The sequence below is a fragment of the Microbispora sp. H13382 genome (genome assembly GCF_014161445.1).
Lineage (GTDB): Bacteria > Actinomycetota > Actinomycetes > Streptosporangiales > Streptosporangiaceae > Microbispora.
Genome location: NZ_JABBXA010000013.1, coordinates 202213 through 246622 on the forward strand (window position 1 = coordinate 202213; position 44410 = coordinate 246622).

A 44410-nucleotide genomic window follows, 5' to 3' on the forward strand; every position below is an offset into this window, starting at 1 on the left:
ACATGCGGCCGCGACGCCTGCGAGGCGGCCGGGGGTACTCTCACCAGGAGGGGAGGCTGCCGCAGTGTACGACGTCGTGGACCGGACGCTCGACGCGTGGAACGCACACGATCTGGACGCGCTGTCGCGGTGCTACGGGCCGGACGCGGTGGTCGTCGGACCGGAGATGGAGGCGGAAGGCCGCGAGGAGATCGGCTCCTTCATCCTGCAGATATGGGAGGGCTTTCCCGATCTGCACTTCACGCTCTGGGAGAAGATCTTCGCTGGCGACGCGGTGGCGCTGGAGCTGATGTCCACGGGCACGCACACCGGGCTCTACCTGGTCGCGGGAGGGGACGTCCTGGCCCCGACCGGCCACAGCATCAGCGTGCGCGCCTCCTGGTTCTGGCACCTGGAGGACGACCTCATCCTCAGCCACCGCTTCTACTACGACCAGCTTCAGATCTACTCGCAGCTCGGCCTGCGGTTCCCCCTCCGCTTCGGAGACGAGGGCGCCGGAAGCGGCGCGTCCGGAGAACGCGGCTAGCTTCCCGCCCCGCCTCCCGCCGTCGCGGCGGAAACGGTCGGCCGGACCTGGTACCAATGGGCGGGTGAGCGAAGAAGAGGTGACGCTGCGGGAAGAGGCCGAGGCCCGGTTGCGGGCGCTCGCCGGCGATCACGCGCGGCTGCGCGACGACCAGTGGGCTGCGATCAAGGCCCTGGTCATGGACCGCAGACGCGCGCTGGTGGTGCAGCGCACCGGCTGGGGAAAGTCGGCCGTCTACTTCATCGCGACCGCGCTGCTGCGCGAGCTCGGCGAGGGGCCCACGGTCATCGTCTCCCCGCTCCTGGCGCTCATGCGCAACCAGATCGCCGCGGCCGAGCGGGCCGGCATCCACGCCGAGACGATCAACTCCGCCAACCCCGAGGAGTGGGAGAAGGTCTACGGCCAGGTCGCCGAGGGCGCGGTCGACGTGCTGCTGGTCAGCCCCGAGCGACTGAACAACCCCGACTTCCGCGACAACGTGCTGCCCGAGCTGGCCGGCAGCGCGGGGCTGCTGGTGATCGACGAGGCCCACTGCATCTCCGACTGGGGCCACGACTTCCGGCCCGACTACCGCAGGCTCCGCACGCTGCTGGCCGAGCTGCCGCCGGGCATCCCCGTGCTGGCCACGACGGCCACGGCGAACGCCCGGGTCACCCGCGACGTCGCCGAGCAGCTCGCCGTCACCCAGGAGTGGGACGAACTGCCCGGCGGCGAGGTGTTCGTCCTGCGCGGCCCGCTGGAGCGCGAGAGCCTCCACCTGAGCGTCGTACGGCTGGGCGGTGCGGACCAGCGGCTCGCCTGGCTGGCCAGGACGCTGCACGAGCTGCCGGGCTCCGGCATCGTCTACACGCTGACCGTCGCGGCGGCCCAGGAGATCGCCGCGTACCTGCGCGAGCAGGGGCACACCGTCGCGGCGTACACCGGCCAGACCGAGCCGGCGGACCGGCTGGCGGCCGAGGAGGACCTGCTCGGCAACCGGGTCAAGGCGCTGGTGGCGACCTCGGCGCTCGGGATGGGCTTCGACAAGCCCGACCTGGGCTTCGTCGTCCACGTGGGCGCGCCCGCCTCGCCGGTGGCGTACTACCAGCAGGTGGGCCGGGCCGGCCGCGGCGTCGAGCGGGCCGAGGTCATCCTGCTGCCCGGCCCCGAGGACCGGGAGATCTGGGCCTACTTCGCCTCGCTCGCCTTCCCGCCGGAGGGCGTGGTCAGAGCCACGCTCGAGGCGCTGTCCGAGGGGGGAGTGCTGTCCACCGCCGCGCTGGAGACGAGGGTCGACCTCAGCCGGAGCCGGCTGGAGATGATGCTCAAGGTGCTCGACGTGGACGGCGCCGTACGCCGGGTCAAGGGTGGCTGGGAGGCCACCGGCGAGCCGTGGAGCTACGACGCCGAGCGCTACGCCCGGGTGACCGCCGAGCGCCGGGCGGAGCAGGAGGCGATGCTCGGATACATCGCGACCACCGAGTGCCGGGAGCGGTACCTGCGCCGTCACCTCGACGACGAGTCCGCGACGCCCTGCGGCAGGTGTGACAACTGCACCGGCGCCCACCGTTCCGCCGAGGTGCCGGACGAGGCCGTCCGGGCCGCGCACGAGCGCCTCGCGCGCCCGGGCGTCGAGATCGAGCCGCGCCGCCAGTGGCCCACCGGCCTGCCGGACCTGAAGGGGCGGATCAAGCCGGAGCTGGGCGCCGAGCCGGGCCGCGCGCTCGGCCGCCTGACCGACATCGGCTGGGGCACCCGGCTGCGCGAGCTGTTCGCGGCGGGGGACGGCCCGGTCCCCGACGACGTGTTCGCGGCCGTGATCGAGGTGCTGAAGTCGTGGGAGTGGGAGCGGCGCCCGGTGGCGGTGGTCGCGGTGCCGTCGGGCGCGCGGCCGGTCCTGGTCGGATCGCTCGCCGAGCGGCTCGCCCAGGTCGGCCGGCTGGAGCATCTCGGGGCGCTCGGCTACCGCAACGGGTCGCCCGCGGCCAGGCACAACAGCGCCCAGCGGGTGTCGGCGATCCGGGGCACGCTCGCGATGCCGCGTGACGTCGCCGCGAGGATCGCGGCGGCGGGCGGGCCGGTGCTGCTGGTCGACGACCGCGTCGACACCGGATGGACGATGGCGCTGGCCGGCGCCCAGGTGCGTCACGCCGGGGCACCCGCCGTGCTGCCCCTGGCCCTGGCCGTCACGAGCTGACCGCCTCCCGAGCCCCGGCCCGGGGCCGGACCGGCGCACCCCTGACACGCGGGGGCGGCGAGCCGGGACTCGCCTCCGGGACGGGCCAGGGTGGAGTCAGGGTGATCACCCCATCCCGGGGCGGGGGCCCGATCACCAAACTTGTCGCCATGAGAGCACTTGTTGCGGCTCCGGCCCTGGTCGGCGCGTACGGCGTCGCCCGCATCCTCGACGGTCTCGACGGCAGCCGGGGACCCGGCCCGGCCTGGACCATGGGGCACCTGTTCTTCCTGGCCGCGTTGGTCCTCTTCGTGTGGATCTTCGGGCGGCTCCGGACGATGGCCGGCGGCGGGCTGACCGCCACGGCGGGATACATCGCCGGTCTCGCCGGTGCGCTGGCGCTGGCCGCGCAGTTCACGATCGACATCGTGGTCGGCTTCCTGTCCGCCGACCACGACGCGATGGGGCCGCGCTTCGACGCCGTCAAGGCGATCCCCGGCGTCGAACCGGTCGTCTACACCGTCGTGCCGTTGCTGTTCTACGTGGGCATGGTCACGCTGGTGGCCCGGCTCGCGTCCCAGCGGCGGGTGCCGTGGTGGAGCGCGACGCTGGTGCTCGTGCAGGCCGTGCTCCCGCTGGTGAGCAAGGACCTGATCCCGCTGGGAGCCGCGCTGCTCCTGCTGGCCTTCGTGCCGCTGATGCGCGTGCGGCCCGCGCGGCCGGTCGCGCTCGCGCGTAGCCCGTTCTGAACTGCGTTGTCCTGAACTGCGCCGTTCCGAACTGGGCTGTTCCGAACTGCGCTGTTCCGAACTGCGCTGTTCAGAACTGGGCCCTTCCGGACGCGAGGGTCAGAGCCGGGGACGGGCGCCGAGGTTGGAGATGCACCTGGCGGCGAGGGCGTTGCCCGCCGCCAGCGCCTCGGCGGCCGGCTTGCCGTCGAGCCAGACGGGCAGGAAACCCGCGCTGAAGGCGTCACCGGCGCCGGTGCCGTCCACCACGCGGTCGACGACCTCGGCGGACGCGCGGACCGGCTCGGGACGGCTGTTGGAGTACCAGAGCGAGCCCTCGGCGTTGAGCTTGATCACGACCTGCGGGAACCAGGCGGTCAGCACCTTCGCCGCGGCGGCGGGGTCGTCCCTGCCGGTGAGCACCTTGGCCTGGTCGCCGTTGGCGAACAGCAGCTTCGCGCCGTCGGTCCACTCCAGGAAGGGCTCGGCGCCGGTCCGCTCCAGCGGAGCGGAGGAGGCGCAGTCCACGGAGATCGACATGCCGGCGCGGCGGGCCATGTCGAGCGCGGCGAGGCCGGCGTCGCGCGACCCCTCGTTGATCAGCGTGTAGCCCGACATGTGCAGGTGGCCGCCGGAGGCGAACAGGTCGCGCGGCAGATCCTCGGGCGACAGCGCGGCGTTGGCGCCGGGGTCGGACAGCATGGTCCGTTCGCCCTTGTGCGTGACGAGCACGACGCAGGTGCCGGTCGGCCGCTCGGGGTCCATGACGAGCCGGGCGTCCACGCCGTACCCCATGAGCTCCATGTCGCGGTTGCGGCCGGTGATGTCGGCGCCGCGGCGGCCGATGAAGGCCACTTCCGAGCCCTCCACGGCGAGCCAGGAGGCGATGTTGGCGCCGGAGCCGCCGCCGTGCATCGTCACGACGGCCGGGGTGTCGCTCGCCCTGGCAAGAGGGAACTTCGCGCGGGCGACCGCGTCGGTCATGAGATCGCCCACCACGACGACCCGCGTCATGATGTCACCACCTTGCCAACTGCTAGTGGAGGCGAGCCATGCCCTGGGAGGGGCGGCGTCCTCTCCGTGCTGTGAGGCTGACGTCCAGAAACCTAACAGCTTCCAGGGGTGTCGTGGGGTGGAGAGCGGACAGACGGGCACAGTCGATGCACAAGCGTTGCCCAATTCGTCGCGTCGCGGCTGGTAGATCCCCTATAAGCGGTCTCGCGAGATGGGCCCCTCAGTCGTAAGCAATCTCTCAATACAGGTCAAGCCAGGCACCGCTAGCCTCGATTGCGTGCACCCTCAGTACCCCGCCCACTGGGAGGCGGACGTCGTGCTGTCGGACGGCGGCACCGCGCACGTCCGCCCGATCAGGCCGGACGACGCCGGCATGCTGCGCTCGTTCTACTCACGCCTGTCCGCGGAGTCCATCTACTTCCGCTACTTCGGGCCACGGCCGCGGCTGACCGATAAGGACGTGGTCTGGTTCACCAACGTCGACTACGACAATCGGGTCGCCCTCATCGCCACGATCGGCACCGAGATGGTCGCGGTCGTACGGTACGACCGGGTGCAGCCGCGCGACCACGCCGAGGTGGCCTTCCTCGTCGAGGACGCCCACCAGGGCAGGGGCGTGGCCTCGGTGCTCATGGAGCACCTGCGGGCCGCCGCGCGCGAGCGCGGGATCAAGACGTTCATCGCGGACGTGCTGCCGGGCAACCACCGGATGATGGGCCTGTTCCGTCAGGCGGGCTACACGGCGCAGAGCCAGTTCGAGGACGGCGTCGTGCGGATGACGCTCGACCTGTCCAGCACCGAGACCGCGCTGGAGGTCCGGCTCGCCCGCGAGCACCGCGCCGAGGCGCGCTCGATCGCGCGCCTGCTGACGCCGGAGTCGGTCGCGGTCATCGGCGCGAGCCGCGAACCGGGCGGAATCGGCCAGACGGTCCTGCGCAACCTGCTCGCGGCCGACTTCACCGGGCCCGTCTACCCCGTCCACCGGCACGTACGGGCCGTGGCCGGCGTCCGGGCCTACCGCAACGTGTCCGCGATCGACGGCGAGGTGGACCTCGCCGTGCTGGCGGTCCCCGCCGAGGGCGTGCTCGAACTGGTCGAGGAGTGCGCGCGGAAGGGCGTCAAGGGCCTGGTCGTGCTCTCCTCGGGGTTCGGCGAGACCGGTCCGGAGGGCCGGGCACGCCAGGAGGAGCTGGTCCACATCGCCCGGGGGTACGGCATGCGGGTGGTGGGGCCCAACTGCCTGGGCATCGCCAACACCGACCCCGCCGTACGGCTCAACGCGACGCTCGCGGCGACCCTGCCGGGGCGGGGGAGGGTCGGGTTCTTCAGCCAGTCGGGCGCGCTCGGCACCGCACTGCTGCAGCGCGTGGCGCAGCGCGGCATGGGCATCTCGACGTTCGTCTCGGCCGGCAACCGGGCCGACGTGTCCGGCAACGACCTCCTCCAATACTGGGAGGAGGACCCCGCGACCGACGTGATCCTGCTGTACCTGGAGTCCATCGGGAACCCGCGCAAGTTCACCCGGCTGGCCCGGCGGATCTCCCGGTCCAAGCCGATCGTGGTGGTCAAGTCGCGCGGCGTCCCCGGCGGGCACCGCGCGCCGGTGCTCGCGCTGCCCGACACCGCGCTCAGCTCGCTGTTCGCGCAGGCCGGGGTCATCCGGGTGGACGACCTGGTGCAGCTGTTCGACGTCGCCGAGCTCCTGGCGCACCAGCCGCTGCCGGCCGGGCCCCGGGTGGGCGTGGTCGGCAACTCCGACGCGCTCACGCTGCTCGCCGAGGAGGCCTGCGCGGGCGCGGGCCTGGAGCCGCGCCCGCCGGTCAACCTCGGCGCCCAGGCCGGCGCGGGAGAGTTCGCCGAGGCGTTGCGGAGCGTCCTGCCCGAGGTGGACGCCGCCGTCGCGATCTACATGCCGCCGATCCCGGGCGACTGCCGCGAGGTGGCCGAGGCGCTGCTGGAGGCCGCGCGGGAGTCGGGAAAGCCGGTGCTGGCCACCTTCCAGGGACAACTGGGCATGCCCGCGGAGCTGCGGGTGCCGGGCGGCCCCGGCGACGAGTCCCCCCAGCGGGGGTCGATCCCGTCGTACCCCGCCCCGGAGGAGGCGGTCCGCGCGCTGGCCCACGTGGTGCGCTACGCCCACTGGCGCCGGCAGCCCCCGGGCACGGTGCCGTACGTCGAGGGGATCGACACGGCGGCGGCGCGGCGGATCGTCGCCGCCACACTGACCGAAGAGGGGGCGGACGGCGAGGAGCGGGAGATCGACGCGACCGCGCTGCTGGCCTGCCACGGCATCGAGGTGTGGCCGGCTCACGTCGCGGCCGACGCCGAGGAGGCCGTCGCCACCGCCGAGCGGATCGGGTGGCCCGTCGTGGTCAAGTCGGCCGACCCCGAGGACGCCCGCCGCGCCGGCACCGTGCGCATCGGGCTCACCGAGCCCGCCGGGGTCCGGCAGGCGTACGCGGACCTCGCGGCCCTGCTCGGGCCGGACACCCCGCTCGCGGTGCAGCGCATGGCGCCGCAGCCTTCGGTGCCGACCGTCGTCGGCGTGGCCCAGGACCGCTACTTCGGCGGGGTCGTCACGTTCGGCCTCGGCGAGGTCACCGCCCGGCTGCTCGGCGACCAGGCCTACCGCCTGGCGCCGCTGACCGCGGAGGACGCGGCCGGGCTGGTGCGGTCGGTCCGCGCCGCGCCGCTGCTGTTCGGCGAGTACGGCTACCAGGCGGTGGCCGTGGAGGCGCTGGAGGAACTGCTGGTGCGGGTGGGACTGCTGGCCGACGCCCTGCCCGAGGTCGCCCGGATGGACCTCGACCAGGTCCTGGTGAACGCGACGGGAGTGGCCGTGCTGGGGGCGCGGGCCGTGCTGCGGCCGGTCACGGCGCTGCGCCCCGACGTCGGCCCCCGGCGGCTGAGCTGATCGGCCGGGCGCCGGGACCCGGGCGGAAAACCCGTACCGCCGGGGTGTGAAACAGGTGTCCCTTACAGGGCAGGATGGACCCATGAGGGAAACCCGAGTCTCCGCCGCGGGCTTGCGCGAGGCCATAGATCGCAGCGGCTACTACCCGGATCTGGTGGCCGACGCCGTCGACTCCGCGCTCGGCAACGAGCAGGTCACGGCGTACGTCGTGCATCACGAGGCCACGTTCGACCCGGCGATGGAGGTGCGCAGGCACGTCACGGTCCTGGTTCTTTCGCCCACGCGGCTGCTGGTCTGCCACACCGACGAGCACCCGCCCGCCGAGGGCATGCCCGCCTCGCACGCCTCCACCACCACCGAGGCGGTGCGGCTCAGCCGCATCCAGTCGGTCGCCGTGACCAGGGTCGTGCCCGACCCGGCGGCGTACGTGCCGGGCGTCCCCCCGACGGAGGTCACGCTGACGATCGGCTGGGGCGCGATCTCCCACGTCGATCTCGAACCGGCGACCTGCGGCGACGAGAACTGCGAGGCCGACCACGGCTACACCGGCGCGATCACGGCCGACGACCTGTCCCTCCGGGTCAGCGAGGCGGCCGACGGCCCCGAGGCCGTCACCCACGTGCTGGCCTTCGCGAAGGCCCTGTCGGAGGCCACCGCCAAGACGGCGACCTAGGTGTCCTGACCACACTTCCTGACCGCCCTCCTCGAGCCGCCGGGAGGCGACGTGATCAACCCCCAGCCCCCTGCGACGTCCGCCGTGACGCCCTCGGGGGCGTCGCCCACGGCGTCTCCCGCGGTGCCGCCGGCCGCGCCCGTGCCGTACGTGCCCGCGTACGGCACGGCCTCGCTGGCCGATCTGCCGGGCTCTCTGCTCGCCTCCCTCGGGCTGCCGGGCGCCGCGAGACTGGCGCTGGAACCGGCCGCCCGGGTGTGCCTGTTCCTCGTGGACGGCCTCGGGGCCGAGCTCCTGGCCGCGCATCCGGGCGCCGCGCCGTTCCTGTCGGCCCATCTGCGCGGGACGCTCACGGCCGGCTTCCCCTCCTCGACCCCCATCAGCCTGGCCACCCTGGGCACCGGCGCTCCTCCCGGGGAGCACGGCATGCTCGGCAGCCAGCTGGCCGTCCCGGGGGAGGGCCGGCTGTTCAACTGCCTGCGCTGGGTGCCGCCGGTCGACCCGGAGGTGTGGCAGCCCCTGCCGACGGTCTACGAACGCATGGCGGCGGCGGGGGTCGAGCCCGTCTACGTGGCGCCCGCCTGGTTCGACGGCACCGGGCTGACCCGCGCCGTCTACCGGGGCATGCGCCACTGGGCCGCCGACAGCGTCGACGAGCGCGTCGAGGCCGTGCGGCGGGCGCTGCGCGAGACCTCCTTTGTCACCGTCTACTACGGCGAGGTCGACCGTGCCGGCCACTTCCATGGGTGGGGCGGCGGGGAGTGGCTCGAACAGGTCGCCGTGGTGGACCGGATGGCCGAGCGCATCGCCGAGGCGTTGCCGCCTGGCGCGGTCCTGTACGTCACGGCCGACCACGGCATGGTCAACGCCAGTGACAAGGTGGACGTGGACCTGCGCCCCGACCTTCGGGAGGGCGTGCTCATGCTGGGTGGTGAGGCCCGCGCGCGGCACGTCTACACCTCCCCCGGCGCGGCGGGTGCGGTGCTGGAGACCTGGCGGGAGGTCCTGCGCGGGCGCGCCTGGGTGGTCACCCGTGAGGAGGCCGTCGCCGCGGGCTGGTTCGGCCGCCGCGTCCGCCGCGAGTGGCTCGGCCGCATCGGCGACGTGGTGGCCGTGCCGTACGGCGAGTGCGTGATCGTGGCCTCGGCCGGCGAGCCGGTGGAGTCGTCGATGATCGGCTACCACGGCTCGCTGACCTCCGCCGAGCAGAACGTCCCGCTGGCGGAGATCCGCCGCTGACGCCTCCGCGAGATCCGCCGGGGGCACCGGCGGCGGGGATGCGCCGGCGCCGGCCCGCCGCACGGCACAATGGCTGCGGCACCGTCCGACACCGACCGAAGGCGAGGAGATGGCATGAGCCCGCTGATCACTCCTGAGGAGCTCGCCGCGATCGGCGACGCCGTGATCCTCGACGTCCGGTGGCGGCTGGGCGGCCCGCCCGGCATCGAGGCGTACCGCGAGGGCCACGTCCCCGGCGCGGTCTTCTGCGACCTCGACGCCGACCTCGCCGCCCCGCCCGGACCCGCCGGACGGCATCCGCTGCCCGCGCCCGAGGCGTTCCAGGAGGCGATGCGCCGCCTCGGGGTGTCGCAGGCCCGGCCGGTGGTCGTCTACGACGACGCCGACTCGACGGCGGCGGCCAGGGCCTGGTGGACGTTGCGCTACTTCGGTCACGGCGACGTGCGCGTCCTCGACGGCGGGCTGCGGGCCTGGACGCGGGCCGGGTTGCCGGTGACCAAGGAGGAAGGGCCCGTGCCGCCCGGCGACTTCACGGCGCGGCCGGAAGGGATGCCGGTGCTCGGCGCCGGCGAGGCCGCCGCGCTGGCGGCCGACGGCGTGCTGCTCGACGCCAGGGCGGCCGAGCGCTACCGGGGCGAGGTGGAGCCGGTGGACCCGGTCGCCGGGCACATCCCCGGCGCGGTCAGCGCCCCGACCGGTGAGAACGTCGAGCCCGGCGGGCGGTTCCACACCAGGGAGTTCCTCCGCGAGCGCTTCAACAGCCTCGGCGCGGTCGAGGGCGTGCCCGTCGGCGCGTACTGCGGGTCCGGGGTCACGGCCGCCCACGAGGTGCTCGCGCTGGAGATCGCCGGGCTGCCGGCGGCCCTGTACGTCGGCTCGTGGTCCAACTGGGTCGCCGACCCCGGCAGGCCCGTCGCGACCGGCTGACGGGGCGTCACGCGGTGGTCCCGGCGGGCGAGCGTCAGGACCTGTGGGCGGGAGCCGCACCGACCCAACGGCGATAGGCGTCCATGTCGACGTTGCCGCCGCACACGACGGTGACCACGTGCCGGCCGGCGAAGCGGTCGCGATCCTCGAGGATCGCCGCGATGCCGAGCGCGGCCGACGGTTCGACGACGAGGCCGGCGTGGTCGAGGAGCATCCGCATGCCGGCGATGATCGACGCCTCCCGGACCAGGACGCAGTCGTCGGCGACCACGAGGAGGTCGTCCAGGACGGCCGGGATGGGGCGCCGACCGGCGACGCCGTCGGCGATGGTGTCGGCCGAATCTGTGGTGACGACGCGCCGTCGGCGCCACGAGTGTGTCATCGCCGGTGCGCCCAGCGGCTGGACGCAGATCACCTCGACTTCGGGCGCCGAGGACTTCACCACATGACCCACACCGGTGGCCAGCGCCCCGCCGCCGAGAGCGATCAGGACGGCGTCGAACGAGGGCACGGTGTTCACCAGCTCCAGGCCGATGGTCGCCGCGCCTTCGCAGGTCTCGATGTCCAGGCTGTCTTCGACCAGGCGGATGCCGTCGTACCGCGCGACGTCCGCCGCCCGCTCGCGAGCCATGTCGAAGTCGCCGTCCACCAGCTCCAGCCTGGCGTCCAGCGCGCGGATCCGATCAAGCTTGGCCGCGGGCGCGAAGCGGGATGCCACGACGGTGACGTCGAGCCCCCGGCCGCGACCGGACCAGGCGAGGGCCTGACCGAGGTTGCCCGCGCTGGCGCACACCGCGGCCCGCGAGCCGTTCCCCGCGAGCAGGCTCGCGACCACCTCGGTGCCTCGGGCCTTGAAGCTGCGCACCGGGTTCGCCGTTTCGAGCTTGACGCTCACCGCGCACCCGAGGGCGGGCTCCAGCGCCTCGCAGCGGTAGAGCGGAGTGTCGAGGAAAACCGGGTCGATCACATGGCGAGCCGCCCGGATCCGAGCGGTGTCGAGGCGCGTCTCCTGCACGGCACAGCAGCGTAGCCCCGCCGGCGCTGCTCGGTCCGGGGTGAACGCCCGGCGTGGGCTCGTCGGTGGGCCGGCACCGGCGGAGAGGGCATGCCGTGCCGTGACCGAGATGGGACACGAGGGGGTCAGCCGGTGCCGAAGGGCGCGTCGCCGGCTCCGAAGCACACGAAGCCCGGCACGGCCGTCTTCTCGGAGGCCCGGGCCAGCGCCTCGGCGGGGGAGCGGCCCTCGGCCAGCAGCGTGTGGAAGATCGTCATGAGCGCCAGAGCCTCGTCGTCGCGTACCGGCACCACCCCGGCCACCACGCACCCCGCCACTCCGCTGTGCGCGGCGCGGTCGAGGAAGGCCCCGGCGAGGCCCAGCGCCGCGCCGTCCACCGGGGCGTGCGCCATCCCGGCGTCGCAGGCCGACAACACGACGAGGCGGGGGATCCGCTGCGCGGTCAGCAGGTCGTAGGCCATGAGCGGCCCGTCGTCCAGCGTGATCCGCGACAGCATGGGCCCGCGCGGGGTGAACATCCCGTGGGCGGCGACGTGGAGCACGTCGGCCAGCTCCAGCGCGCGGAGCACCTCCGCCCTGGTGGCGCCGACGCGCCGTGCCCGCGCGTGCGCGGCGGCGACCATGTCGGCCTCGGCGGCGGCGTGGTCGAGCCCCGGTCCCGCGACCGACAGCACCAGAGGGGCCCCGGCCGGCCCGGGGCGCGGAGCGAGCCATCCGGCGGCGTCGGCCGCCACCGACACCGGCCGCCCGCGCAGCGAGGGAAGCAGCGGCCAGGGCAGCGTGCACAGCGCTCCGGTGGGCACGACCGTCACCCGCCCGCCGGGCGGGCTCCCCGCGCGGGTGAGCGTGCCGGGACCGGACAGGAGAACGCGGTCGAGCGCGGACAGCTCGTGGGCGACCGCGTCGCCGGCCGCTCCTCGAGGGGCGTCCGCGTCGCCCGGGGTGTCGCGCAGATTGCGGCGGCGCAGGCCGTACCGGATCCGCACGGTCGCCTCCACCGCGGCCTGGTAGGAGCCGAGCGCGCGCAGCGCACAGCCTTGCGGGCCGGCCGTGACGGCGAACAGGTCGTCGCCGCGCCGCACCAGCTCCACCAGGATCCCCGCCCCGGCGGGCGGGGCGCCGGGCGTCCGGAACACGGGAGCCGTCGCGCCGCGCACGACCGCCCGGCATCGCTCGGCCCATTCGAGCACCGTCCGGGCGTCTCCCGTCCGTCCGGCCCGGTCGAGGGCGATCTCCCGGCCGAGCTCGGCGAGGTCCTCGGCCGGCCGTGCCGCGTGCACCCGCAGTTCCGCGTCCCGCGCTGTGTCCCCCGCTGTGCCCCCCGTCGCGTCCAGCGCTGTGTCCCCCGCCGTGCCGTGGTCACGCGTCCCGGCGTCGTGCACGGCCTCGATGCCCCGTGCCGCGGCCGCCAGGGCCCGGTCGAGGTCCCCGTCCAGGCGGTGCCGCATCGCCGCCGCGTGCCAGCGTACGAGGGGGCGCGTGGCGCCGGCCGCGACGAGGTCGAGCTGGGCGCGGGCACGTGTGATCACGCCCAGACGTACGGCGGCAGCGGCGGCGGTGAGCCGCAGGGCCGCCGAGGCCCCCGGCCAGCCGCACGTCGCGAGGTCGTCGGCGCAGGTGATCAGTTCGGTGACCAGGCCGGGGAGGCCCTCGCGTGCGCCGGGACCGGCCGGCGAGGCGGTCGCCGTGGTCCGCGCGAGGCGGGCTCGCAGGACGACCTCCCTGGCGAGGGGCAGCCAGGCCGTCCTGCCCTGCGCGTCCAGCTCGGCCAGCGCGGTGCGCGCCGTCGTCTCGGCCAGCGTGGCGTCCCCGGCGAGGAGCGCGGCCTGGGCGAGCAGCAGCCGCGCACCGGGGACCGCCGCCTGCGCCCCGGCCGCGACCAGCTCCGGAACGGCCTGTTCGAGCAGCGTGCGCGCCTCGCCGGGCAGCCGCGCCGCCACCAGCGCCTCGGCGAAGTCCGTGCGCATCGCGGCGAGCCGTTCCGGGTAGCCGAACAGCGTGGCCTCGGCCGCCCGGTACCGCCTGAAGGCGGCGGCGACGTCGCCGCGCCGCGCGGACACGAAGGGCAGGTTGCCCTCCGCCAGCATCGCGACGTGGTCCAGCCCCGCCGACCTCGCGACCCGGGCGCATTCGGCCAGGTCGGCCTCGGCCTCGCCGTACCGTTCGAGGTAGGCGTGGGCGAGGCCGCGGTTCAGCAGCCCGCCCGCCCGGAAGCGGGGATCGTCGTCCAGCAGGCCGACCGCCCGGTCGCAGTGCCGCACGGCCTCCTCGTGCCGTCCCAGCAGGATCAGGGCGACCGACCGCTGCACGCCGAGCCTGGCCAGGTCCGTTCCCACGAGATCCCGCTCGGCGAGGTCGGCGAGGCGCAGCCCGCCCTCGGGGTCGCCGAGCTGGGCCCGGACCGTGACGAGCGACATCCGGGCCTGCGCCACGCGGCGCGGGAACCCGTGCCCCGCCGCGATAGCCTCCTCCAGCCGCTCCCCGGCGAGTTCGAGGTCGCCCAGTTCGCGGGCCGCGAGCGCCGCCGCGCGCAGCGCCACCGAGACCGCCTCGCCGTACGCGTCCGCGGGTCCCGGCCGCCCGGTCAGGTCCAGTACGGCTCTCGCCTCCGCGAGTGCCAGCCGGGGGTCGGTCCCGGACAGCCGCACGGCGGCCTCGGCTCTGTCCAACGGGGTCATGAGCGAACGTGGATCCAGCGGGTGAAGACGGGTGCATGGCCGGGCCGGTGGCAGACCACGCTGACCCATCCCGGCGGCAGGCCGGCCACCGCGAAGTGACCGCTGCCGGAGGGCACGCGGACCTTGCCGATGTGCGGGGTGCGCACCTCGATCCTGGTGTCCGGACCGGGGGCGGGGGACACCTGACCGGCCACTTCCATCCGCCCGCCGCTCACGGTCGTCTCGACGTCGATGACCAGGCCGTCCGCGCTGAACCTGCGGACACCGGACTGCGCCGTCCCGTCCGCGGAGCGGGCCCCCGGCGGCACGGCGACGTCGACCGGCGCGGCGGGCACACCCCCGGGCACCCGCAGGCCGAAGACCGCCCGGGCGGCGGCCGACACGCCTTCGGGCACCGGATCGGCGCCCGCTCCCATGCGCAGGGCGGCCAGCAGGTATTCCTCCCTCATCGGGCCTCCTCCTCGACGAGGGCGCGCAGGCGGGCCATGCAGCGGGCCCGGGTGGGGCCGATGCTGCCGACCGGCAGGTCGAGCCGGACCGCTATCTGGGCGTACCTCGCCTCGGGGTGGAGCACGTAGAGGCGGATGAGCGACCGGCACGGCTCTCCGAGCAGGTCGAGTCTGCGCCACACCTGCCTGCCGAAGTCGGCGTCCACCACCGCAGCCGTCGGATCGGGGAGCGCCGTGTCCGGCACGTCCAGGTCGGCGGCGACCTCCCCGCGGGCCCTGCGGCTGAGCCGGGCCGCCTCGCGCCGTGTCGTGGTGACGAGCCACGCGCCGATACGTCCGGGGTCGCGGATCGCGTCCGCGTTCTCCACGAGCCGGAGCCAGGCGCCCTGCACGGCGTCGGCGGCGTCGGCGGCGCTCAGCCCGAACGCCCGGGCGACCGCCCACATCCTGCCGTCGAACCGGGCGACCAGGTCCTCCCAGGCGGCCTGGTCGATGGTGGCGAACGAGTTGTCTGTCGGCATACGTCACTCTGCGCACTCGGGGGGATTCTGTTCGTGACGGCACCTTATCGATCCCCGCCCGCCACGACCACCCCGAGATCCGCGATGCGCCGCCCGCCGCCGAGCAGGCGGCGTACGGCCCGGTCCGGCGGCGCCTCCCGGCACAGGCGGGCGAGCGCGCCCGTGACGAGGGCGGCGGCGAACGACGTGCCGCTCCAGGTCGCGTAGCCGCGGAAGTCCCCGTATTCGAGGAAACTGCTGGTCAGGCCGACACCCGGCGCCCAGACGTCCACCCACGGGCCGTACGCGGAGAACTCCGCCCTGGCGTCCCCGTCGAGCGCGCCGACCGCGACGACGCCCGGCAGGGCCGCCGGCCAGAAGGGACGCGGCGACGCCGTGTTGCCCGCGCACGCGACGACGGCGGGAAAATCCACGAGCGCCTCGGCCAGCCCGAGAGGCGGCGCGTCGTCGAAGGTGTGCCCGCCGAAGGAGAGGTTCACGACGTCGGCGCGCGCGCCGCGCAGCGTGGCGAGCGCGCGCAGCAGCGCCGCCTCGTCGCTCACGCCGTCGCTGTCGAGGAGGCGCAGGGCGCGCAGCCGGACGCCGGGCGCCTGCCGCAGGATCAGCCCGGCCACGAACGTCCCGTGCCCGGCCTGCCGGTCGCGCGCGCCGTCGCCGTCCGCGTCGGGTGTCTCGGCGATGTCGTCGCTGTACCACCGGGCGAGCCACGGATGCGGCGCCAGTCCGGTGTCGAGGACGGCCACGGTGACGTCGCACTGCTCGCCCGGCGCGTACGGCGGCGGCGCCGCGGGCGCGGGCGGCCCGCCGGGTCCGCCGAAGAACAGCGGCTGGCCGGTGAGCAGGTGATTGGGGGAGGCCGGATGCCCGCGGTCGCGGAGCACGGCCGTCAGGTCGATCACGTCGGTGCCCGGCGGCAGCCGTACGCGGTGGACGCGGCCGGCTCCGGGGAGGGGCTCGGCGGCCAGGGCCCACCGGGCGACGGCCGCGGGAGAGGAGGTCAGGAGTTCGTCCGGCCGGATGAGGACGGGCCGTCCTGGGAGGGGTTCGACGAGGAGGCTGCGCATGGGGGAGGCCTTCCGTGACGGTTACGGAAGGCGTCCTTCCCGATTCGGTTGGTCACCAAGCGCCAATCGGTATGACCCCCCTCTGGTGCCGGACTGCGACGGACGGTAGTCTCTCCTACAGTCATCCAACCGTGATCATTCCTAGTGTGAGGCCGTTGGGGAAGGCGCACCTCATGCGAATTGGGAGGTCCGGTGGCTGCTGCTCGTGGCGTCCTGTACGTCCACTCGGCTCAGCCTGCGCTGTGCCCGCACATTGAGTGGGCCGTCGCAGGCGTTCTTGGCGTGCCCGTCGACCTGACGTGGACCGCCCAGCCTGCCGCGCCCGGGACCCTGCGGGCCCAGGCCGAGTGGGAGGGGCGTCCCGGCACGGCGGCGGCGATCACGTCCTCACTCATGGGCTGGCAGCGCATCCGCTTCGAGATAACCGAGGACGCCTCGCCGGGCGTCGACGGCTCCCGGCACGCCTACACGCCGACGCTCGGCGCCTTCACGGCGGTCGTCGGCGCGAACGGCGACATCATGATCCCCGAGGACCGGCTGCGCAACGTCATGCTCATGGCGGCGCAGGGACGGGTGGTCCTGGAGGAGGAGCTCGACCGCCTGCTCGGCAAGCAGTGGGACGAGGAGCTGGAGTCGTTCCGCTACGCGGGTGAAGGGGCGCCGGTCCGCTGGCTGCACGCCGCCGTCTGATCCGGTTCCGCGGCGACTGTTTTGCGCGGATCGTGATAACAAGTCACCCTTGCGCCTTGTGAAAACCGCATAGAAAGCCGCCTTTTTCGCAGATATACCGGGACTCATCCACGTCCGCACCCCCCGACGCGGACCCGAGGAGGAGTCCATGAGCGTTCTTGCCCGGCGCCTGGCGATCGGCGTGGCGGCGGTGGCGCTGCTGGCCGGCACGGCGGCGCCCGCCCAGGCGACGGCCGCCTACGACTACCATCCGAGCGACGCCGACTGGGCCGGCTGCCCGCGGCTTCCGGCCGGCGCCGCTCCCGACACCTGGAGCTGCATCTTCATCATCACCGTCGGTGGTTCGATCAAGCTCGGCTCGATCACCCAGGACATCAGCCAGCCGCTGCGGATCACCGTGGCGCAGGGCAGACTCGCCGACGGCAGCACGGCGGCGGCGTTCGGCAGCGTCGTGGGCGGCCGGATGAAGGTGCCCGGCGGCCTCATCGGCAAGCCGTTCGAGGTGCCCAAGCTCACCGACGTGTACGTGGAGACCCAGGGCACCGGGAAGGTCGAGGCCGGCCCGGTCTTCCCGACCAACGTCGGCATCAAGATCCGCATGATCCACTCGCTGCTCGGCAAGAAGTGCTACATCGGGACCGACGCCGCCCCGATCACGCTGAACCCCGAGATCACCTCGCTGGACCTGACGTCCATCGACGACACGCCGGTCTTCAGGGCCACGGCCACCGACACGACGTTCGCCGTGCCGAAGGCGTCGGGCTGCGGCCTCGACTGGGGCCTGGTCAACACGGCCGTGAACCTGCGGGCCGGGCTGCCCTCGCCCAGCGGCAAGAACGCCGCCGACTTCCAGTGGTTCGTCCGCGGCAAGTCCTACCTGGAGCTTCCCGAGCTCACGTCCTGACCTCGCCCGGTCCGCCCGGCCCGTGTCGTCGTACGGACCGGGCGGACCGGATCAGGCGAGCCCGTCCAGCAGGACGATGTCCCCGAGGGACAGGCGCAGCAGGGCCGCGGCCATGTTCTCCTCCAGGTGGGTGAGCGAGGAGGTGCCGGGAATGGCCAGGGTGACCGGGGAACGGCCGAGCAGCCAGGCGAGCGCCACCTGCGCGCGGGTCGCGCCGTACCGACCGGCGACCTCGTCGAGCACGGCCAGCCACTCGGCCGAGGGGGCCATGCCGGGCGGGGCCTGCGACAGATCCAGGCCGGGCCGGAGCATGCCGGCGGCGAGCGGGAAGTAGGCGGCGAACGCGATGCCGGCGGCCTCGCACGCGGCCAGGACGTCCGCGCCCGACCGGTCGAACAGGTGGAAACGGTTCTGCACCGCCGCCACGGGCGCGATCGCGCGCGCCTCGGCCAGTTGTTCCGTTGTCACGCCGCTGAGCCCGAGCGCGCGGATCAGCCCGCGTTCGTGGAGCCCGGCCAGCGCCCGGAAGGACTCGGCGAAGGGCACCTCACCGGGAAACAGCAGTCCGTCGCCGCCCACCCGCGGGTAGACGAGGTCGAGCCGGGCCCGGCCGAGCCGGACCCAGCCGCCGGACGGCCAGGCCGTCCGCGAGCCGCAGGACGTCGCCGGTGGAACCGGTGGAAACGGTCATTCAGAGCTCCTCACGCCGGCTGCCGCCCGGTCGCCGCGGCTACGGGAGAGGCGGGCCTGGATCGACGCCGTGGTGATCGCGCCCCCGGAATCGCGGTCGAGCTTGTGGCGGCGCACCAGGTCGTGCACGCCCTGACGGGTGATGCCGAGCATCGCCGCGGCGACCGAGACCGGCACCGCGGTCGCGGCCGGATGCCCCGCGCGCCGGGCGACCGCCCGGCCCAGTGGGGTGCCCCACCAGGCGGCGGGCGGATCGAACGCCTCGTCGCCCGGATACAGCGCGCTCACCAGCCGGACCGCGAGAACGCGAAAGCGCCGGTCCCCTGATGTGGGGACCGGCGCTTCCGGTACGTCGTCAGAGCGGGATGTTGCCGTGGGCGCCCCGGGCCGGGGTGGCCTGGGCGAGCACCCGGGCGATCGCACCGCGCGTCTTGGCCGGCTCGATCACCTCGTCGATGACGCCGAGGTCGAGGGCGCGCTGGAGGCCGCCCGCGGCCTTCTCGTGCTCCTCGGCCAGCCGGGCCTCGAGGGCGGAGCGCTCCTCCTCGGGGGCGGCCGCGAGCTCACGCCGCTTGAGGATGCGCACCGCCGCGACCGCGCCCATGACCGCCACCTCGATGTTCGGCCAGGCGAACACCCGGGTCGCGCCGAGCGAGCGGGAGTTCATCGCGATGTACGCCCCGCCGTACGCCTTGCGGGTGATCAGGGTGACGCGGGGCACGGACGCCTCGGCGAACGCGTGCAGCAGCTTCGCGCCGCGCCGGACGACGCCGTCGTGCTCCTGGCCGACACCGGGAAGGTAACCGGGCACGTCCACGAGCACCACCAGCGGCACTCCGAAGGCATCGCACATCCGGACAAAACGGGCGGCCTTCTCGGCGGAGGCGGAGTCGAGGCAGCCGCCGAGCCGCATGGGGTTGTTGGCGATGACACCGACCGTGCGGCCGCCGAGCCGGCCCAGGGTGGTGACGATGTTGGGCGCCCACTTCGGGTGCAGCTCCACGCCGGGCTCGTCGAGCAGCCCCTTCACCAGCGGATGCACGTCGTAGGCGCGGCGGGGGTTGTCGGGGAGCACGTCGCTGAAGTCGACCTCGTCCACCTCGCGCACCCGGCCCTGGTGGCCGAGCAGGCTGGCGAGCTGGCGGGCGCGCAGCATCGCCTCGGGCTCGTCCTTGGTGACGACGTGGACGACGCCGCTGCGCTTGCTGTGCGGCTCGGGACCGCCGAGGGCCGCCATGTCGATCTGCTCGCCGGTGACGCTGCGGACGACGTCCGGGCCGGTGACGAAGATGCGGCCCTGGTCGGCCAGGATCACGATATCGGTCAGGGCCGGGCCGTAGGCGGCGCCGCCGGCCGCAGGGCCGACGACGACGGAGATCTGGGGGACCAGGCCCGAGGCCTTGGTCATGGCGGCGAACACGCGGCCCACGGCGTGCAGGGACTCCACGCCCTCGGCGAGCCGGGCGCCGCCGCAGTGCCACAGGCCGATGATCGGCACGCGCTCGCGCACCGCGACGTCGTAGGCGTGGACGATGTGCTCGCAGCCCTCCGCGCCCATCGCGCCGCCCTGGACACGGGCGTCGCTGCAGAACGCCACGACCGGCACGCCCTCGACGCGGCCGGTCACCGCCAGCACGCCGCTCCTGTCCTCGGGGGTGATCGTCCGGATCGACCCCTCGTCCAGCAGGTGGCCGAGGCGCACCAGGGGGTCACGAGGATCGACGGCGGCCGCTTCGGCGGCGTCGGCCACCGTCCTGCTGTCGAGCACTGTCATTCGAGACTCCCTTGTCAAACCGTCGTGAAGGCCACGGCGACGTTGTGTCCGCCGAACCCGAAGGAGTTGTTGATCGCGGCGAGCTGGTCGCCCTCGAGCTTGCGGGGTTCGCCGCGTACGAGGTCGACCTCGATGCCGTCGGCCGGGTCGTCCAGGTTCGCGATGGCCGGCACGATCCGCTCGTGCAGGGCGAGAATGGTGAAGATCGACTCGATGCCGCCGGCGCCGCCGAGGAGGTGGCCGGTCATCGACTTGGTGGCGGTGACGATCGCGTGGCCGCCGATGGCCTCCTTGATCGCACGGGCCTCGATCTCGTCACCGAGCGGGGTCGACGTGGCGTGGGCGTTGACGTGGACGACGTCCGACGGGGCGAGGTCCGCGTTCCTGAGGGCCCGGAGCATGGCCTCCTGGCCGCCCTTGCCGTCCGGGTCGAGCCCGGTGATGTGGTAGGCGTCGCTGGTGTAACCGGCTCCGGCGGCCACGGCGTAGATGCGGGCGCCGCGAGCCAGGGCGTGCTCCTCCGACTCCAGCACCACGATGCCCGCGCCCTCGCCGAGCACGAAGCCGTCGCGGCCCTTGTCGAACGGGCGGGAGGCGCGCTCGGGCTCGTCGTTGCGGGTCGACATGGCCCGCGCGGCGGCGAACGACGCCACGTTCAGACCGTGGATCGCCGCCTCGGTGCCGCCGGCGACCACCATGTCGGCCCGGCCGGAGCGGATCATGTCGATGCCGTAGCCGATGGACTCGGCGCCGGTGGCGCAGGCGCTGACCGTGGCGTGCGCGCCGGCCTTGGCGCCCAGCTCGATGCTGATCCAACCGGCCGAGCCGTTGGGCATGAGCATGGGCACGGTGAACGGCGACAGCCGGTTCCAGCCCTTCTCCCGGTAGAGGTCGTAGGCGGACAGGATCGTTCCGATGCCGCCGATGCCGCTGCCGACCACCACGCCCAGCCGGTCCCCGTCCACCTCGGGGGCGCCCGCGTCCTGCCAGGCCTGCCTGGCGGCGATCAGGGCGAACTGCTCGGCGCGGTCGAGCCTCCTCGCCTCGGGCCGGGGAAGCACCTCGCCGGGGTCGACGGCCGCCACACCGGCGAACTTCACCGGCACGGTGTCGACCCAGTCCTCGGTGAGCGTGCGGATGCCCGACCGCCCCTCGAGGAGCGCCGACCAGGTCGATGCGACGTCTCCACCGAGGGGCGTCGTCGCGCCGAGCCCGGTGACTACGACACGTACCCGGTCCTTACTCACTTGTCTGCACTCCTCTTGCGTATGAGCGTGAAAGGGGCCGGACGCGCCCTGCCGTCTCATCGGAGGCGGGGCGGGCACGTCCGTGCGGCCGTCGTACGGCGGGGACTAGGGGATACGCCCTAGGCCTGGATGAAGCTGATGACGTCCTTGACGGTCTTCAGGTGCTTGAGCTGGTCGTCGGGGATCTCGACGCCGAACTCGTCCTGGGCCGCGACGGCGATCTCGACCATCGAGAGCGAGTCGATGTCCAGGTCGTCCACGAAGCTCTTCTCCGGGGTGACCTCGTCGGCCGGGATGCCGGTGATCTCGTTGATGATCTTGCCGAGGCCCGCGAGGATCTCCTGCTCGGTCAGTGCCATGTCGCGACTACTCCTTGGATTTTCTGTCTTCCGGGTTTTCTGGGTTGCCCCAGCTCTGTACGGCAGGCCGTACAAGTTCCTCAGGGGATCTCGATCACCTGGGAGGCGTAGGTGAGGCCGGCGCCGAAGCCCAGCAGCAGGGCCAGGTCGCCCGACCGGACCTCGCCGCGCTCGATCATGCGAGAGAGCGCGAGCGGGATCGACGCGGCGGAGGTGTTGCCGGCGAGCACGATGTCCTTGGCGACGACGGCCTTCTCGGCGCCCAGCTTGCGCGCGATGGCCTCGACGATCCGCAGGTTCGCCTGGTGGGGGACGAACGCGTCCAGGTCGGCGGGGTCCACCCCCGCACGCTCGCAGGCGAGCTTGGCCACCGGGTGAAGCGCGGTGGTGGCCCAGCGGAACACCGTCTGGCCTTCCTGATGGAGGAAGGACTGGCGGTCCTTGATGGCGATCGCCTCGGCCTTGTCGCCGGCGCTGCCCCACGCCACCGGGCCGATGCCCGGCCGGTCGGAGGGGCCCACGACCGCGGCGCCCGCGCCGTCGGCGAAGATGACGACGGTCGACCGGTCGCCGGGGTCGACCCACTGGGTGAGCTTCTCGCTGCCGACGACCAGCACGTTGGTCGCCGAGCCCGACCGCACCGCGTCGGACGCGGCGGCCAGCGCGTAGCAGAAGCCGGCGCAGGCGGCGTTGATGTCGAAGGCGCCGGGGGCCGTGATGCCGAGCCGGTGGGCGACGCGGCCCGCGGCGTTGGGGATGGGCGCCTCGATCGTGCAGGTCGCCACGATCACCAGGTCGATGTCGTCGCTCGACAGGCCGCTGGCCGCCAGGGCCTTGCCGCCCGCCTGCACCGCGAGGTCGATCTCCGACTCCTCCGGGCCCGCCACGCGGCGTTCCTTGATGCCGACGCGGCTCTGGATCCACTCGTCGTTGGTGTCGAGCCGGGCGGCGAGGTCGTCGTTGGTGACGACCTGGGCGGGCTGGTAGCCGCCGAAGGCGAGCACCCTCGCCGCGGGAGCGCCTTGGCCGAGCCTCACTTCAGCACCTCCCTGGCGGAGTCCAGGTCACCGGGGGTCTTGAGCGCCACGGTCTTCACGCCGGGCAGGGCGCGCCGGGCCAGGCCCGTCAGCGTGCCGCCGGGCAGCAGCTCGATCATGGCGGTGACGCCGCGCTCGGCCATCGTCGCCATGCAGGCGTCCCAGCGGACCGGGTTGGCCACCTGGTTCACCAGCCGGTCCAGGAACTCGCCACCTCCGGCGACGGCCGCGCCGTCGGCGTTGGACAGCAGCGTCACCGACGGGTCCGCGGGGGTGAGCGCCGCGGCCTCGGCGCGCAGATGGTCGACGGCGGGGGCCATGTGGACGGTGTGGAAGGCTCCGGCGACCGCCAGGGGACGCACCCGCGCCTTCTCCGGCGGCTCGGCCGCGAAGGCCTCCAACTGCGCCCGCGTGCCGCCCGCGACGATCTGACCCGCGCCGTTCATGTTGGCGGGGGTCAGCCCGTGCTTGGAGATCACGGTGAGGACGTCCTCCTCCGCGCCGCCGAGAACAGCGCTCATGCCGGTCTCGGTGACGGCGGCGGCCTTGGCCATGGCCCGGCCGCGCTCGCGCACCAGCGCGAGGGCCTGCTCGGGGGTCAGCACACCGGCGATCGCGGCGGCGGCGAGCTCGCCCACGCTGTGCCCGGCGACCATGTCCGGCCGGACCCCGAGAATCTCGGACGACGCCAGGGCGGCGGCCACCAGCAGGGGCTGGGCCACGGCGGTGTCGCGGATCTCGTCGGCGCCGGCGGTCGTTCCGTACGACACGAGATCGAGCTCCACGATCTCCGACCACGCGGAGATCCGCTCGCGGAACTCGGGGATCTCGAGCCACGGACTGAGGAATCCTGGGGTCTGGGCGCCTTGGCCCGGAGCGACGATGACGAGCACGTACTCAACCCTGCCCTGTAGAGGTTCACCACACTGATGGAGATCCGAACGAACTTTGTGGCCGCCGCGTTGTGGGGTACCTACAGTTTCGGTGTCGAGAAGATTAAGGCACCCGGCTCAGGTAACGGACAGGCGCCCGAGTATGAGACCCACCTGGAGGGTGAATGCGGACCGTCCCTCGGTGGGCTGGTACCCGGTCAGTTCCGTGATCTTACGTAGACGGTACCGCACGGTGTTGGGATGGACGAACAACAGCCGGGCGGTCGCCTCGAGGGAGGTCCCCTGCTCCAGGTACGTCGCGAGCGTGTCGAGCAGTGGGGTCCCGGCGAGCGGCTTGTAGACGTTCTCCACCAGCTGGGCCCGGGCGTCCTCGTCGCCGTCCAGCGCGCGCTCGGCCAGCAGGTCCTCGGCGAGCACCGGGCGCGGGGCGTCGGGCCAGCCGGCGGCGGCGCGCAGGCCCGCGATGGCGGCGCGGGCCGATCTGGCCGCCGCGTGCAGGTCGGGCACCTCGGGCCCGATGACGACGGGCCCGGGACCGAAGCGCGGCACGACGCCGCGCGCCGCGTCCTTGACGCCGTCCGCGCCGCCCACGATGACGATGAGCCGGTCGCCCTGCACCCCGGCGAGCAGCTCGTGGCCGAGACGGCGGCCCTTGTCGCGCAGCCCGTCGATGACGCTCTGCGGATCCTCGTCGGGGGCGTACCCGGCGAAGACGACGACCGGCGCGGAGGTCCAGCCGAGCGCGGCGGCCCACGAGTGCAGCCCGTCGTCGACCTGGCCGCGCACCAGCGCGTCCACGATCAGCGCCTCCAGCCGGGCGTCCCACGAGCCGCGTGCCTCGGCCTCCCTGGCGTACACCTGCGCGGCGGCGAAGGCGACGTCGCGCGTGTAGCGCAGCATCGCGTGCCGCAGCAGCTCCGCGCCGCCGGGCGCGGCCAGCTCCTCGACCTGGGCCTCCACGACCTCGACGACGATGCGGACGAGGTCGACGGTCTGCTGGAGCGACACGCTGCGCTTGAGCTCACGCGGCGCGGTGCCGAAGAACTCGATGCTCGGCGTCGGCCGTCCCTCGCCCGCGTGGCCGAACCACTCCACGAACGCCGCGATGCCGGCCTGCGCCACCAGGCCGACCCACGACCTGTCCTCCGCCGACAGCGCGCGGTACCAGGCCAGCCGCTCCTCCATCCGGGCCATCGCGGCCGTCCCGAGGCTGCCCATGGCCCGGTCGAGCCGGCGCGCCGTGTCCTCCCGGATCCTGTCGCTCATCGGCACACCGTCTCCGGCCACCCGGGCCACGTCGCCCTGTCCGTCCGTTCGCACCTGTCCGCCGCTCCCCGTGCCCCGCTCGCTCACGCCCTCTAGCGTGCCAGGTCATCCCGGAGATCGTGCCGTACGGGGGCGTGGACGGCGTCGTCGCACGTCGGAACGGCGGCGTCAGGCGCCGATGCGATGCAGGACGACGATGTCGTCGCGGTCGAGGCGCATCTCGTAGCCCTCGGCCAGGTAGCTGTTGACCAGGCCGCGCAGGTCGTTGTTGACCGAGGCCACGATCCAGGGCGTGCCCCGCTTCTGGTAGTCCCACCACAGCACGGTCGTCCGGCCGGACAGCCGCGCGCCGAAGTCGTCGGTCGCCTCCACCACGACGCCGTCGGGGACCAGGCTCATGGCCTGCTCCCGGGCCGCCGTACGCGGGTCGGGCCGGTAGAAGTCGGGGTTCATCAGGTTGTCGAACGGCCGGTAGGGGACCGTGGTGACCGCGACCGCGAAGACCGCGGCGGCGTAGGCCAGCCGCAGGCCGTGCCCGGGGCGCGGCAGCCCGCGCCGCTCCAGCCACCGGATCAGCCGGGCGGCGCCGTCCACCCCGGCCAGCAGCAGGATCACCACCACGAACGCGTCGTAGTGCCAGCCGGTCGACCACCAGTTGTCCGAGTCGGCCAGCAGCCGCTCCAGGATCAGCGGCAGCGCCGCCAGGACCAGCGGGGACAGCAGGCACAGGAACAGCGCCGGCCACAGCAGCAGGCCCCAGGTGTCCCACTTCGAGTGGTCGTCGAAGAGCATGGCCGCGAACTCGTGCGGCCGGGTGACCGCGCTCCACAGCATCTGCGGTAGGTCCTCGCCGAGCTTGGAGTAGCGCGTGTAGTAGGCCGGGTTGCCGCCGGCCAGCGGGATCAGGAACTTGCGCACCACCTGGAACACGGCCACTCCGGCGACGGCCAGCCCGGCGCCGAGCCGGCGCTGCCCGGTGAGGAACAGCCACACGCCGAGACCCGCCACCAGGAGGCCCATGTCCTCCTTGGTGAGCAGCAGGCCGAGCACCGCGAGCAGCCCGGGCAGCCGCCGCCCGGCGTGCAGCCGCTCGACGGCGATCGCGCTCAGCAGCGGCACGAAGGCGACCTCGTGGAACTCCACCGCCGTCGCCTGCGCGATCGGCCAGGAGATCGCGTACGCGGCGGAGACGAGGTAGGCGTGGGGGGTGCCGAGCACGCGGCGGGTGAACTTCCAGATGAACGGAATGGCCAGGGCGAACAGCACGGCCTGCGCCACGAGCAGCGTCTCGGGCCCGTCGTGGAGCCAGTAGAAGGGCGCCAGCACGGCCAGGATCGGCGAGAAGTGGTCGGCGAGCTGGATGTAGTCCATGCCGAAGCCGCCGGTGATCCCGCGCAGCGGCACCGTGGGCGCGGAGAAGCGCGAGTATCCGCGCACCGCCTGGTCGAAGATGACGAGGTCGTAGGTGGCCACCTGGAAGTGGGCGAACCTGAGCAGGGACAGGGTCCAGTTCAGGGCCGCGGACAGCCCGCACAGCACCGACACCGCGATGAGGTGCCGGTTGGACCTCAGGAACCGCCCGGCGGGGCCCTGAGGCGCGCTCTCACCGGCCTGGCCGTCCCGCTGTTCCTCCGGTCCGGCGGCGGCCGTGGCGCCGACGGCGTCTTCGGGCTCCGCCGCGCCGGCTGCCCGGGGGCCTGCCGTGTCCTCCGGCTCCGCGACGGCCGTTCCGTCCACGGCGGCTGCCTCCAGGGTGTCGTCGGGGTCGCTGGCTTTCCGGGGCGACTCCTCCGCCGGTTGCCCGGACGTCGTGGTCCCCGTGATCACGAGGAGGAGAGTAGGCCCTCCGGGCGGGAACGGTCTATACGGGCGTACCCGCGCAAACTTCTTCGCGGCACGCCCGCCGCTCCCACCTGGGCGTCTGCCCGCCGGCCGATGAATGTTTCACGGCGGGCGGGACCACGTCCGTACGGGGTCAGATGACGGCGACGGCCGTGATGAGGCCGATGAAGAAGTGCGTCACGCCGAGGAGCACGGCGGCGGGCTGCAGCGTGGTCTCCCGGACGAGTTCGCGCACCGAGATGCCGGCGACCTTGTCGAAGGCGACCATGCCGAGCGTCTGCACGGCGATGCCCACCAGGCCGAACACGAGCGTCGCGAGCAGCCCCTCCTGCAGGGCGCCGCCCGACGACCAGATGGAGGCCGCCACGACGAGCCCGACGCCGGCGACGCTGGAGGCGGCCAGCACCGTGGCGTTGGGGTTGCGGTCGGTACGGATGATCTTGCTGAGCCTGCCGGGCGTCGCCAGGTCGATGACGTAGAACCCGGCGACGAGCAGCAGCACGCCCAGGATGGCGTACGAGAGGATCGCCAGGGAGCCGTGCGTGAGCACGTCGGCGATGGAGGTTTTGGTGTCCACGGGGGCCTTCGCTTTCAGCCGTGAATGCGGTGGGGGACGAAAGAGGACGTGTCGTCGGTGACGAGACCGGAGGTCTCCCGGATGCCTAGCCCGGCCGACTCGTCGTCGACCATCCAGGCGCCGAGCACCGGACGCCAGCCGTCGAACTCGGGTAACGGCAGGAACTCCTGGTAGACGAAGCCCTCCGTGCCGTACTCGCCCGCGGTCTCCATCTCGACGCCCGGCGCGGCGATCCGCATCGAGGCGCCCTCGCGGCCGAGCAGCGGCTTGCGCACGTAGCCGGGGCCGCCGGCCAGCTCGCGCGGACCGTCGAGGTATGCGGGCAGCAGGTTGGGGTGGTCCGGGTACAGCTCCCAGAGGATCGCCAGCAGGGCCTTGTTGGACAGCAGCATCTTCCACAGGGGCTCGATCCACGTCATCGAGACCTGCTGCCCGAGCGCGTGCGGCGCGAACGGCTCGGCGACGATCCACTCCCAGGGGTACAGCTTGCACAGCGTGCGGACGACCCGGTGCTCCATGTCGACGAACCGGCGGTTGAGCGGGTCCCAGCCGATGTCCTCCATGGCGATCGCCGCCGTGACGAGACCCGCCTGCTCCGCGGTCTCCTGGAGGTAGCCGATGGTCATCGCCTCCTCGCCCGTCTCGTCGGCGCTGGTCCACGCGAAGTGTGCCGGGCCCGTCTGCAGCGTGAGCGACTTCCAGCGGTCGACCAGGCGCTCGTGGATCGAGTTCCACTGGTCGTCCTCGGGATACACGTCCTTGAGCCAGAACCACTGCACGACGGAGCTCTCGACCAGGCTGGTCGGGGTGTCGGCGTTGTACTCCAGCAGCTTGGCCGGTCCCGTGCCGTCGTAGCGCAGGTCGAACCGGCCGAAGACGTGCGGGTCGCGCCGCCGCCACGACTCCGCGACGGCCGCGCGGCAGTGCGGTGGGATGCCGAGGTCGGCGAACCGGTCGAAGGCCACGATGTGGTCGGCCGCGGCCAGGCACATCCGGTGCAGCTCCTCGACCTGCTCCTCCAGGGACAGGACCTCGTCCATGGTGAAGACGTAGTGGACGCTCTCGTCCCAGTACGGCCGGGTGAGCCCCTCGGGGTGGGCGGAGCGGTGGAACGCGAGGCCCTGCGACTCGATGAGGGCGGCCCAGTTCTCCCTGGGCGCCGAGGTCAGTCTGCGCACGTGCCGGCCCCGCTCAGCCGCCGCCGCCGGAGTGGAAGCCGAAGCCGCCGCGCTGCACGACCCGCCCCGACCTCGTCGTGATCTGCGCGTCGGCCGGCCGGATCGTCGTGCCGTGGTAGACCCGGCCGCCGTTGCGGGTGCCGCCGTAGTACCAGCGGTACGCGCCGTGCGAGCCGGAGTAGTGGCTGTGGCCGTTCCCGTCGTCATCGTCGTCGCAGTAGGAGTCGTCGACGACGACGTACGACCCGTCCGGGTTCATCGTGGAGGTGTCCACGCAGTCCGCGCCGACCTCCTCGTAGTCGTCCTGGGCCGCGCAGAAGCCGACGACGAGGACGGACAGGACGCCCAGGGTGCCGAGCTTGATCATGGTGGAGGACTTGACGCCGCTCCCGGGCGGCGTCGCCGCCGGCCGCGGCGCGCTGCCCATGGCCATGGGATGGAAGGGCAAGGAGGAGTTGCCGGGTGGCGGGTTCTTCGGTGGGGGGCTCTCCCCGGGCTCTGCCAATCGGGCTCCTGCTTGTCGAGATCGGCACACATTATCGTCTGGCTGGACGAACGGGACAGGCAGGTCTGGGGTTCCTGATGAGTCTGTTATGTCCCGTCCAGCTGATGCTCCGTACGCCGGGTAGCGTGCCGGATGTGGACCCCGTCGAGGCACTCAAGCGCATCGCCTTCCTGCTGGAACGGGCCGGCGAGCCGACGTACCGTGTGCGCGCCTTCCGCGGCGCCGCCGCCGCGATCGAGGACCTGCCCCGGGAGGAGCTGGTGCGGCTCGCCCGCGCCGGCGGCCTGACCGGCCTGAAAGGCATCGGCAAGGTGACAGCCCTGGCCGTCACCGAGGCGCTGGACGGCGCCGTGCCGACTTACCTGCGGCGGCTGGAGGACACCAAGGACGTCGACCTGGACGAGGCCGCGCAGGCGCTGCGGTCGGCGCTGCGCGGCGACTTCCACAGCCACTCCGACTGGTCGGACGGCGGATCGCCCATCGAGGAGATGGCCGACGCCGCCCGTGCGCTCGGTCACGAGTACCTCGCGCTGACCGACCACTCGCCCCGGCTGACCGTCGCGCACGGCCTGTCCGCCGACCGGCTGCGGCGGCAGCTCGACGTGGTCGCCGGGCTCAACGAGCGGTACGCCGGGGACGGCGGCCCGCCGTTCCGGATCCTGACCGGCATCGAGGTGGACATCAACGCCGACGGCTCGCTCGACCAGGAGCCCGAGCTGCTCGAACGGCTGGACGTCGTGGTGGCGAGCGTCCACTCGCTGCTGCGGATGGACGCCGCGGACATGACCCGGCGGATGGTCACCGCGGTGGCCGACCCCCATGTGGACGTCCTCGGGCACTGCACCGGCCGCGTCGTACGCGGACGAGGGCGGCCCGAGTCCCGGTTCGACGCCGAGATCGTCTTCGAGGCGTGCCGGAGGTTCGGGGTCGCGGTGGAGATCAATTCCCGTCCCGATCGGCTCGACCCGCCCAAGCGCCTGATGCGGCTGGCGTACGAGATGGGCTGCGAGTTCGCCGTCGACTCCGACGCCCACGCGCCCGGCCAGCTCGACTGGCAGCGGTTCGGGTGCGAGCGCGCGGCCCTGTGCGGGATACCGCCCGAGCGCATCAGGAACACCCGTCCCTGGGGGACTCCTGCGCACTTGGGGTGATAGTGCTGTGGCGTCCGAGTGAGGTGTGTTGGGCGGGTTTCGCCGCACTGATCGACGTAGCGTCGAATCATGAAACGCCGCGACGCGCTGGTGAAGGAGCTGGAATCCGGCGGATGCCTGTCGGCGCGCGAGCTCGCCTCGCGCCTCGGGGTCAGCAGGAGCACCGTCGTGCGCGACGTCGCGAAGCTCCGGGAGGCCGGGGTCCCGATCCGGCTCGACCAGGGCGGGTACGCGCTCGCGGGCCCCGACTCGGTGAAGCGCGCCATCGATAGAGCGCTGCGCGGGCGGCACGTGCTGCGCCTGGAATACGTCAACAGCAAGGGCACGCCCACGGTCAGGGACGTCGAGCCGAGCATCTGCCTCGGCGGCCGGGGCGGGCACTGGTACCTGGTGGCCTGGTGCCGGCTGCGCGACGACGTCCGCGTCTTCCGGCTCGACCGGATCTCCTGGGCCGAGGTCCTGGAGGAACGGTTCCCCGAGCCGGGCCGCGACCGCCTGGCCGAACTCGCCGAGGCGGTCGGCGGCTGAAGGACATCGGGCGCCCGCCTGCGGCGGCATGGCGCTCCGGCTCCTGTCGCTCCTGTCGTGACCTGCGGGAACGCGTGTCACTCGAACGGGTCAGCGAGAAATGTCGGTGGGATGGCCTACCCTCTGCGGCGTGAACCGTACCGACCGGCTCTACGCGATCGTCGAGGACCTGCGGGCGATCTCCCCGCGCTGCCGGTCCGCGCGTGAGCTCGCCCTGCGCTTCGAGGTGAGTTCCCGGACCATCGAGCGGGACATCTCCGCGCTGCAGCAGGCCGGCGTGCCCATCTACGCGGAGGTCGGGCGGAGGGGAGGCTACGCGCTGGACAAGAGCATGTCCCTGCCCCCGCTCAACTTCACCCCCGCCGAGGCCGTGGCGGTGGCGATCGCCCTGAGCCGCACAGAACAGCAGCCCTTCGCCGACGAGGCGCGCAGCGCGCTGCGCAAGCTCGTCGCCGCCATGCCCGGTCCCGAGGGGGAGCGGGCCCGGCAACTGGCCGCCCGCGTGCAGATTCTCACCGAGGACAAGCCGGAGTCCCGGTACACCGGGTCGATCGGCCGGGTCATCGAGGAGGCCCTGCTCCGGAGCGTCGTCCTGCGCATCCGGTACAGCGACGCGCACGGTGTGCTGACGACCAGGGAGGTGGAACCCGGAGCGTTCGTCGGCGGGCGGAGCGGGTGGTGGTATCTGGTGGCCTGGTGCCGGCTGCGCGACGCCGTCAGGGTGTTCCGGCTCGACCGGATCGCCGAGGCCGTCCTCACCGAGGAGCCGGTGCCCGGCCGGCCCCTGGAGGCGTTCGACGCCGACGTGCCGGACATGATCGCGCGGACACCGGTGCTCGACTGACCTGAGTTTCGAAAAAACGTTCGTGAGATTCTGGAAACGCCGACAGGGGGGTGTCGCCGAAGGGCGGGAGGCTCTACCTCACCGAGAACCCGGAAAGCAGAGAGAAAGAGACGACGATGACCACTCCCGCCCCCGCCGTCGACACGGTCGCCTGGTTCGAGATCGCGAGCGACGACCCCGAGGGCGTCCAGCGGTTCTACGGCGACCTGTTCGGCTGGCGGTTCCGCACCGACGAGGCCTCGGCCGCCGTCGGCATGGACTATCGGCTCATCAGCTACGACGGTGACGACGAGGTGCGCGGCGGGGTGTTCGGCACCGGGGGCGGCATGCCCGGCCACGCCGTCTTCACCGTCCTGGTGCGGGACGTGACCGAGACCTGCCGGAAGGTGGAGGCCCTGGGCGGAAAGGTGCTCAGCGAGGTCGTGGGCAACGAGAGCGGCCCCGACTTCGCCTACCTCCACGACCCGTCCGGCAACCTCTTCGGCGTCTTCGCCCCGGCCGCTTCCTGACCGCCCGTGCCGCCGGTCCTGACCGACGGGCCTCGCGTCGGCCCTGTGACGAGCCGGCCGGGCCCGACGGCCGCGACGGGTGACATGCGACCGACGGCAGTGCGGCCGGTGACAGTGTGACCGACGGCAGCGCGCCGAGTGCTGCCGGAGGGAGCAGATCTTAGAACCTCGCGACGGCCGATCTCCGACCGGCCGGAGCCTACCGAGGCCGTCCGAACGCCCGCCGGGATCCCCCCTCCCGTGCTTCCCCTGCGGTGCCTTTCCTCCGGGTCCTTCCCCTCCGGGCCGTCAGGGCGTTCGGGCGGCCCTTCCCCAATCCGGCCGCAACATTGTTCGCCGCGAACCTTGGCCGCCGGAAACGTCACAGGAGGGCCGGTCGGTGTGACCGGCCCTCCTGTGAGGTCCGCCGTTTCCCGGCGGAGCCGCATGTCCGCTGTGCACCTGCCGCTCGGCCGGGGCCGGGCAGGGTCGCGCCGCGTTCAGCGGCGGGCGTACAGGTTCCTGCGACGCAGGATGAAGATCAAGGCCCCGACGGCGATGACCGCCGCGACCGCGATGATGCCGATCTTGAGCGGCATGCCCGAGTCGTCGGCGTCCTGCGCGGCCGCCCGGTCGCTGAGCAGTCCGGTCGCCGCCGCCTTCTCCGGAGTGAGCGTGGTCGCCGGGGCCTCGGGGACGACGTCGACCGCACCGGCCTTCACCGTCACCGTCTTGCTCGCCTTGGCGGGCTCGGTCGCTTTCACGGTGACCTTCCACTCGCCGCTCGGCAGCGGCTCCGCGGCGTGGTAGACGTTCTGGCCCTCGGGCGCCGACCTCAGCGGCACCGGCCCGAAGGTGCGGCCGTCGGTGGCGGTCGCGGTCAGCGTCGCCTCGACGATCTCCGTGACCGGGTGCTTGTCCTCCTTGTACGTCACCAGAACGTTGACGTTGTGGTCGCCGTCCCCGATCACCTCCAGCTTGATCGGCCCGCCGTGAGCGGACGCCGCCGGTGCGCCGAGCGTCAGCGCGAGCCCGGCCAGCAGGACGGCGAAGACGTATTTCAGTGCCTTGGTCACGATTCGTGATTCCCCTCAGGTTCGGTGTCGGGGGTGAGCGCTCCGTCGCCGGGCGTTGTCGGGAGGAACACGTGCTGGTGCCCGTAGCCGGCGTCGACGTTCACGGCGTCGAGGGCGGTGCCTCCGACCGACCAGGTGAAGAGCGCGTCGGCGCGTTGCCGTGCGGCCAGGTCCAGAGCGGTGGTGCGGGCCGGTCCGGTGAGGTCCCGCGCGGCCGCGTAGGTGTCGACGGTCGTGGCGAGCTGCCGTGCGGCGGAGGCGAGAGTCGACCTCGCGACGTTGGTGGCGGTCTCGCCGGACGGCGGGTCGGCGAAGCCGTCGGCGGCGGCGGTGGCCGCCTTCCGCCAGTTCTCGACGTCGGCCGTGGTCACCACGGCCGGACCCGCGGTGCCGTCGACGGGCATGGCCCGGCTCAGCCCCTCGACCACCGGGACGAGCCGGTCGCGCGTGGTGCGGGCCAGCTCGGTCAGGGTCTTGATCTGTGTCTTGTCGCGGAGGGCGGATTCGGCGCGGATCTGGCTGGCCATCTGCTCGATCGAGCTCGGCCGGGTGGTCCAGAACACCAGGCCGCCGGCGACGAGCGCGCCGATTACGAACGCGGCCACGAGGCCGAGCGCCCGGCCCCGGGCCGGACGCCGGACCGGCATCGGTTGCCTGGGTGGTCGGTTGATGGTCGCCACCTCCTGAGGGGCGGATAGTGCTGGTCGGGTGGGCTGGGTTCGCCTCGTGGCAGGTGTCGCGGTGGGCGTCGATCCGTCCGCGCGTTCAGGTGCTCATGCCCCGAGGGGTTTGCCTTGGCTGTTGAGGAGGATCAGTTTCTCGATGCGCTTGCGGCGCCGGGCGCCGGTGATGCGGAGGGCGAGGACGAGCAGGACGAGCAGGGCGAGGACGGCGAGTTGGGGCCAGGGCAGTGCCCAGATCGAGGTGTCGATGGAGACCCGTTCGGCGGTGACGCCGGGGAGCGGCTGACCCGCGGGGGAGGGGATCGCCATCACGGTCGTGTTGATCACTCCGATGGGCCAGGCGCCGGTCACGTGTGCGGTGAAGGTCCGGCTGCCGCCCGGCATGATCTCCCTGGCTTTGGCGTCGGAGGTGTCGTCCCAGCCGCTTTCGCCCGCGAAGGTGGAGGTCAGGATCCGGGAGTCGGGGGCCAGGCGGACGTTGCCGACGTTGGCGACGGTGTAGGTCACCTCGACCGATCCCGCGGCGAAGGGGTTCCACGACCAGGTGTAGTGGGCCTTGACGTCGCTCACGGCGACTTTGGCCACGTAGGCGCCGCTCACGCGGATGTTGAGGCGGACGCCGACCCGGTTTTGGACGCGTACCTGGCCGGAGACGGTGTCCACGGAGGCGGTCACTCCCGCGGGGTGATCGCCGGGGGTGGCGTTTTGGGGGATGGAGACCTTCACGGGTACCACGGCGGTGGCTCCGGCGGCGATGGTCACCTTGTCGGGGATCTCGATCCAGGCGCCGCCGTCGACGGGTTTGACGTCCGAGGGGCGCATGTCGAAGTAGCCCTTGGAGGTCAGGTAGCCGTCGTTGGCGTCGATCGCGAAGTCGACCTGCTGGGTGGAGCGGTTGATGACGGCGATGTGCTCGGTCGTCTGCTGCCCGCCGGCGAGTTCGACGTCGATGACGCGGCGGCCGTCGGGGCCGTTCGCGTCGGCGGGGACGACCGACCAGGTGACGTCGGCTTGGGAGGGGGTGGCGAAGGCGACCAAGGCGACCATGGCGACCAGCAGGGTCGCGCCGAGGGCGCGAAGCACGGGCGACAGGACGAGGGCGCCCCGCGTGCGGCTCTTGGTCAACAACGGTCTCTCCTGTCTCATGATGGGCGTCCGGGCCGTGTCCGGGGTGATCGATCGGGTGATCGATCGGCCCGGACGCCCACGTCGGGGGTGGCGTCCAGCCGCCGGTTCAGGACTGGTTGAACAGCGAAAGGGTCAGGGTGGAGTGGTACTCGCCGGCGGCGACGTCGACGGAGGTGCGCAGGGCGAGGTCGGCGTTGACCTGCGAGGTGCCGATCTCGTCGGCGGAGTTGGCGGTCGAGACCAGCAGCTCCTGGCCCTCCAGACCCACGTTGGGGGCTCCGGTGCCGTCGGAGACGACACTGGAGACCGGCTCACCGGCTGAGACCGCGCCGGTGGAGGAGTCGCTCAGCAGACGCGGCTTCCAGCCCAGGTATTCGGGGCCGATGGTCTTGGCCGGGTCGTCGGATGCGACGAACTGGCTCGCCTGGCCCACGACCGCCCAGTACTCGCCGGCGGGGATCTCCTCGGGGGTGCGGGTGTCGGTCACCGTGACCGTCGGCAGGGTGCCGGTGAACTGGCGGGCGGCGGCGTCGGAGCCGTTCTCCTGCAGGGACACGCCGTTGTTGTCGGCCACGGTCATCGACAGCTGGCCGGGGGTGGTGGTGGGCTCGATGTTCACCGACACGTCGATGCCGCTGCCGGGGTCGTCGGCCAGGGCGGGAGTGGCCACGCCGACACCGGCGAGGGCGAAGCCGAGCACCGACGCGGCGAGCGCGGTCCTGTTGATTTTCATGTGATCATTCGCTCCATCTATGAGGGGCGGGGCCGGCCGGCTGTTCGGCCGGCCGGCCCCGGTTGAGCTACGGCGGTGTCCTCGTCGTGGGGACCGTGGTCACCGCCGGTGCGGTCAGCGGCAGCTGGCCGCGGAGTAGGCCGCGTCGTAGGACGAGGTGACCTGCTTGCCGTTGATCGTCGCGGTGCCGGTCACGGTGACCTTGCCGGCGTCGATCTGGGCGGTCCGGGTGTTGAAGGACTGGTAGGCCTGCTTGCCCGGAGCCACGTCGGTCACGGTCTTCTTGCCGAACGGGGTGTTCAGCTCGATCGTGGCCGGCGCGTCGCCGTCGTTGACCGCCGTCACGGCGAGGTACACCGAGCTGCCGATGCAGCGCGGCGCGGCCGTCACGGTCAGCTTGACCTCCGCCGAGGGAGCCGCGGCGATCGTCAGCGAGAGCGTCTTGATCTCCTCGGTGTTCCCGGCCTTGTCGGTCGAGCGGTAGCGCAGCTGGTGCTGCCCCTCGCCCGAGACGGTCACCGGAGCGGTGTACGCCGTCCAGTCGCCGTTGTCCAGCGAGTACTCGGTCTTGGCGACCCCGCTGCCGCCGGCCTCGTCGGCCGCCTTCAGCGTGACCGTGACCGGGCCGGTGAACGAGCCGCCCTCCGGCTGCGCCGGGTCGGTCGTCGCCGTCGTCACCGGAGCGGTCTTGTCCTCGCTACCCGCCTTGGTCAGCTTGAAGTAGTCGAACTTGACCGTCTTGGACGCCGCCTGGGCGGTGCCGATGGTGTAGACGCCGACCTTCGACGCGTTCGCCACGGCGCTGTTCTTCACCGCGGTGACCGTGCCGTTGGTGGTCAGGTCGGTCCAGGTGGTGCCGTCGGAGGAGTAGGCGCCGGTGAAGCTGTCGCCCACCTTCTTCAGGCGCAGCCACCACACGCCGGTGGTGCGGTTGGCGATCTGCGGCTGCGGGTTCTGCACGGTGCCGCCGACCTCGCTGCGCAGCTCGATCGTCCGCGCCACATTCGACCCTGCGGCGTTGGTGGTGACGAAGTCGAACTTCACGTAGTTGTCGTCGTCGCCGTAGACGATCAGGCCGCCCTGCTGGTAGCGCTCGTTGAGAGCGGAGCCGTCGACCTTGGTCTCCAGCGTCCAGTCACCACTCGGCGCGGTCTGCAGGATGAAGTTCTTCGTGCCGTCGTTGGGCGTTCCGTAGATGTCACCCGTGGCGGTGTCGATCTCCAGGTTGCCACCGGTCATGCGAACAGCCGTGGCGTCGTAACGCACGTTCTGGTTCCAGCGGCAGAGGTCGAGCGAGCTGCCGTTGAAGTCGTCGTCCGGGTTCGGGCCGGTCGCCTTGTCGTCCGGCGTGATGTGGAACCAGTCGAAGGCCGCGTCCACCACCGGGTGGTTGGCCCCGGCCAGCGAGATCAGGCCGATCTTCGGGTTGGTGATCCCGGCGAGCGGCTTCGTCTCGGACATCGCGGTGAAGTTGCTGCCGTCCGACGAGTAGTGAGCGGTGATGTTGGTGCCGTCGTTGATGAACCGCACGTACACCGTGTCGGGGTAGGCGTCCCCGAGCTGGGCCGTGTTGCTCGCCGTCACCTCGTTGGGGTTGCCCTGGTCTTCCCGGATGAACTGGAAGATGCGGTTGGCGTGGTTGGACCCGTTGGTCGACCGGCCCTGCAGCACCATCTTGGCGTAGTTGTCGTCGTCGCCGTAGATGATCAGGCCCGCCTGCTGGTACGCGTCCTGCGCGTTCAGCGTGAGCTTGGCCGTGGCCGTCCAGGCACCGGAGGGAGCCGGCTGCACGACGATGTTCGGCGTGTTGTTGGTCGTCTGGTAGATGTCGGTCGTCGAGGTCGGGATGATCAGCTTGCCGTCGGCGACGCGCAGGTCCTGGTTCTCCCGGATGACCGACCAGCGGTCACGGTCGAGCTGGGTGCCCAGGAAGTCGTCGGAACGACCGGAGAAGCACACCGTGGCCGGCGCGTTCACCTTGATCTCGACCTTGGCGGTGGACGACGCGCCCTTGTCGTCGGACGCGGTCACAACGGCCGTGTAGGTGCCCGGCGCGTTGTAGGTGTAGCTCGCGTTGGCCGTCGTCGGCTGCGGCGACCCGTTCACCCCGAAGTCCCACTTGTAGGTGATCGGGTCACCCTCGGCGTCGGTGGCCGTCGAGGTGAAGTCGACCTTCAGCGGAGCGATGCCCGTGGTCGGGTTCGCCGTCATGGTCACGATCGGACGCTCGTTCTCCGTGGCGCCCTTGCCGATGAAGTCGACCCAGTTGAAGTTGACCAGGTAGGCGTCGTTGGCCGCGCTCGCCGGCTTGCGCACGACGAAGTACAGCGGGCCGCTGGTCGTCGGAACGTTGTTCAGGTTGACCGTGACGTCCTTGAACGTGTTCCAGCCGCCGGTCGGGGCGATGTCCGCCGAGCCGATCAGCGTCCCGTTGTTGGGGTCGCCTGCACGGATCTGCACGGTGCCGCCGGCCCCGCCCGAGGAGGCGCGCAGCCGGATCGCGCTGATGTTCGTCAGGTTGACCGGGTCGAAGGACCACCAGTCGCCGTCCTGGACGAAGGCGATGTGCTTGGCGCCGCCCGCGCTGTCGGTGGTGTTCTCGGCCTCGACACCGGCGGCGTCCGTGCCCACCCCGCCGGTCACCCGGCCGGTCTGCGTGAAGTGCTCGGCCTGCTTGCGCTTCGGCTGCAGGAGCACCTCGCCCCGCCCGGTCAGCGACGGAGCGTCGCCGTTGCCCTTGTCGGCGTAGCTGGCCTCGATGACGTAGAACAGGTTGTCGGTCTCGCCGTGGCCCGCCTGCTGGGTCTGCAGGGTGCCCTCACAGCCCTTGAGCTGGTCGAGCGGGTGGCCGTGGCTGTCGTGACCGAGGATCGCCTGGATCTTGACCTTGTCGCAGTCGATCGTGCCGTCCTCGGGGTCGGTGACGGTGACCGTGAACTTCACCTGGTCGCCGAACTCGAAGAAGGCGCCGTTCGGCGGCACGTTCACCTTGACCGTGGGCCGGTTGTTGCCGGCGACGACGACCACGTTGGCGGTCGCGGTCTCGCCCTCCTCGTTCTTGATGGTCAGGACCGCGCTGTACTCACCCGCCTTGGTGTAGGTGAAGGTGGGGCTGGCCTCGGTGGAGTCGGTCTTGCCGTCACCGTCGAAGTCCCAGGCGTAGGTGAGCGCCTGGCCGTCCGGGTCGCGGCTGCCCTCGCTGGAGAACTTGACGGTCAGCGGGAGCGGGCCGTCGGTCTTGTCCGCCGTGGCGTGGGCGACCGGCAGCGGGTTGCCCTTGATGTAGTTGATGCGGTAGATGCCGGAGTCGGCGTTGTCGCCGCCGAAGCCGGAGCCCCACTCGATCATGTAGAGCGCGCCGTCGGGGCCGAACTTCAGGTCCATCGGCTTCTTGAAGCTGAGGGACGAGAGGATCCGGTTCATCTCGACGAGCTTGGTGCCGTTCTCGTCGAGCTGGAACGACCACACCTGGTTGTTGTTCCACTCACCGAAGATGGCCTTGCCGTCCCAGTACGCCGGCCACTTCACGTTCGACTTCAGGTCGGCGTTGTAGCGGTAGACCGGGCCGCCCATCGGCGCACCGCCGCTGAGCTCGGGGAAGGTGGTGTTGGCCTGGTAGTGGTACCAGATCGTGGCCGGGATCACCGGGGGCAGGTTGGTCAGTCCGTCGTTGTTCGGCGACTCGTTGACCGGCGCGGCGCAGTTGAACGCCTGACCCGACTGGTTGGTGGCGAAGTCGAAGTCGATGTACGGGGTGTTGTTGCCGATGCAGTACGGCCAGCCGTAGTTGCCCGGCTTGGAGATCAGGTTCCACTCGACCGTGTTCTGCGGACCCCGGGTGGCGCTCGCCGAGTTGGCGTCGGGGCCGTACTCGCCGAGCATGATGTTGCCCGTCTTGGGGTCGATACCCATGCGGAACGGGTTGCGGAAGCCCATGCCGTAGATTTCCGGCTTGGTCTTCGCGGTGCCCGGAGCGAACAGGTTGCCGGCCGGGACGGTGTAGGTGCCGTCGGCCTCGGGGTGGATTCGCAGCAGCTTGCCGCTCAGGCTGTTGGTGTTGGCCGAGGAACGCTGCGCGTCCCAGGCCGCACGGCCCGACCGCTCGTCGATCGGCGTGTAGCTGTTGGAAGCGAACGGGTTGGTGTTGTCACCCGTCGCCAGCCACAGGTCGCCGGTCTTGTGGTCCATGAGCATGCCGCCGCCGTGGTGGCAGCACTCGGCCCGCTGCACCGGCACGTCGAGCATCTTCTTCTCGCTCGCCAGGTCCAGCGTGTCACCGGTGACCGTGAACCGGCTCAGCCGGTCGACGTTCTCACCGCTGGGCGAGTAGAAGAGGTACGCCCACTTGTTGGTGTCGAAGTCGCGGTCGAGGGTGATCCCGAGCAGACCGCTCTCGTTGGCCGTGAAGACGTTCAGCTTCGCGGCCGTGACCGTGCCACCGGCGGGCTTGATGACCTTGACTTCGCCGAGCCGGTCCACGTAGAACACGCGGCCGTCGTTGGCGATGTCCATCATCATCGGGTTCGACGTGTTGTCGTCGAGGGTGACCTTCTCGAAGCTGGTGCTCTGCGAGGCCGAGCAGTCGGCCTTCTCAGCGCCGGCGGCGGTCTTGATACCGCCCAGCAGCAGCTTCAGGAAGTTGGCCTCGCTGAAGTTCTGCTTCTGGTGGCCGAGGCCGGTGTACCACGAACGGCCGCCGTCGTAGTCCTGACACCAGGTGTTCGGGTGGTCGGCGCCCATCGTGGCGCCGGTGTAGGACTTCTCGTCCATCGACGTCAGGACGTGGACCGTGCCACGCGGGTTCGTCTGGTAGTCGTACCACTCGTCGGTACGGACCCAGTTGGTCGGCAGGCCCTTGGTCGACGGGTGCGCAGGGTCCTCGACCTTGACGGTCGCCTGCTGGATCGCCGGGTGCTGCTTGAAGTACGCACCGACGAGCTTGCCGTACCAGGCCCAGTTGTATCCGCTGTCGGCGGCGGCGTGGACACCCACGTAGCCGCCGCCCTTCTGGATGTAGCGCTGGAACGCGTCCTTCTGGTCCTGCGTGGTCACCGGGTCGCCGGTCGTGGACATGAAGACCACGGCCTGGTACTGCGCCAGGTTCGCGTCGGTGAACGCGGCGCTGTCCTCGGTCGTGTCGACCGCGAAGTTGTTCTGCTGCCCGAGCTGCTGCACGGCCGCGATGCCCTCGGGGATCGAGTCGTGCCGGAAGCCGGTGGTCTTGGAGAAGACCAGAACCTTGAAGTCGGGCTCCGCTGCCGCCGTGGCGGCCTCGGCGCTCACCGGCGCCGAGAAGAGCGTGATGGTGGGGGCGAGGAGGGCGAAAGCCATCGTCGCCGCGGTACGACGTCTGGGACGCCGTCCGCTTGGCTGGGCCGCGTTGTGCGGCCAGGCCCACGTTCGAGAACGTGGTGTCATGGAAAACCCTTCCTGACCGGGGGGACGTCAGGCAAGGCGCGCGCCGCCGCGCTTGTTGCCACTTGGTCGAAGCGGATATTTCGGTTGCTGGAGGGTGCCGTCTCCAGGTCTGAGGAGGCCGTCAGCGTCAGTAGGCTGCCGGCCTGGGTAATGAATCCATGATCGTGGTCGGATCGTCGAGGATCTGGTTCACCACCATGCTCGCGGCGCCGCGGGACGCGGCGCCGAAGCCGAGTGTCGAGGCGACGAACCGGCACTGAGTGGCCGGTGCGGCCATCACGAGCCGTTGCAGCTGGTCCTGCGCGTGCGGCAGCAGCCACTCGGCCAGTGAGGCGAAGTAACCTCCGATCACGATCACGCGGGGGTTGAACAGGTTGGCCACGATCGAGCCGCCGAGCCCGAGCCACTGGCCGACCTGCGCCACCGCCTGCATCATGCGCCGGTCGCCGGAGGCCAGGCCCCGGGCGATGTCGGCCACTCGTTCACCGGGGTCCGGAACCGGCATGCCGGGCAGTCCGTACGCCTGCTCGGGCATGGCGGCGCGCACGAGCGCGGCCAGCCCGACCTTGGTCTCCCAGCAGCCGATGCGGCCGCAGCCGCACTGGTCGCCGTTCGGGTCGACCCGCAGGTGCCCGACCTCGCCGGAGAAGCCGTCCGCGCCGCGCAGGAGTTTGCCGCCGGAGATGATGCCGCCGCCGACGCCCACCTCGCCGGTGAGGTAGACCAGGTCGGGCGTGCCCGCCGCGACCCCCGAGGTGAACTCGGCCAGCGCCGCGAGGTTGGCGTCGTTGTCCACGCGCACCGGCACGCGCAGCGAGCCGAGCATCGCGGAAAGCTGGTCCGCCAGGGGCAGGTCCTGCCAGTAGAGGTTCGGCGCGAGCGACACGACGCCGCGCGCCACGTCCACGAGGCCGGGAACGGCCACCACGATGCCCGCGGGGACGGCGCCGGCCCGCGCCATCGCCTCCACGGACTCCTTGGCCACGAGCCCGAGCCGGCGCACCGCGCTGTCCGGGCGGCTGCCCATGGTGTCGAAGACCACCCGGCGCTCGACCAGGACCCGGCCGCTGAGGTCGGTGCCGTGGACCGCGATGTAGTCCACGTTGATCTCCATGCCCAGAGCGCCGACGTGCGCGCCGTGCAGCGCCACCGCCCGCCTGGGACGTCCGACGGCGCCCACGTGCTCGACGCCGAGCTCCCGCACCAGCCGCCGTTCGAGCAGCTCGGACATGAGGCTGGAGACGGTGGCCCGGTGCAGTCCCGTCGCGTCGGCGATGTCGGCGCGGGACAGGGAGGCGTGGTCACGCAGTTCGCGCAGCACCATCGAGAGGTTCGCCCGGCGCAGTGCGGCGGGGCCCGCCGGCGGAGAGCCACCCCAAGGACGGGTGAGGTGCGACTCGTACGTCACTCTGCCCTCACCTGCCCTTTGTTTGTCTCTGAGATTAATTAATCAGGGTTGTAACACGCAGATGTCCGAACGTGCACCCCCGCGACGCGTAACGAGTTGGCATCGCTCCGTTCCACCCCAGCTCAGCGCCAATTTGTGACCTGGTTACCGGAACGTTACGTAAATCGCTGTCTGTACCCCCTTGTGCCTGGAGGGAAGGATTGCCTTTAATTCGGCGAGCCATGCGAACTAATTGAGGGAGACCGGTGGACCACAGCAGGGCCGACGGCCGTACGACCGACTCGCCGAGTCGGGGCGGGTCCGCGGGCGTTCCCGCGGACCAGGCCACCGTGCGCCGTTCCAACCTTGCTCTGGTGCTGCGGCACGTGAGCGTGTACGGCCCGTGCTCGCGGTCCGCTGTCGCCGTCGCGACCGGGTTGAACAAGACGACCGTGACCAGCCTGGTGAACGAGCTGCAGGCACGGGGGCTGGTCAAGGAGACCGGACCACAGCACGCCGGCTCCGTCGGCCGCCCCAGCGTCGCGCTCGTCCTGGACGGTTCCGGGGTCGGCGCCCTGGGCGTGGAGGTCAACGTCGACTACATCGCCGCCTTCGCCACCGACCTGGCCGGAAGGGTGCTCGCCGACCGGCGCATCGGCTTCGACGCCATGGGCTCCAGTCCGGAACGCTCACTCGACGAGCTGGCCCGGGTGGTCGAGAGGACCGTCGCCGACCTCGACAGGATCGGGGTCGCTCCCGCGGGGATCACCGTGGCCGTTCCCGGTCTGATCGACACGACCACCGGCACCGTCGTCGTCGCCCCGAATCTCGGCTGGCGCGGGGTGGCGGTGGCCGAGCGGCTGTCCCAGGCCGACATCCGCGCGGACATCCCCATCGCCGTGGACAACGACGCCAACCTCGCGGCGCTGGCCGAGTTCACCTCGGGGGTCGCGGCGGGCACGCCCGACCTGGTCTACCTCACCGGCGAGGTGGGCGTCGGCGGCGGCATCATCTCCGGCGGCCGGTTACTGGGCGGCGCGGACGGGTTCGCCGGGGAGGTCGGCCACGTCATGGTCGACACGTCCGGTGAGCAGTGCCGCTGCGGCCGCATCGGCTGCTGGGAGACCAAGGTCGGGCTGGCCGCGCTGGTGCGCATGGCCACACCCGACCGCGCGTACGGCACCGGCCGGCAGCTCGTCCGCGACCCGGAGGAACGGCTGGCCGAGATCGAGCAGCGGCGCGCCGAAGGAGACCCCCGCGTCGAGGCGGCCCTCGCGGAGGTGGGCCGGTGGCTCGGGCTCGGAGCCGCCACCCTGGTCAACCTCTTCAACCCACGGGTGATCGTGCTCGGCGGCTACTTCGCCAGGCTCGCCGACCGGCTCATTCCCGCGGCCCAGGGGGAACTGGTCCGCCTGAGCATCACCGGCGCCGCCGACCGCTGCCGGTTCGTCGCCTCCGACCTCGGCTTCGGCGCCGCCTCGCGCGGAGCGGCCGGAGTCGTCGTCGAACGAGCGCTGGCAGATCCCACAGCGATCGCGATCCGACATCCCAGCCATCGGGGGGCGTGAGGAACCCCGATGCCCCTTCCACTCCACTCGCGGCGGACCCGCGTGTCCACCGCTCCGTCCCCGCGTACCGCCCGTCCCCTCTGACCGTCCCCCCTCCCCGCCAGACTTCCCGTCCGCCTGACCGTCCTGCCTGACCGCCGGCACTCCCGCCCATCCCGCGTGCCGCGGCCGTGGCGCATGCGGTCAGGCGGACGGGATCACCACCGTACCTTTCCCCTCACCACAAGAACGTCCCGCCCGCCTGACCGGCTGTCCGGACCGCAGCGGCACCGTTGACGCCGACCTCGGTGCCGCCGCGGTGGTGCCAAACCGGCGCCGTCAGGCGGGCGGGGCCACAACCGTGTCCCTATTTTTCAGGAGGCTCCTGTGCCGAAGTCATCATCCGACTCGGCGTCTCTACTCGTGATGCGAGGAATCGTCAAGCAGTTCCCCGGCGTGCGTGCGCTGGACGGCGTGGACCTTGAGGTCAGGGCCGGGGAAGTGCACTGCCTGCTCGGCCAGAACGGTGCCGGGAAGTCCACGCTTATCAAGATTTTGTCTG

The 44410-nt window shown here is 72.2% G+C and carries 39 protein-coding genes; 15 read left to right on the forward strand and 24 right to left on the reverse strand.

Features of this window, described 5'->3' with window-relative positions; genetic code table 11:
• Positions 1-64: 64 nt before the first annotated feature.
• The 3 genes from HHX41_RS25150 (at position 65) to HHX41_RS25160 (ending at position 3430) form a co-directional block, all read left to right on the forward strand.
• Positions 65-526 (forward strand): ester cyclase, encoded by a 462-nt coding sequence (locus tag HHX41_RS25150; RefSeq protein WP_182907955.1) that lies wholly within the window; start codon positions 65-67, stop codon positions 524-526.
• 64 nt (positions 527-590) lie between these two features.
• Complete coding sequence (locus HHX41_RS25155) at positions 591-2702, forward strand: RecQ family ATP-dependent DNA helicase (RefSeq protein WP_182907956.1); 2112 nt, start codon at positions 591-593, stop codon at positions 2700-2702.
• Positions 2703-2851: 149 nt separating this feature from the next.
• A complete protein-coding gene (locus tag HHX41_RS25160; protein ID WP_182907957.1) occupies positions 2852-3430 on the forward strand; it encodes a hypothetical protein in 579 nt (192 codons plus the stop codon).
• A gap of 99 nt (positions 3431-3529) precedes the next feature.
• Here the strand turns inward: HHX41_RS25160 and HHX41_RS25165 are convergent, their stop codons facing one another.
• Complete coding sequence (locus HHX41_RS25165) at positions 3530-4423, reverse strand: carbohydrate kinase family protein (RefSeq protein ID WP_169984595.1); 894 nt, start codon at positions 4421-4423, stop codon at positions 3530-3532.
• 277 nt (positions 4424-4700) lie between these two features.
• Here HHX41_RS25165 and HHX41_RS25170 point away from each other — a divergent pair, with 277 nt between their 5' ends.
• From HHX41_RS25170 to HHX41_RS25185, 4 genes are all read left to right on the forward strand, one after another.
• The gene (locus HHX41_RS25170; RefSeq protein ID WP_310742165.1) at positions 4701-7337 is read left to right on the forward strand and encodes a GNAT family N-acetyltransferase; all 2637 of its coding nucleotides are present in this window, start codon (positions 4701-4703) and stop codon (positions 7335-7337) included.
• Between the two features lie 82 nt (positions 7338-7419).
• A complete protein-coding gene (locus HHX41_RS25175; RefSeq protein WP_169984593.1) occupies positions 7420-8010 on the forward strand; it encodes a DUF5998 family protein in 591 nt (196 codons plus the stop codon).
• Between the two features lie 123 nt (positions 8011-8133).
• Positions 8134-9249, forward strand: coding sequence for an alkaline phosphatase family protein (locus HHX41_RS25180; RefSeq protein ID WP_182907986.1), 1116 nt, complete (start codon positions 8134-8136; stop codon positions 9247-9249).
• Between the two features lie 114 nt (positions 9250-9363).
• Entirely contained in the window at positions 9364-10176 is an 813-nt protein-coding gene (locus tag HHX41_RS25185; RefSeq protein ID WP_169984592.1) for a sulfurtransferase, read from the forward strand.
• Between the two features lie 34 nt (positions 10177-10210).
• On the opposite strand, the gene HHX41_RS25190 is transcribed toward HHX41_RS25185, so the two are convergent.
• The 5 genes from HHX41_RS25190 to HHX41_RS25210 form a co-directional block, all read right to left on the reverse strand.
• Positions 10211-11191: a threonine/serine dehydratase gene (locus HHX41_RS25190; RefSeq protein WP_182907958.1), complete on the reverse strand. Its 981-nt coding sequence runs from the start codon at positions 11189-11191 to the stop codon at positions 10211-10213.
• Between the two features lie 125 nt (positions 11192-11316).
• Entirely contained in the window at positions 11317-13869 is a 2553-nt protein-coding gene (locus HHX41_RS41935; RefSeq protein WP_182907959.1) for a CHAT domain-containing protein, read from the reverse strand.
• The gene (locus HHX41_RS25200) at positions 13866-14318 is read right to left on the reverse strand and encodes a hypothetical protein (RefSeq protein ID WP_182907960.1); all 453 of its coding nucleotides are present in this window, start codon (positions 14316-14318) and stop codon (positions 13866-13868) included. The genes HHX41_RS41935 and HHX41_RS25200 overlap by 4 nt, the downstream gene beginning before the upstream one ends.
• Positions 14315-14839 carry an RNA polymerase sigma factor gene (locus HHX41_RS25205; RefSeq protein WP_169984588.1) on the reverse strand — a complete coding sequence of 175 codons (525 nt, stop codon included), beginning with the start codon at positions 14837-14839 and terminating at the stop codon, positions 14315-14317. Before HHX41_RS25205 ends, HHX41_RS25200 begins: the two co-directional genes overlap by 4 nt.
• A 44-nt stretch (positions 14840-14883) precedes the next feature.
• Complete coding sequence (locus tag HHX41_RS25210) at positions 14884-15903, reverse strand: S8/S53 family peptidase (protein WP_182907961.1); 1020 nt, start codon at positions 15901-15903, stop codon at positions 14884-14886.
• Between the two features lie 192 nt (positions 15904-16095).
• Between HHX41_RS25210 and HHX41_RS25215 the strand changes: the two genes are divergently transcribed.
• Both HHX41_RS25215 and HHX41_RS25220 read left to right on the forward strand, forming a co-directional pair.
• On the forward strand, positions 16096-16593 hold the full coding sequence (locus HHX41_RS25215; protein ID WP_169984586.1) for a DUF3145 domain-containing protein: 498 nt from the start codon (positions 16096-16098) through the stop codon (positions 16591-16593).
• 148 nt (positions 16594-16741) lie between these two features.
• Entirely contained in the window at positions 16742-17497 is a 756-nt protein-coding gene (locus HHX41_RS25220) for a hypothetical protein (protein WP_182907962.1), read from the forward strand.
• 51 nt (positions 17498-17548) lie between these two features.
• Here the strand turns inward: HHX41_RS25220 and HHX41_RS25225 are convergent, their stop codons facing one another.
• From HHX41_RS25225 to HHX41_RS25280, 12 genes are all read right to left on the reverse strand, one after another.
• Positions 17549-18076, reverse strand: coding sequence for an aldo/keto reductase (locus tag HHX41_RS25225; protein WP_182907963.1), 528 nt, complete (start codon positions 18074-18076; stop codon positions 17549-17551).
• Between the two features lie 108 nt (positions 18077-18184).
• A complete protein-coding gene (locus HHX41_RS25230) occupies positions 18185-18475 on the reverse strand; it encodes a hypothetical protein (protein WP_169984584.1) in 291 nt (96 codons plus the stop codon).
• Between the two features lie 67 nt (positions 18476-18542).
• Complete coding sequence (locus HHX41_RS25235; protein ID WP_169984583.1) at positions 18543-19961, reverse strand: acyl-CoA carboxylase subunit beta; 1419 nt, start codon at positions 19959-19961, stop codon at positions 18543-18545.
• Positions 19962-19975: 14 nt separating this feature from the next.
• Positions 19976-21208, reverse strand: coding sequence for a beta-ketoacyl-ACP synthase II (gene fabF / locus HHX41_RS25240; protein WP_310742166.1), 1233 nt, complete (start codon positions 21206-21208; stop codon positions 19976-19978).
• 119 nt (positions 21209-21327) lie between these two features.
• Positions 21328-21567: an acyl carrier protein gene (locus tag HHX41_RS25245; protein WP_169984581.1), complete on the reverse strand. Its 240-nt coding sequence runs from the start codon at positions 21565-21567 to the stop codon at positions 21328-21330.
• A gap of 80 nt (positions 21568-21647) precedes the next feature.
• A complete protein-coding gene (locus HHX41_RS25250) occupies positions 21648-22604 on the reverse strand; it encodes a beta-ketoacyl-ACP synthase III (protein WP_182907964.1) in 957 nt (318 codons plus the stop codon).
• Positions 22601-23497, reverse strand: coding sequence for an ACP S-malonyltransferase (locus HHX41_RS25255; protein ID WP_169984579.1), 897 nt, complete (start codon positions 23495-23497; stop codon positions 22601-22603). Before HHX41_RS25255 ends, HHX41_RS25250 begins: the two co-directional genes overlap by 4 nt.
• A gap of 117 nt (positions 23498-23614) precedes the next feature.
• A complete protein-coding gene (locus HHX41_RS25260; RefSeq protein WP_249350460.1) occupies positions 23615-24763 on the reverse strand; it encodes a CdaR family transcriptional regulator in 1149 nt (382 codons plus the stop codon).
• A 168-nt stretch (positions 24764-24931) separates the two neighbouring features.
• Positions 24932-26590, reverse strand: coding sequence for a DUF2079 domain-containing protein (locus tag HHX41_RS25265; RefSeq protein WP_182907965.1), 1659 nt, complete (start codon positions 26588-26590; stop codon positions 24932-24934).
• A gap of 148 nt (positions 26591-26738) precedes the next feature.
• Entirely contained in the window at positions 26739-27182 is a 444-nt protein-coding gene (locus HHX41_RS25270; RefSeq protein WP_182907966.1) for a DUF350 domain-containing protein, read from the reverse strand.
• 14 nt (positions 27183-27196) lie between these two features.
• Entirely contained in the window at positions 27197-28360 is a 1164-nt protein-coding gene (locus HHX41_RS25275; protein ID WP_182907967.1) for a glutathionylspermidine synthase family protein, read from the reverse strand.
• A gap of 13 nt (positions 28361-28373) precedes the next feature.
• Positions 28374-28787, reverse strand: a complete 414-nt coding sequence (locus HHX41_RS25280; RefSeq protein ID WP_182907968.1) for a hypothetical protein — start codon at positions 28785-28787, stop codon at positions 28374-28376.
• 212 nt (positions 28788-28999) lie between these two features.
• Here HHX41_RS25280 and HHX41_RS25285 point away from each other — a divergent pair, with 212 nt between their 5' ends.
• The 4 genes from HHX41_RS25285 (at position 29000) to HHX41_RS25300 (ending at position 31897) form a co-directional block, all read left to right on the forward strand.
• Positions 29000-30016, forward strand: a complete 1017-nt coding sequence (locus HHX41_RS25285) for a PHP domain-containing protein (protein WP_169984575.1) — start codon at positions 29000-29002, stop codon at positions 30014-30016.
• Between the two features lie 69 nt (positions 30017-30085).
• The gene (locus tag HHX41_RS25290; protein WP_182907969.1) at positions 30086-30544 is read left to right on the forward strand and encodes a YafY family protein; all 459 of its coding nucleotides are present in this window, start codon (positions 30086-30088) and stop codon (positions 30542-30544) included.
• Positions 30545-30674: 130 nt separating this feature from the next.
• Complete coding sequence (locus HHX41_RS25295) at positions 30675-31388, forward strand: YafY family protein (protein WP_169984573.1); 714 nt, start codon at positions 30675-30677, stop codon at positions 31386-31388.
• A 116-nt stretch (positions 31389-31504) separates the two neighbouring features.
• Positions 31505-31897 carry a VOC family protein gene (locus HHX41_RS25300; RefSeq protein ID WP_169984572.1) on the forward strand — a complete coding sequence of 131 codons (393 nt, stop codon included), beginning with the start codon at positions 31505-31507 and terminating at the stop codon, positions 31895-31897.
• Positions 31898-32376: 479 nt separating this feature from the next.
• On the opposite strand, the gene HHX41_RS25305 is transcribed toward HHX41_RS25300, so the two are convergent.
• The 6 genes from HHX41_RS25305 to HHX41_RS25330 all read right to left on the reverse strand — a co-directional run bounded on the left by HHX41_RS25305 (position 32377) and on the right by HHX41_RS25330 (position 42322).
• Positions 32377-32952: a hypothetical protein gene (locus tag HHX41_RS25305; protein ID WP_182907970.1), complete on the reverse strand. Its 576-nt coding sequence runs from the start codon at positions 32950-32952 to the stop codon at positions 32377-32379.
• Positions 32949-33557, reverse strand: coding sequence for a hypothetical protein (locus tag HHX41_RS25310; protein WP_182907971.1), 609 nt, complete (start codon positions 33555-33557; stop codon positions 32949-32951). The genes HHX41_RS25305 and HHX41_RS25310 overlap by 4 nt, the downstream gene beginning before the upstream one ends.
• A 168-nt stretch (positions 33558-33725) precedes the next feature.
• Positions 33726-34763 (reverse strand): WxL protein peptidoglycan domain-containing protein, encoded by a 1038-nt coding sequence (locus HHX41_RS25315; RefSeq protein ID WP_182907972.1) that lies wholly within the window; start codon positions 34761-34763, stop codon positions 33726-33728.
• A gap of 106 nt (positions 34764-34869) precedes the next feature.
• Positions 34870-35496 carry a hypothetical protein gene (locus tag HHX41_RS25320; protein ID WP_182907973.1) on the reverse strand — a complete coding sequence of 209 codons (627 nt, stop codon included), beginning with the start codon at positions 35494-35496 and terminating at the stop codon, positions 34870-34872.
• 114 nt (positions 35497-35610) lie between these two features.
• Positions 35611-40827, reverse strand: a complete 5217-nt coding sequence (locus HHX41_RS25325) for a ThuA domain-containing protein (protein WP_182907974.1) — start codon at positions 40825-40827, stop codon at positions 35611-35613.
• Positions 40828-41041: 214 nt separating this feature from the next.
• A complete protein-coding gene (locus tag HHX41_RS25330; RefSeq protein WP_169989173.1) occupies positions 41042-42322 on the reverse strand; it encodes an ROK family transcriptional regulator in 1281 nt (426 codons plus the stop codon).
• A 245-nt stretch (positions 42323-42567) separates the two neighbouring features.
• Between HHX41_RS25330 and HHX41_RS25335 the strand changes: the two genes are divergently transcribed.
• Both HHX41_RS25335 and HHX41_RS25340 read left to right on the forward strand, forming a co-directional pair.
• The gene (locus HHX41_RS25335; RefSeq protein ID WP_310742167.1) at positions 42568-43869 is read left to right on the forward strand and encodes an ROK family transcriptional regulator; all 1302 of its coding nucleotides are present in this window, start codon (positions 42568-42570) and stop codon (positions 43867-43869) included.
• Between the two features lie 405 nt (positions 43870-44274).
• On the forward strand, positions 44275-44410 hold a 136-nt coding region (locus HHX41_RS25340), incomplete at its 3' end, for an ATP-binding cassette domain-containing protein (protein WP_182907988.1).

Excerpts from the sequence above, each read along its gene's own strand:
- HHX41_RS25160 (WP_182907957.1), top strand. The coding sequence starts at position 2,852 with ATGAGAGCACTTGTTGCGGCTCCGGCCCTGGTCGGCGCGTACGGCGTC.
- HHX41_RS25165 (WP_169984595.1), bottom strand. The coding sequence starts at position 4,423 with ATGACGCGGGTCGTCGTGGTGGGCGATCTCATGACCGACGCGGTCGCC.
- HHX41_RS25175 (WP_169984593.1), top strand. The coding sequence starts at position 7,420 with ATGAGGGAAACCCGAGTCTCCGCCGCGGGCTTGCGCGAGGCCATAGAT.
- HHX41_RS25185 (WP_169984592.1), top strand. The coding sequence starts at position 9,364 with ATGAGCCCGCTGATCACTCCTGAGGAGCTCGCCGCGATCGGCGACGCC.
- HHX41_RS41935 (WP_182907959.1), bottom strand. The coding sequence starts at position 13,869 with ATGACCCCGTTGGACAGAGCCGAGGCCGCCGTGCGGCTGTCCGGGACC.
- HHX41_RS25200 (WP_182907960.1), bottom strand. The coding sequence starts at position 14,318 with ATGAGGGAGGAATACCTGCTGGCCGCCCTGCGCATGGGAGCGGGCGCC.
- HHX41_RS25205 (WP_169984588.1), bottom strand. The coding sequence starts at position 14,839 with ATGCCGACAGACAACTCGTTCGCCACCATCGACCAGGCCGCCTGGGAG.
- HHX41_RS25210 (WP_182907961.1), bottom strand. The coding sequence starts at position 15,903 with ATGCGCAGCCTCCTCGTCGAACCCCTCCCAGGACGGCCCGTCCTCATC.
- HHX41_RS25220 (WP_182907962.1), top strand. The coding sequence starts at position 16,742 with ATGAGCGTTCTTGCCCGGCGCCTGGCGATCGGCGTGGCGGCGGTGGCG.
- HHX41_RS25235 (WP_169984583.1), bottom strand. The coding sequence starts at position 19,961 with ATGACAGTGCTCGACAGCAGGACGGTGGCCGACGCCGCCGAAGCGGCC.
- HHX41_RS25245 (WP_169984581.1), bottom strand. The coding sequence starts at position 21,567 with ATGGCACTGACCGAGCAGGAGATCCTCGCGGGCCTCGGCAAGATCATC.
- HHX41_RS25260 (WP_249350460.1), bottom strand. The coding sequence starts at position 24,763 with ATGAGCGACAGGATCCGGGAGGACACGGCGCGCCGGCTCGACCGGGCC.
- HHX41_RS25280 (WP_182907968.1), bottom strand. The coding sequence starts at position 28,787 with ATGGGCAGCGCGCCGCGGCCGGCGGCGACGCCGCCCGGGAGCGGCGTC.
- HHX41_RS25290 (WP_182907969.1), top strand. The coding sequence starts at position 30,086 with ATGAAACGCCGCGACGCGCTGGTGAAGGAGCTGGAATCCGGCGGATGC.
- HHX41_RS25300 (WP_169984572.1), top strand. The coding sequence starts at position 31,505 with ATGACCACTCCCGCCCCCGCCGTCGACACGGTCGCCTGGTTCGAGATC.
- HHX41_RS25320 (WP_182907973.1), bottom strand. The coding sequence starts at position 35,496 with ATGAAAATCAACAGGACCGCGCTCGCCGCGTCGGTGCTCGGCTTCGCC.
- HHX41_RS25325 (WP_182907974.1), bottom strand. The coding sequence starts at position 40,827 with ATGGCTTTCGCCCTCCTCGCCCCCACCATCACGCTCTTCTCGGCGCCG.